The sequence below is a fragment of the Saccharibacillus sacchari genome (assembly GCF_037722395.1).
GTDB classification, from domain to species: domain Bacteria; phylum Bacillota; class Bacilli; order Paenibacillales; family Paenibacillaceae; genus Saccharibacillus; species Saccharibacillus sacchari_A.
Genome location: NZ_JBBKAR010000016.1, coordinates 288358 through 346028, shown reverse-complemented (window position 1 = coordinate 346028; position 57671 = coordinate 288358). Strand labels below are relative to the sequence as shown.

The 57671-nt window shown below is 53.1% G+C and carries 47 protein-coding genes (2 of these 47 only partly in view); 34 read left to right on the top strand and 13 right to left on the bottom strand.

The window, feature by feature from the left end; all coding sequences use genetic code 11:
* The 12 genes from WKI47_RS05730 to WKI47_RS05675 form a co-directional block, all read left to right on the top strand.
* Positions 1 to 1307: the 3' portion of an ABC transporter substrate-binding protein gene (locus tag WKI47_RS05730; RefSeq protein WP_340226194.1), read on the top strand. It extends 40 nt beyond the left edge of the window; the window shows 1307 of its 1347 coding nt (coding positions 41–1347); its start codon lies beyond the left edge, outside the window; it ends in the stop codon at positions 1305 to 1307.
* Positions 1308 to 1417: 110 nt separating this feature from the next.
* Positions 1418 to 3310 (top strand): HAD-IA family hydrolase, encoded by a 1893-nt coding sequence (locus WKI47_RS05725; RefSeq protein WP_340226193.1) that lies wholly within the window; start codon positions 1418 to 1420, stop codon positions 3308 to 3310.
* Positions 3311 to 3462: 152 nt separating this feature from the next.
* Complete coding sequence (locus WKI47_RS05720) at positions 3463 to 4203, top strand: metallophosphoesterase family protein (RefSeq protein ID WP_340226222.1); 741 nt, start codon at positions 3463 to 3465, stop codon at positions 4201 to 4203.
* A 72-nt stretch (positions 4204 to 4275) separates the two neighbouring features.
* Positions 4276 to 4416: a hypothetical protein gene (locus WKI47_RS05715; protein ID WP_340226192.1), complete on the top strand. Its 141-nt coding sequence runs from the start codon at positions 4276 to 4278 to the stop codon at positions 4414 to 4416.
* Positions 4417 to 4462: 46 nt separating this feature from the next.
* A complete protein-coding gene (locus WKI47_RS05710) occupies positions 4463 to 5122 on the top strand; it encodes an NUDIX domain-containing protein (protein WP_340226191.1) in 660 nt (219 codons plus the stop codon).
* A gap of 36 nt (positions 5123 to 5158) precedes the next feature.
* The gene (locus tag WKI47_RS05705; protein WP_340226190.1) at positions 5159 to 5500 is read left to right on the top strand and encodes an HPP family protein; all 342 of its coding nucleotides are present in this window, start codon (positions 5159 to 5161) and stop codon (positions 5498 to 5500) included.
* Entirely contained in the window at positions 5497 to 6312 is an 816-nt protein-coding gene (locus tag WKI47_RS05700; protein ID WP_340226189.1) for a DUF429 domain-containing protein, read from the top strand. Before WKI47_RS05705 ends, WKI47_RS05700 begins: the two co-directional genes overlap by 4 nt.
* A 236-nt stretch (positions 6313 to 6548) precedes the next feature.
* Positions 6549 to 7781, top strand: a complete 1233-nt coding sequence (locus WKI47_RS05695) for an ATP-binding protein (RefSeq protein WP_340226188.1) — start codon at positions 6549 to 6551, stop codon at positions 7779 to 7781.
* Between the two features lie 17 nt (positions 7782 to 7798).
* On the top strand, positions 7799 to 8815 hold the full coding sequence (locus WKI47_RS05690) for an MBL fold metallo-hydrolase (RefSeq protein WP_340226187.1): 1017 nt from the start codon (positions 7799 to 7801) through the stop codon (positions 8813 to 8815).
* Between the two features lie 453 nt (positions 8816 to 9268).
* Positions 9269 to 10999 (top strand): copper amine oxidase N-terminal domain-containing protein, encoded by a 1731-nt coding sequence (locus WKI47_RS05685; RefSeq protein ID WP_340226186.1) that lies wholly within the window; start codon positions 9269 to 9271, stop codon positions 10997 to 10999.
* Between the two features lie 207 nt (positions 11000 to 11206).
* Positions 11207 to 11359, top strand: a complete 153-nt coding sequence (locus WKI47_RS05680) for a hypothetical protein (protein WP_340226185.1) — start codon at positions 11207 to 11209, stop codon at positions 11357 to 11359.
* A gap of 234 nt (positions 11360 to 11593) precedes the next feature.
* Positions 11594 to 12364, top strand: coding sequence for an enhanced serine sensitivity protein SseB C-terminal domain-containing protein (locus WKI47_RS05675; RefSeq protein WP_340226184.1), 771 nt, complete (start codon positions 11594 to 11596; stop codon positions 12362 to 12364).
* A gap of 63 nt (positions 12365 to 12427) precedes the next feature.
* Here WKI47_RS05675 and WKI47_RS05670 read toward each other — a convergent pair whose 3' ends face one another.
* The gene (locus tag WKI47_RS05670) at positions 12428 to 12985 is read right to left on the bottom strand and encodes a phosphatidylglycerophosphatase A (RefSeq protein ID WP_340226221.1); all 558 of its coding nucleotides are present in this window, start codon (positions 12983 to 12985) and stop codon (positions 12428 to 12430) included.
* 310 nt (positions 12986 to 13295) lie between these two features.
* Here WKI47_RS05670 and rph point away from each other — a divergent pair, with 310 nt between their 5' ends.
* Both rph and WKI47_RS05660 read left to right on the top strand, forming a co-directional pair.
* A complete protein-coding gene (gene rph / locus WKI47_RS05665; protein WP_340226183.1) occupies positions 13296 to 14054 on the top strand; it encodes a ribonuclease PH in 759 nt (252 codons plus the stop codon).
* Positions 14051 to 14686 (top strand): XTP/dITP diphosphatase, encoded by a 636-nt coding sequence (locus tag WKI47_RS05660; protein WP_340226182.1) that lies wholly within the window; start codon positions 14051 to 14053, stop codon positions 14684 to 14686. Before rph ends, WKI47_RS05660 begins: the two co-directional genes overlap by 4 nt.
* Before the next feature lie 557 nt (positions 14687 to 15243).
* On the opposite strand, the gene WKI47_RS05655 is transcribed toward WKI47_RS05660, so the two are convergent.
* Positions 15244 to 17067: a FapA family protein gene (locus WKI47_RS05655; protein ID WP_340226181.1), complete on the bottom strand. Its 1824-nt coding sequence runs from the start codon at positions 17065 to 17067 to the stop codon at positions 15244 to 15246.
* A 287-nt stretch (positions 17068 to 17354) separates the two neighbouring features.
* Here WKI47_RS05655 and WKI47_RS05650 point away from each other — a divergent pair, with 287 nt between their 5' ends.
* Both WKI47_RS05650 and WKI47_RS05645 read left to right on the top strand, forming a co-directional pair.
* Positions 17355 to 18521, top strand: coding sequence for a hypothetical protein (locus WKI47_RS05650; protein WP_340226180.1), 1167 nt, complete (start codon positions 17355 to 17357; stop codon positions 18519 to 18521).
* Complete coding sequence (locus WKI47_RS05645) at positions 18518 to 19597, top strand: M23 family metallopeptidase (protein WP_340226179.1); 1080 nt, start codon at positions 18518 to 18520, stop codon at positions 19595 to 19597. The genes WKI47_RS05650 and WKI47_RS05645 overlap by 4 nt, the downstream gene beginning before the upstream one ends.
* A 62-nt stretch (positions 19598 to 19659) precedes the next feature.
* On the opposite strand, the gene WKI47_RS05640 is transcribed toward WKI47_RS05645, so the two are convergent.
* The 6 genes from WKI47_RS05640 to WKI47_RS05615 form a co-directional block, all read right to left on the bottom strand.
* The gene (locus tag WKI47_RS05640) at positions 19660 to 21225 is read right to left on the bottom strand and encodes a methyl-accepting chemotaxis protein (protein WP_340226178.1); all 1566 of its coding nucleotides are present in this window, start codon (positions 21223 to 21225) and stop codon (positions 19660 to 19662) included.
* Between the two features lie 236 nt (positions 21226 to 21461).
* A complete protein-coding gene (locus WKI47_RS05635) occupies positions 21462 to 22091 on the bottom strand; it encodes a general stress protein (RefSeq protein WP_340226177.1) in 630 nt (209 codons plus the stop codon).
* Positions 22092 to 22104: 13 nt separating this feature from the next.
* Positions 22105 to 22785, bottom strand: a complete 681-nt coding sequence (locus WKI47_RS05630; RefSeq protein WP_340226176.1) for a general stress protein — start codon at positions 22783 to 22785, stop codon at positions 22105 to 22107.
* Positions 22786 to 22947: 162 nt separating this feature from the next.
* Entirely contained in the window at positions 22948 to 24558 is a 1611-nt protein-coding gene (locus WKI47_RS05625; protein WP_340226175.1) for a gamma-glutamyltransferase family protein, read from the bottom strand.
* A 64-nt stretch (positions 24559 to 24622) separates the two neighbouring features.
* Positions 24623 to 25081: a VOC family protein gene (locus WKI47_RS05620; protein ID WP_340226220.1), complete on the bottom strand. Its 459-nt coding sequence runs from the start codon at positions 25079 to 25081 to the stop codon at positions 24623 to 24625.
* 34 nt (positions 25082 to 25115) lie between these two features.
* Positions 25116 to 26210 carry an AI-2E family transporter gene (locus WKI47_RS05615; protein WP_340226174.1) on the bottom strand — a complete coding sequence of 365 codons (1095 nt, stop codon included), beginning with the start codon at positions 26208 to 26210 and terminating at the stop codon, positions 25116 to 25118.
* Between the two features lie 386 nt (positions 26211 to 26596).
* Between WKI47_RS05615 and WKI47_RS05610 the strand changes: the two genes are divergently transcribed.
* The 12 genes from WKI47_RS05610 (at position 26597) to WKI47_RS05555 (ending at position 43552) form a co-directional block, all read left to right on the top strand.
* A complete protein-coding gene (locus WKI47_RS05610; RefSeq protein WP_340226173.1) occupies positions 26597 to 27439 on the top strand; it encodes an amino acid ABC transporter substrate-binding protein in 843 nt (280 codons plus the stop codon).
* Between the two features lie 190 nt (positions 27440 to 27629).
* The gene (locus WKI47_RS05605; RefSeq protein WP_340226172.1) at positions 27630 to 28298 is read left to right on the top strand and encodes an amino acid ABC transporter permease; all 669 of its coding nucleotides are present in this window, start codon (positions 27630 to 27632) and stop codon (positions 28296 to 28298) included.
* A 25-nt stretch (positions 28299 to 28323) separates the two neighbouring features.
* Entirely contained in the window at positions 28324 to 29073 is a 750-nt protein-coding gene (locus WKI47_RS05600) for an amino acid ABC transporter ATP-binding protein (RefSeq protein ID WP_340226171.1), read from the top strand.
* A 155-nt stretch (positions 29074 to 29228) separates the two neighbouring features.
* Positions 29229 to 30962 carry a HAMP domain-containing methyl-accepting chemotaxis protein gene (locus WKI47_RS05595; protein WP_340226170.1) on the top strand — a complete coding sequence of 578 codons (1734 nt, stop codon included), beginning with the start codon at positions 29229 to 29231 and terminating at the stop codon, positions 30960 to 30962.
* 165 nt (positions 30963 to 31127) lie between these two features.
* A complete protein-coding gene (locus WKI47_RS05590; protein ID WP_340226169.1) occupies positions 31128 to 32894 on the top strand; it encodes a sensor histidine kinase in 1767 nt (588 codons plus the stop codon).
* Between the two features lie 27 nt (positions 32895 to 32921).
* Positions 32922 to 34577: a response regulator gene (locus tag WKI47_RS05585; protein ID WP_340226168.1), complete on the top strand. Its 1656-nt coding sequence runs from the start codon at positions 32922 to 32924 to the stop codon at positions 34575 to 34577.
* Between the two features lie 588 nt (positions 34578 to 35165).
* Positions 35166 to 36854 (top strand): sugar ABC transporter, encoded by a 1689-nt coding sequence (locus tag WKI47_RS05580; protein WP_340226167.1) that lies wholly within the window; start codon positions 35166 to 35168, stop codon positions 36852 to 36854.
* 188 nt (positions 36855 to 37042) lie between these two features.
* A complete protein-coding gene (locus WKI47_RS05575) occupies positions 37043 to 37933 on the top strand; it encodes an ABC transporter permease (protein ID WP_340226166.1) in 891 nt (296 codons plus the stop codon).
* A gap of 51 nt (positions 37934 to 37984) precedes the next feature.
* Positions 37985 to 38863, top strand: a complete 879-nt coding sequence (locus WKI47_RS05570) for a carbohydrate ABC transporter permease (RefSeq protein ID WP_340226165.1) — start codon at positions 37985 to 37987, stop codon at positions 38861 to 38863.
* An 813-nt stretch (positions 38864 to 39676) separates the two neighbouring features.
* Positions 39677 to 41743, top strand: a complete 2067-nt coding sequence (locus WKI47_RS05565; protein ID WP_425355432.1) for a beta-galactosidase — start codon at positions 39677 to 39679, stop codon at positions 41741 to 41743.
* A 284-nt stretch (positions 41744 to 42027) separates the two neighbouring features.
* Complete coding sequence (locus WKI47_RS05560; RefSeq protein ID WP_340226164.1) at positions 42028 to 42954, top strand: NADP-dependent oxidoreductase; 927 nt, start codon at positions 42028 to 42030, stop codon at positions 42952 to 42954.
* Between the two features lie 136 nt (positions 42955 to 43090).
* On the top strand, positions 43091 to 43552 hold the full coding sequence (locus tag WKI47_RS05555; RefSeq protein ID WP_340226163.1) for a hypothetical protein: 462 nt from the start codon (positions 43091 to 43093) through the stop codon (positions 43550 to 43552).
* 338 nt (positions 43553 to 43890) lie between these two features.
* On the opposite strand, the gene WKI47_RS05550 is transcribed toward WKI47_RS05555, so the two are convergent.
* Positions 43891 to 44970: a VanZ family protein gene (locus WKI47_RS05550; RefSeq protein ID WP_340226162.1), complete on the bottom strand. Its 1080-nt coding sequence runs from the start codon at positions 44968 to 44970 to the stop codon at positions 43891 to 43893.
* 144 nt (positions 44971 to 45114) lie between these two features.
* Between WKI47_RS05550 and WKI47_RS05545 the strand changes: the two genes are divergently transcribed.
* Positions 45115 to 45987 (top strand): CHAD domain-containing protein, encoded by an 873-nt coding sequence (locus WKI47_RS05545; RefSeq protein ID WP_340226161.1) that lies wholly within the window; start codon positions 45115 to 45117, stop codon positions 45985 to 45987.
* Between the two features lie 550 nt (positions 45988 to 46537).
* Here WKI47_RS05545 and WKI47_RS05540 read toward each other — a convergent pair.
* Both WKI47_RS05540 and WKI47_RS05535 read right to left on the bottom strand, forming a co-directional pair.
* Complete coding sequence (locus WKI47_RS05540) at positions 46538 to 47194, bottom strand: S-layer homology domain-containing protein (RefSeq protein ID WP_340226160.1); 657 nt, start codon at positions 47192 to 47194, stop codon at positions 46538 to 46540.
* Positions 47195 to 47462: 268 nt separating this feature from the next.
* Complete coding sequence (locus tag WKI47_RS05535) at positions 47463 to 48881, bottom strand: aldehyde dehydrogenase (RefSeq protein ID WP_340226159.1); 1419 nt, start codon at positions 48879 to 48881, stop codon at positions 47463 to 47465.
* 368 nt (positions 48882 to 49249) lie between these two features.
* Between WKI47_RS05535 and WKI47_RS05530 the strand changes: the two genes are divergently transcribed.
* Positions 49250 to 50908 (top strand): S-layer homology domain-containing protein, encoded by a 1659-nt coding sequence (locus tag WKI47_RS05530; RefSeq protein ID WP_340226158.1) that lies wholly within the window; start codon positions 49250 to 49252, stop codon positions 50906 to 50908.
* An 87-nt stretch (positions 50909 to 50995) separates the two neighbouring features.
* Here WKI47_RS05530 and WKI47_RS05525 read toward each other — a convergent pair whose 3' ends face one another.
* Together WKI47_RS05525 and WKI47_RS05520 are read right to left on the bottom strand one after the other, a co-directional pair.
* Entirely contained in the window at positions 50996 to 52060 is a 1065-nt protein-coding gene (locus WKI47_RS05525; protein WP_340226157.1) for a hemolysin family protein, read from the bottom strand.
* Positions 52061 to 52161: 101 nt separating this feature from the next.
* The gene (locus tag WKI47_RS05520) at positions 52162 to 53463 is read right to left on the bottom strand and encodes a hemolysin family protein (protein ID WP_340226156.1); all 1302 of its coding nucleotides are present in this window, start codon (positions 53461 to 53463) and stop codon (positions 52162 to 52164) included.
* 429 nt (positions 53464 to 53892) lie between these two features.
* Between WKI47_RS05520 and WKI47_RS05515 the strand changes: the two genes are divergently transcribed.
* The 4 genes from WKI47_RS05515 to WKI47_RS05500 all read left to right on the top strand — a co-directional run.
* Entirely contained in the window at positions 53893 to 55137 is a 1245-nt protein-coding gene (locus WKI47_RS05515; RefSeq protein ID WP_340226155.1) for a radical SAM/SPASM domain-containing protein, read from the top strand.
* A gap of 296 nt (positions 55138 to 55433) precedes the next feature.
* Positions 55434 to 56369 carry an ABC transporter ATP-binding protein gene (locus WKI47_RS05510; RefSeq protein ID WP_340226154.1) on the top strand — a complete coding sequence of 312 codons (936 nt, stop codon included), beginning with the start codon at positions 55434 to 55436 and terminating at the stop codon, positions 56367 to 56369.
* The gene (locus WKI47_RS05505) at positions 56314 to 57099 is read left to right on the top strand and encodes a hypothetical protein (RefSeq protein WP_340226153.1); all 786 of its coding nucleotides are present in this window, start codon (positions 56314 to 56316) and stop codon (positions 57097 to 57099) included. Before WKI47_RS05510 ends, WKI47_RS05505 begins: the two co-directional genes overlap by 56 nt.
* A 2-nt stretch (positions 57100 to 57101) precedes the next feature.
* Positions 57102 to 57671 carry the 5' portion of a CPBP family intramembrane glutamic endopeptidase gene (locus WKI47_RS05500; protein ID WP_340226152.1) on the top strand. It continues 63 nt past the right edge of the window, so the window shows 570 of its 633 coding nt (coding positions 1–570); its start codon is at positions 57102 to 57104; its stop codon lies beyond the right edge, outside the window.

The following is a 57671-nucleotide window of genomic DNA, read 5'->3' as shown; positions in this document are numbered from 1 at the left end:
CCATGCTGCTCGCGGCAAGCTTTACGCTACTCGCCGCTTGCGGTTCGTCGACAGGGGAGACGCCGAGCGCCGCCGCAAGCGGAACCCCGGCCGCAGCCGAATCGTCCAAGCCGGTCGAGATCGAATTCTGGTACGGGTTGGGCGGCAATCTGGGCGATAACATGAAGGCGAAGATCGACGCGTTCAACGTTTCGCAAGACGAAGTGATCGTGAAAGGCATCGCTCAAGCGGATTACACGGAAACGGAGCAAAAGCTGCAAGCCGCCATCGCGTCGAACAACGTCCCTGCAGCCGTACTCAGCTCGAATATCGACTGGGCGCGCAAAGGCTATTACGCTTCGCTCGACGACCTGATCGCGGCTGACGCGAATTTCAAAGCCGAAGACTTTGTCCAAACGTTCCTCGATCAAGGCAAAGTGGACGGCAAACAATATTTCCTGCCGATGTACGGCACGACGCAGGTTATGTATTACCGCAAAGACGCGTTGGAAGCAGCGGGCATCGACCCGGCAAGCTTGACGACATGGGAAGCTCTGGCTGACGCGGCGGCGAAAATGACGAAGAAGGAAGGCGGCAAAACGACTTTCTACGGTTGGGAACCGATGTGGGGCGAAGGCAATATGATCGACGCGGCGTTGAGCCGGGGCGGCAGCGTGCTGAGCGAAGACGGCAAAACGGTGACGATCGACTCCCCCGAATGGATCGAGACTTGGGAGCATTTCCGCAAATGGATTCACGAAGATCAGATCATGCGTATCCACTCCGGCGGCCAAGGCTGGGAATACTGGTACAAAACAATTGACGACGTGATGAAAAACAAAGCGGCGGGCTATACGGGTTCCAGCGGCGACCAGGGCGATCTGGATTTCGGCATCGTGGCCGCGATGGAGCAACCGGGTTGGGAAGGCGTCGGCGAAGGCAAACCGGTCGCGAGCGCGATTCAAGCGGGTATCGTAGCCAAAGCCAGCCCTGAACAGCAGCAAGCGGCGTTCAAATGGTTCACGTACTTCATGCAGACGGAAAACACGGCGGACTGGTCGATGAAAACAGGCTATATCGCGGTTCGGCAGTCGGCGCTTGACGATCCGGCATTCAAAGCATTCAGCGAAAAAAATCCGCAAATCAGCGTTCCGCTTCAGCAGGCTTCGCATGCGTCGGTTCCGTTCCAGGACCCAACCGGAGGCAAGATCACGGATGCGTTGAAAGTAGCGGCCGACCAGGTTCAGATCAACAATGTTCCTGCCGAGCAAGCGCTGAAAGAAGCACAAGCGAAAGCGCAAAGCGAACTGGACCGTATTTCGAAATAACGGAACGCTATCCGAACTTGCATCGAAACAAACCGACCGCAGAAGGGGCGCAGGCTGCGCCGTCCTGCGGTTTTTTTTACACTCACTACAGAAGTACGGGAGGGCACGACATGGAAAAGGGGAAGCTTGAGGGGGAGTATGACGTGCTGCGCGCAGACGCGATTTTGTTCGACAAAGACGGCACGCTGCTCGATTTCACGCAGATGTGGGGCTTTTGGGCGGATACGGCCATCGAGATGTTCCGTGGATTGCTGGCCGAACGTGGCTTCGTCATTTTACAGGAAGATATTCCGGGTATCTGGGGAACACAGCATGACTCGACAGGTAGGACTTCCGGTTACGACAAGCGTGGGCCGCTGGCGATGGGCACGATGGATGAGATGTATGCGATTCTTGTTTGGCATGGCTATCGCGCCGGGCTGTCCTGGGCCGAATCCAAAATGATCGTGCGGGATTGCTTGCGTCATGCGGATGATGAGCTGGAGCGGGTTCGTCCTGCACGTCTGCTGCCGGGGGTTCAAGCCTTTTTGGATCGCTGCCGTCTACAGGGAATTCCGATGGCCGTCGTAACGGCGGACGATACGGACAGCGCGCGACTTCATTTGCGTTGGCTCGGCATCGAGGATTATTTTAATGACGTGATTGGCACGGATCTGGCGGAGAGGGGCAAGCCTTATCCGGATTTGTGCTTGCTTGCGTGCGAGCGTTTGGGCGTTTCGCCACAGCGGACGATCGTTATTGGAGATACGGACGGAGATATGGAAATGGCGCGGGCGGCAGGCGCTGCACGGAAGATCGGGATCGGCGAGCCTGGTGTTCTGAAGCTGGCGGATTTGACGGTACCTTCGTTTGAATGGCTGCTCGAAGGTGACTTCATTTATAGGGAGGGAATCGATATGAACTCAAAAGAACAACAAGGCGCAGAAAGCGCTCAACGGCTGTTGGCTACCTTTCAGGTGATCACAGATACGCATGTTCGAGATAAAGCAGGCCATATTCACAATCGGCATTTTGAACAAGCGTTGCAGGATATTTCTTCGTACTGCGAAGGAAGCCTCGGGATTATGCACGCGGGAGACGTGACGGATCGCGGATTGGCGGGCGAATATGCCGAGTTCCGTCGGATTTGGAATGGACGTCCGGCCAACCTGCCTGGATTATATGTGACGCTTGGCAATCATGATATCGGGACCGTATTGTGGGAAGAAGGCGGAAACCCTGTTGATCTGAGCGCTTTGCCGGACTTTGAGGTGGAGGATGCGCTGGACGGTCATTTCCCGGGCAGTAAGCAACAGACTGAACAACCGTTGAATGCGGCGCAATCGCTAGCTGAAGCTGCCGCCGAGATGGGATTGGATCTGGCGGGTATGGCGGAACGTCTTGGTAGTTCCGATGCGACTTCGGGCCGAGCGAGAGCGCTGTGGGAGCGTCGCATGCGTCGTTTTGCCGACGGAACAGGCGAAGCGGCTCCTTACCACGCTCATTGGATTGGCGGGTATCACTTTATATTCTTGGGCAGCGAGAGTCCTCATCCGAAAGATTGCGATCTGTCCGAAGCCCAATTGACCTGGTTGCAGGATCGATTGGCTGAAAAGGCTGCGCCCAATCAACCGATCTTTATTTTTCTGCATCAACCGGTTCGCGATACGGTAGCTGGTTCAATGAGCGAGCAAGGCTGGTACGGCGTGAATCAGGACGAAGCATTGAAAAAAGTGTTGTCCGGTTATCCGCAAGCGATCTTGTTCACGGGTCATACGCATTGGCAACTAAGTGCGAAGCGCATGATGTACGACGGGCAGGGCGCGATGCCGTCTATGTTCAACGCCTCATCGGTCGCTTACCTGTGGACGGACCGAGACGAGCACCTGACCGGAAGCGAAGGGTTGCAGGTCGAGATTTACGCCGATCGGGTTGTCGTTCGCGGCCGGGATTTTGTCACGCGTTCCTGGATTGCCGGTGCGGAGTATACGGTGAAGTTTCCGGTTTCCGTGCCGCAGGCTTAATCTGAATAAAGCAGCGATAAGCATCTGCCGAGGTTATTCGGTAGGTGCTTTTTTCCCCTGCTTTGAGACAGGTTGATAAGTATAATAGAAAGAACTGGTAGCTGTCTTTTGGAAGAATATACGTGCAGGAAGGAGACGGGTTGGTGAGGAAAATGAAGTCTTTTACATCGGCTGGCTTGGAAAAAATCGCACTCATTACGGACATTCACGGCAATGCTCCGGCCCTGCAAGCTGTTCTGGCCGAGTTGGACCGAAGAGGGATCGATCGCATATATAGCTTGGGCGATGTTATCGGGATCGGGCCGGATTCGAATGAAGCGATAGAGCTGTTAATGAACCGTCCCAATCTCCATTATGTCAGCGGAAATCATGAAGATGCCGTGTTGGCCGCTTATGAAGGAAGGCCTGCGCCTGCGGGGCACGAAGGCGAGCGTGAGCATCATGCTTGGCTGGCCGCGCGTCTGAATCCTGCGTATGCGAAGGTAATGGCGTCTTGGCCGAGGCAATTGGAGATGGAAATCGAGGGGCGAAAATTGCTATTCACTCATTATCATACGGATCGGCAGGGTTCTTTTTTACCGATCAATGCTGCCCCGTCTATTGAGGCGCTGGACGCGATGTATCTGGACACCCCGTATGATTTGATTGCATTCGGCCATCATCATATTGTGCATGAATTTTGCTCGGATCAGCGTATGTACTTCAATCCTGGAGCACTGGGCTGCGGCGGTGCAGTTGCTCGTTTCGGAGTGATTGAGATCGACCCTACAGGGATAAGTGCGGAAACGGTAGGTGTCCCTTATGATAACTCTGCCTTTCTTCGTGCTTATCATGAACTCGGCGTGCCGGATGCGGATTTTATTTTACGGATTTTTCACGGGGTAGGAAATTAAACATCAGACATAACGATTCATCTTCGACCTTCGTTCTTATATAGAAGGAAAAGAATCGGAGGAGGTATAATCTTGTTTTTGATCTTTCTACTATTGATATTCGTTGCCGTCGAGGTTGCGATTATCGAATCCAGGTTGAGAAAAAAAGCCGAAGCGGATGAACAGATCGCGCATACGTTGGGTCAGATTTTGAAAGAGCTTAGACGCTTATAGGAGAGTATTTAATCACGATCTCAAACCGAGGAGCGATTCCATATCTATGCCAAAAGAAGCTGAACAGAGCGTAACCATATCTCCCGCTCAAGCTTTTCGACTGGAGGAATTACGTCGAATTGCAGTGGGAGCACCTGTACCGGAATCGGAGTTTTATCTATTAAATTATATGAAGCCCGAGCTTCTCGTTGAGATCCGGGATGCCGAACTGTTTGCTGAGAAGAGTACCGATAGTTCTATAGACGAAGATCATTACGCTCTGCGCCAAGCAGCTCGGGCCGTACTGTTGGATGGTAACGGACGGATGGTGCTGATGCACGTCGAACAAGATGGCTATCATAAGCTGCCGGGCGGCGGAATCGAGCAGGGCGAAGACGTTTTTTCGGCGCTTCGCCGCGAAATGCTCGAAGAAACCGGTGCGCAGATCGAAGTCACGGGCACGATCGGCATGACGGCGGAGTATATTGCAGCCTATAAGCTCAAGCAGTTCTCGTACGCGTATTCGGCCGTGCTTGTCGGTTCACCGGGTGAATCGCAATTTACCGAGGAAGAGCAAGCAGGAGGATTCGAGGCGATATGGGTACAACCGGAAGAAGCGCTGCGCCTGATGGAAAATGACCAACCCAAAAGCTACTCGGGACATTTTATCCGCTGTCGCGATCTGGCGATTCTGCGCGCTTATCTGGCGGGATTTGAAGCAGTGTGAATCGCGGTTATATGTCGGAAAAGGGAGGGGCTGTTGATGGACAGAATGATAAAGACCGCGATCGGTGGCTTGTTTCTGCTTAGCGGAAGCTTATTGTACCTGGGCGTACATATTGCGGCGGTTCTGCGTTTGCCGGAAGTGAACAGTTGGTATACTCCGCCGGGGCGTTACGGGACCGCATTGATGGATAGTGGAGGGTACTGGATGTTTTGGCTGGCGATTGTGCTGATCGGAATAGGGTTGATCCTGCTCGTTGCCGCTTTGTTCAATCGGGCCGGAGACAAGTGGCGAAGCGATCTGAACGATATCCGCCGTCGCAGCCGGGAATTCGACGTGAAGCGCGCGGAATCGGAATATGAGTCGGAGGACGAAAAGTGAACATAAAGCAGCAGACTTCGGATGTCATCTATCGCGGAATCGGCGTGGACGGCTGTCCGGGCGGCTGGATTGCCGTCGTGATCGAAGGAATGCCGGGCACTGAGCAACTTCGATCCCCGTATGTCGCCGTATACCCGAACTTATCCGAATTATGGCGGTACCTGTCGCCGAATGCGCAGCTCGACCGCGTTCTGATCGATATTCCGATCGGGCTTCCCGAAGGCAACGCGGGAGTGTTGAACGAAGTGGAAGATCGGAACTGCGACCGCGACTGTCGAAAACTGCTGCCCAAGCGCCGCAAGTCCAGCGTGTTTCCGGTTCCCGCGCGTCAAGCGCTTGACGCGGAAGACCCGTCGGCCGCCAACGCGGCAGCGACAGGGCGCAAACTAAGCCGACAAACCCTCAATATTTTGCCGAAGATTCGGGAAACGGACGATTTTTTAGCGGCAAGGTTGCGGCAAGATCTTCCCGTTGCAGGTTTTATCGAAGAATCGCACCCGGAACTTGCTTTTTTGAGACTGAACGCCAAGTTGGACGAAGCGCCTTTGCACGGAAAAAAAGAAGCGGAAGGACAGCTCGAACGTTTGGATATTTTGCATGAAGCCGGAGTGTCGCGTGCGGAGATCGAAAAAGGGTTTGATCTTTTTTCCAGAAAGCAGATGGCGAAAGACGATTTGCTTGATGCCGCTGCGTTGGCGGTTATGGCGCATCGCATTGTTTCCGGCCGCACGTCCGCCAAATACGTGACCCGAAACGAGCGGCGGCAGTTTGATTACGACGGCAGACTGGAAATGAATATTGTGTATGCGTAAAACAACCTGTGAACATTTGAAAAAGAGACGGGATTTCCGGTTTGCGGAAGTCGCCGTTTTCTTTTTCAAGGATATGGAACAGGATGCGCAGACCGCGGAACTCACGACGAAAAGCGTCACGAAAAAGACTCGCCGCGCATGGTTTTTGTCAAAAAAACGTTAGGAGCAGGCAAGCATCGGGTATATAGACCTATTACGACTGGTGAGTATTCATCATGCCCGAAGAGGTGCTATTTATGGTAAACGAACAGAATTGCAAACAGGAAATAGATCGGCTTCAACAACAATACGAGCATTGCGTAACCGAGCAGGATCGCCTTCGTCTGCTGCTTGAGCAAGAAAGCCAAGCGAGAGAAGAAGCAGAGCGGGCGCTGAAAAATAAAGCGAATTTCGTCGCGTTTCTTAGCCATGAGATTCGCAATCCTGCCAACGGCATCATAGCCATGACCGATTTGCTAAGCGACACGCGTTTGACGAAAGAGCAGAAAAGTTACCTGGAAATCATTCAAACCAGCAATGAATCGTTGATGGAGCTAATTAACGGCATTCTGGATATGAGTCGTTTAGAGGCGGGCAAAATGACAATCGCAAACAATCCGTTCGATGTGGTCAACACAGTCGAGGATTTGATGTATATGCTTGCTCCTCAAGCATTCAAAAAAGAGGTGGAAGTGATTTTGGATGTCGAGTCCGAAATTCCTTTGTTCGTGATCGGCGACGTTTTGAAGGTGCGTCAAATTTTCCTTAACCTGATGCAAAATTCGATTAAATTTACGCATACGGGGCAAATCGTGTTCGAATTAAAACGTATGCCTTCGCTCTACGAAGATCGGATCAATGTCGGTTTCGCTGTACGGGATACCGGAATCGGTATGTCCGAAGATCAGGTTGCCCGTATTTTCGACGTGTACGCCCAAGTTCACGAGAATGCGGAACACCACTACGGAGGCAGCGGGCTGGGACTGAGCATCACGAAAAACCTGGTCGAATTGCTGGGCGGAGAAATCGAAGTATCCAGTCGTCAAAATGAAGGAACATCTATAGAGATCGTGCTTTCGTTCGAGCGTTATACGGATATCCCCTCGATACCTTTCGAAAACGATGTATTGAGCGGCATGAGATTTTTGCTGTTGGAACGTCAGGACACATCGCGCGACGTTATCTCGAACATGCTCGAAGGGTGGGGGGCGTCCGTGCAAGCGGAAAAAGAAGTGGATGCCGGATTAATAGAGCGCGCACGCAACGGAGAATTCGATATTCTATTAGCCGATCGCTCAACCATACACGAGAACCAAACGTTCGCCCGTTTATCCGAAATCAAAGGCCTGAATATCTTTTTGCTTGCGCGTCTTGGCGAAAAAGTGGAGGATGAAGAAAGAAGCCGCTTCCGTTCGATCATTACGAAGCCGATTCGAAAACTGCATCTGCTGAACGCGATTCTGGCCATGGACAAAAACGTTCAGGATTGAGTTCGGAGTCGAAAGGAATGACGCAAAGCCATATGGGCAAATCAACAATAACCCGGTACGACGAATTTACACGCGTACGGACGGAAATGGCCTTCCCGCTGCGCTGGGAAAACAGTTACGTCCTGCAAGGCGAAGACGGTTGGACCATCGTCGATCCGGGGCCGCGCTCGCCGGAGAATGAAGCGATCTGGCATGAAGCTTTTGAAGAATTGGGGATTCGCTTGCCCGATATCGCTTCGATCGTGCTGACCCATCATCATCCTGACCATTACGGACTCTCCGGCTGGCTGCAACAGCAAAGCGGAGCACAAGTCTGGATGTCGAAAGCGGCGAGCGAAGCGGCTTGGCGCAATTGGGGCGGAGCACAGCAAGAACCGGGCACGACCGATTTTGCCGAAGCTTCGATTGCGTTATGTCGTCTGCATGGTATGACACCTGAACGCTTGAAGGAACTTCCTGCGCATTTGGCCGGATTTTTGCCGCAAGTAGATCCGCAGCCCGAGATTTCTGTCATTGAACCCGGCTTGCCGATCCGCTTCGGCGGAAGGCTGTGGCATCCGATCGAGACAGGCGGCCATGCGGAGGGGCATCTGTCCTTTTTTGAAGAAGCGACAGGGATCATTTTGTGTGGGGATGCGGTATTGCCCCGTATTTCGCCGAATATCTCATACAGTCCCGGAGGTGACGAGCATCCGCTCCGTTCCTATCTGGCGGGGTTGCGTACGCTGGGAGCTTTGGATGTAACGAAGGCCTTCCCGGGGCATCGAGATCCGTTTGAACACTTTTCGGATCGTACGCGTCAACTGTTGGAGCATCACGAGCAGCGGCTAAACCGGATGGAGGAACTGCTGCAAGGGCAACCGAAAAGCGCTTATGACATCTGTATTTCCTTGTTCGGCGATTCGCTCGGCATTCATCAGCTGCGCTTTGCGTTGTCGGAGACGATCGCGCATCTGGTGGAGCTGGAAGATCGGGGTAGGGCCAAAAGATACCAGGAGCAAGAAGTGCGTTTCGGCTTGAATAAAACGGAATAGTCAGCGTAAAAAAGCTTTCAAGACCTCATACGGGGTTTTGAAAGCTTTTTTATATGCAGCAACTTTTAATGAGCAGAACAAGGGCTTTTTTCGCGAGTCAAAAGTCTTTGAAAAATAAAAATTGAAATATTGGGTTTTGCTTGGTTAGCCCTTACGAACCATGTTTATATTAAGAGAGTCGACAACTAGATTTGTATCAAACAGATTTCAGTAAATCTAAATCAGCTAATCAAATGGATAAAAATTCAATTGGAGATTGAGTTCGGGCTCGCCGATCACGGCCGAAGGATCAGGCCCGAAAAACAATTTTCAAAAAAATTTAAAAACATGTGATCCAAACTTTCGAACTCTGCGTTTCACCCAATGTAAGCGAGAGGCACAAGAACAAACAACAACACAGACGAATACCCAGACACACCAACAAGATACACACACACAATTGGAGGGATTAAGATGTTTAAAATGTTCAACGTGAAGAATCTCGAGTCGAAGAAGTTTAATGCCAAGAAGATCATGGTACCTGTACTCGGTCTGGCATTGGTTGTTCCGACAGTGGCGGGGGCCGCTCCGGTACACGCAGCAAGCGCAACAGCAACGACGAACGTCGCAGCAACAGCAGCTACAATGACGACTATGAAAGCATCGACGACAACGCCAGCGGTTGAACTGAGATCGGCACTGGATCACCTGCTTTCCGAGCACTTCCAACTGGCCGTTGATTCGATGATCAAAACTTACGAAGGTTCGCCTGACGCGGCAGCCTCGTTCGCAGCACTGAATCAGAACGCAAGCGACATGCTGCCGGCGATCGAATCGCTGTACGGCAAAGAAGGCGCAGCCGAGTTCGGCCGTATCTTCAGCGCCCACAACAAAGCGACAGACGATCTGGTAAAAGCGCAAAAAGCCGGTAACACGGCAGGCGTTCAAGCGGCAAAAGCCGAAGTCGAGAAATTCGTCAAAGAATTCTCCGCTTTCCTGGGAACGGCGACAGGCGGCAAACTTCCGCAAGCAGCAGCAGAAAAAGCGATTCGTCTGCACGAAGATCAGGTTCAACAAGCTTTCGATAAATATGTAGCGGGCGACTACACAGGCGCTTACACCGCTTACCGCACAGGTCTGAACACGATGTTCACGATCAGTGAAGCCCTTTCGACGGCAATCGTAACGCAAATGCCGGAGAAATTCGAAAACACCAAAGCCGATACGCCGGCTGGCGATCTGAGATCGGCGCTGAACTATCTGTTCGCGGAGCACTTCGCGCTGGCTACGCTGCAAATGCAAGAGCAATTTGACGGCATGAGCGCAAGCAGCAGCGCGCTGGTAACGGCTGAAGCCGGCAATACCAAAGACTTCAAAGCGGCAATCGCTTCGGTCTACGGCAATGCGGGAGCGGATCAGTTCGAGAAACTGTGGACGACCGACCATATCAACGTACAAGCGCAATACGTAGCAGCCGTGAAGAGCGGAGACCAAGCGGCGATTACAGCGGCCAAAGCCCAAATCACGAAATTCACCAAAGAAATGGCAGCATTCCTGAGCGCGGCAACCGAGAAACGTATTCCGGAAGCCGGAGCGCTGGAAGGACTGACGGCACACGAAAACCAGGTGCAACAAGTACTGGACCAATACGCGGCTAAAAACTACACAGGTTCGTACAAAACGGAGCGCGAAGGTTATGCCCTGATGTTCGACGTGGGTAAACTGCTCAGCGGCGCGATCGTGGACCAATTCAACGCGAAATTCCAAGAGCCTGCGACAACGCCGACGACTCCAACAACGCCTACGACACCGACAACGGGTACGAAAACAACCGTTACGATGCAAATCGGTAGCCCGAACCTGACGCTGAACGGCAAAACGACCAAAATGGATACGATGCCGCGCGTTTGGAACAACACCACTTATGTACCGCTGCGCTTCCTGAGCGAAGGCATCGGCGCCCAAGTCAAATGGAATAAGAAAGCGAACGAAGTGACGGTTATGGCCGGCAACGACACGCTGAAATTCTGGTTGGGCAAAGACTTCATGGAAGTCAACGGCGAAAGACAATCCGTAGGCGCCAAAGTATTCGCGGACGAAAACGGCCGTACGGTCGTACCGCTTCGCTTTATCACGGGTCTGCTGGGCTGGGACTTCAACGTTAACAGCAACAACTGGATGATTACGCTGACGAAGTCGATGTAATCCGCCTTAAACGAACAACGATTAAACCCAGAATAACGCTGTAAAAAGCCATAATTCGCCGAGGTGCCTGCTTCTTTTGCAGGCACCTCGGCTTTATGTCGTTTTCTTGTTCGTTAACGCCGTTGATTCCTTTTGACGATATACGCTTCGGCTGGTACGCTAACGGTAGCAACCTCTCATATCCATCAGAACAAGGAGGAGATTTCGATGCTGCAAAAGAAATCCGATCTTTATGAAGACTGGTATGATTACGACGATTATTATGACGATGTGTTGCGCGGTTACGTAGGTCCGAAAGACGAAGGATTCGAGGAAGTCAGTATTCGGGAAGACGAAGAAGCCGAGAAAAGTTCGGTCTGAAGCTGACACGGATCAGGACTGAAGGCGCGATCGAAGCAGGACGTAAGGAGGAATTCCCGGAATCGGGGATTCCTTCTTTTTTATTTAGTCAGCAAATGGGTATAAAATATCCAATGAAAAGTTTTCTATCCTTTTTTTGGCGAAGTTGTGACAAGTGATGCAGTTCAAAATCAATAGTCGGGTACGGCGTACCGGATTGGGATCAAGCAATCGGGCATCAAAAGGAGGAAGATTATGAGCTTTGAACCTCAAAACGAACTGGAGCGAGTTCTTTCTGCCGCAGTGGAAGACCCCTCGCGAAGAAGGGAGTTTTACGAGGAGCTTCAGCGCTCGGAGCTGTACACGCTGCATATGGGCGGTGACGTACCGGCGGAACAAGGGGTTCTGCGGGAAAAAACGACCGTCCGATTACCTAGCGTAGAGATTGAAGGAAAAGCCTATTTACCCGTATTTAGCTCCCTGCCGATGTTGCAGCGCTTCATTGATCGGGAGATGCGGTATTTGTCCATGAATGCGATCGACTTATTCGGTTTGGTCCGGGGATCGGATGTTTGGTTGAATCCTGGAGGCGAATTCGCGAAGGAATTTCCGGCTTCCGAGATCGAATCGATTCTCGATGGCCGTATTTTGGGTGATCCGCAAAGCTATACGGTCGATCAGGAAACTCAGGTCATGTTGGGACGTCCCGCGAAAGAACCGCACGAGTTGCTAAGCGAATTGGCGGAAGTGTTCCATGCGCTGCCCAACGTGAAGCTGGCCTATAACGCCCACTACTACAATCCGGAAACCGGCGATCCGCCGCATACGCTGATTGCCGTGGAGGCAGATGGGGACTGGAACGAGGTCGTTCGTGCTGCTGGAGGCCGGGCTTCTTCGGCACGGGTGCCCGACCCGCCCGTCGACTTTCTTCGGCTCGACGGAACGAGTGGGCTGGAAACGTACTTTGAATCGGACTGCACGCCTTTTTACCAAAAGCATAAACGAAAAAAAATGTTTGCGCGATAGCGCTTGGCATCCGAATGGGGATTGGAGTTGGGGTCGCAAGATCCAAAACTCCGATCCTATTTTTTAATCGTCGCCCGGTTCTTTCGGCAACTCGATCTCGACTTCGCGCTCGCTTTGCTTATTGTGCGCAATGCGGCTGCTGGCAGCCGAAGCGATCGCGCCTACGATATCGTCCAGGAACGTATGCACCGGACCGAGACTTTTATCGTTCAATCGCTCCAGGACGCCCGGCTTCAACTTATCGACATAACCGAAATTGGTCAATCCGATACTGCCGTAGACATTCACGATCGAGAGGGCCAAAATTTCGTCGACTCCGTAAAGCCCTTCGTCGTTGTTGATCATTTCTTGCAGCGGGGATAGCAATTTGCCTTCTTCCGCGAGTACGTCGAGCTGAATACCGGTCAGTACGGCATTTTGGACTTCGCGCTTTTCCAGCACCTTTTCCACGTTATGCACGCATTCTTCCATCGTCAGGCCGGGATAATATTTTTTCTGCAAAAAGAGAACCAGCTCGGCGATTTCTTCGATCTTGATGCCGCGTTGTACCAGCCAGCTTCTTGTCGCTTCCGCGACCTTGCGGCTGTTGAGCGAGTAGGCTTGACGTTCGGGGATGCCCATTTGTTCTTCTTTGGCTGTCGGTTTTTCCGGAGTTTGCATAAGATTCACCTCGGGTTCGTAAAAGGTAGTCAAACATCTGCGGGGAAAACGGATTTTCGGGGTCGTCCGTCGTTCCGCATACCTAACATCTGTACATATTGGATGCTCCTGAACCAAAATCCTGCCAAAAAAGCGAATGACCGTGCGTTTGGCGTCCCAGTTTGCTAAAATGAAGGGAACGAAGCGCCAAATATGACGTTGCTTCGCAGATTCAAAACGGTTACTGTACGGTTTGCTCAACGTCATATTGCGGATACGGGAGGACAACGAAGTGAGTAGGAATGACAGAAAGCCGGATGAGATTCGTCCGGTCAAGCTTGAGATCAATACGAATAAATATGCCGAAGGTTCGGTCGTGATCGAAGTCGGCGATACGAAAGTCATTTGCAACGCGACCGTCGAGGAGAAGGTTCCTCCTTTTATGAAGGGACAAGGACGCGGCTGGGTAACGGCTGAATATTCGATGCTGCCTCGCGCCACGCATACGCGCAACATCCGTGAATCGGCTAAAGGCAAGCTTGGCGGACGCACGATGGAAATCCAGCGCCTTATCGCCCGCGCGTTGCGTTCGGTTGTCGATCTGCAAGCGCTGGGAGAGCGGACGATCACGGTTGACTGTGACGTTATCCAGGCAGACGGTGGCACGCGTACAACCTCGATTACGGGGGCTTTTGTCGCGATGTGCCTGGCTGTGAACAAGCTGGAAGAACAAGGCAAGCTCAAACGCTACCCGATCACCAATTTCCTGGCTTCGGTCAGCGTAGGCGTCGTGGAAAACGAGGCGTTGCTGGATCTGCGTTACGATGAAGACAGCAACGCGGCTGTCGATATGAACGTAGTGATGACAGGCTCCGGCGAGTTCGTCGAGCTGCAAGGAACGGGCGAAGACCGTCCTTTCAGCCGCGCGGAATTGAATCAGATGCTGGAGCTGGGCGAGATCGGCGTGCAGCAAATGATTTCCGTTCAAAAGCAGGCATTGGGTGCGAACGCATTGAAGATCGGCAACCATGAGATCGGGGGCTTGGCATGATCGAAGGAATGAGCGGCGACAACAAGCAGATCGTCGTAGTGGCAACCCGCAATATGGGGAAGGTTCGGGAATTCCGTCATGCTCTGGCTCCTTTCGGAAAAGAAGTACACAGCCTGCACGAATACCCGGACGCTCCCGAAGTCGTGGAAGACGGTAATACCTTTGCGGCAAATGCGTTCAAAAAGGCCAAAGAAATCGGAGATTTCCTGAACCTGCCCGTATTGGGCGACGATTCGGGGCTTTGCGTCGATCTGTTGGATGGCGCACCCGGCATCTTTTCCGCGCGCTACGCCGGAGAACATGGCGATGATTCCGCGAACAACGCCAAGCTGCTTGACGAATTGATGCGTTTGCGTCAAGGCGACGACACCGAGCAGCCGCTACTTAGCGCGGCACGCTTCGTCTGCGCCCTGGCCTTGTACGATCCGGCCACGGGCCGCAGCCTCGAATCCGAAGGCGAAGTCGAAGGCTGGATCACGTCCGAGACCGCCGGAGTCGGCGGCTTCGGCTACGATCCGCTGTTTTACGTCCCGCAATTCGAGCGCACCATGGCCGAACTCAGCGTGGAAGAAAAACAAAGCATCAGCCACCGCGGCGTAGCTCTCGAACGGCTGATCGCGAAATTGGGCTGAGCCCAGTACCTTGTCTTGGATTAATGAATGGTTTAGCCCATCTGAAACGCACTAGAACCCTGCGCGTTTCAGCCGAACTTAAACCTGCAATTTATTCAAGATAAGCTACCCGATTCGCGGACGGTGTTGAACTTCGGCGCGGGAGCGATAGGCGATGCGATCCTCTGCGAGGAACTCGGAAGGCAGCGTTAGCTGCGAAGTTGCCGCTTTTTTCGAAATTTGCTTGTATGGACTGACGATAAATGCTGAAATGCAACTATTTTGCTTGGATCGTTCCCGAATTTTAAAATAAATGCGTATATCCAGTTATTTCGAGCAAAAACGCGCTAACTGCCGCGAGATCGAGAAATTAGATGGATATACGCATTTATTTCGCTGAAACCGCAATACTTGAAGCAAATAAGTGCATATACGCAATTATTTGCAAAAAGCCCAGCGCTCTTTTTTGGCGCTGGGCTTTTTTTAAACTCTCCACTACGAGGTCAACGCGCCAAGCGGAGAGGGACATTCAGCGAGACAGCGTTCCGAATGAATTTCCCTTTAGCGACTCCGGTTTTTCACGTCTTCCCCGCTTCTTCCAAACATCCGAACGTAAAATCCTGCACCGGAGTCAGCACGTCGCGATGAAGTCCGCCCGCGGACACTTTGCCTTCGAACATGCGGTACACGTAGACCGTCCGCCGCGCGCGGAGAATGCACGGAGCGCCGCCCGCGCTGCCTACCGTTCTCGCGTCGATCCGGTCTTCCGCTTCCAGGCAGGAGCCTCGGCAGACCGAGGACGGATGGCCGAACGTAATCGAGCCGGTAGAATAGAGGTCGCTTTGCAATACGCCTTCTTTATGGATCAATATATCGCCGTTGGATTTGACCGTGCTGGTTTGGCAGCGGGACAATTCGATTTTCGATTCGCCCTGCTGCATATCCGTCACGAACGAATGCTCTCGCTCCAGATGGGTTTGCAGATGCGCAAGCACCGTTTCGTCGAGCGATTCGATCATCTGCGCGGGAGACAACAGCAGGTTCAGCGCGTCGGCGAATTCGTTCGAGGAAGCGCCCGTGCTTCGCTGCACCGTCACCAGCACTTGAAGCAGCTCGCGGATTTTGGGCTGGATGTCTTTGAATTTGCTTTTGAGCAGCAGCAAAGCCACCTGTCCGAAACGGGCGGACTGCCCGCGCTTGCCGACTTCTTCGTACAACGTGCGCGAAGCTTGCAGCAGCATGCCGATCTCGGACGTCAACTGCTGCGACAGATGATACAGCCGATTGAACGACAAGCCGAAGCTGCCGGAATACAGTCGGCTTCCGATCACGCTGCCTTGCACGATAATGCTGCCGGCAGCCGTGATCGTGGAATGATAAACTCCGCCGGACACGTAGACGTTGCCGAGCGATTCGACGATCATATTGTCGGTCACGCTGCCGTGAATCGCGACGTCGCCGGAAAAGACGATATGGCCCGTTTTCAGATCGACGTCGCCCGCGACCACGTAAGCGTCCGAAATATCCAGATAACGGACGGGTCCGTCGGCGATGCAGGGGCGGCCCGCTTTGGTCGCGACGAACATGCCGTCGCCGCACGCTTCCACATGCTGCCGCGCGCGCAGATCGATCTCGCGCACGGGCGGCGGCTCGATGGTTTCCCCGTAGACGTCGTATCCGGGCGTGCCGGGACGAGACGGAATCAGGCGCGCCAATACATCGCCGGGCTGCACGGAAGGAATACGCAAATGGTTGCGGTAATCAAGCGCTCCGGCGATTTCTTCGAACGCGTTTTCGATTTTTTCGCCGAAAAAAAGCTCAAGTTCCGCATCGGTCCCGGCTTCCGGCGCCAGACCGACCGCAAAACGCACAGGCATGCCGTCCGCGTCTTGAAGCGCTTGCACGACAGCGGGCACGTCCAGATTTTTGCGGATGCCGAGCTTGCCGACCTCCGCCATGATTTCGGCGATTTCCAGCTTGCGCACAGGCGGTTTATCCCGGTCGGGAATCGCTTGGGGGGACAGTTTTGCCGCGGGCGGATGGTTTTGCAGCGTCCATGCGTAACCGACTTCGGCAAACACGCGGATATCCGCCGACATCCGATCCGGCGAGACGGCGATCTCGTACAAAGGTTCGTCCGCTTGTTCCCATTCGATCCGGTCGCTTGCGCGAACGGGCGAAGCGGCCGACAATTCCACGCCGTTCAGCCATAGCCGAAGCGGCGGGAGCGGAACGAGTAGCGCATACGCGCCGTCTTCGCCCGGATCGACGACGCGGACGGCGCCGCCGTTTACTTCGATGCTGCCGTCGGCCGGGGCAGGGCGAGACTCCGAAGACCCGGAGGCTCCGCCGGCGGCGGTCGACTCGGTAGCGTTTTCTTTTTCCGGTGCGGAATAAGGCATGCGAAAAGACCTCCTTCTGGATGATGACAGTGTAACGAGGGCACGATCGGATACTATTGTCGAATTTAAGCTGGGTCTATAGGCATGATTTAATTTGAATTCCTTCAAAGTTAGGACTATGTAAACCAAGATATAGGTCTTTGTCAAAGAATAGAATAATACCTTCAGACCTATTTTTCAATAACCTTTTCCAAATAGACCGATTTATTGCATCCTGAAGTTTTTTCGGGTACATTGATCGCAACGAAATATTCTACCGAAAACAGGAGAAAGGAACGATAAACCAGATGCGAAAAAGGATTACGATCACGGTTTCCGGCACGTTGATCCTGGCGCTCTCGCTTGCTGCGGGCATCGCGTTGGCGGATTCCGGAATATGGGCGCGAGCCGACAAAGCGACGGGGCGGCAAGCCGCCGATCAAGGATTTTTGGTCCATATGCCCGGACGCGCGGACAAGCAGCAGGCAGCGTCTTCGATCGACCCGGCGACAGGCAAAGCGGCCAAGCGTGCAGGAACCGCCGCGGCGGAAGGTTCGACCGGAACGTTTACGGCGAAGCTTGCGGCAGACGGGTTGAACCAAACGTTGACGTTCCGCTACGCGCAATCGGGGAGCGGAATACGCGTTTTGCCTTCGCCGGACCTGGGGTACGAGCTGCTTACGCTGCCGGACGGTCGGGTGCTGGTGGAAGTCGCGGCGTCCATTTATAGGCTTGACCCGGAGAAGCGCACATTGTCTGTCTTCTTAAAAGGGGAAACCGGTACGACTCGCAAAACGGCGCGCGGCCCGGTATCCGGCGGCTCGGCGAAAATGGTGGTCTGGGGCCAGCGCGCTTCGCTCAGTCCCGACGGAACCAAGCTGCTTTACTGGACGACTCGCAATATTACCGTTACGGGCAATGAAGACGGCGAGAACTGGATCAAAGACCTGCGTACGGGCACGGAGAAAAAGATCTATGGAGCCGGATACACGCTGCTCGGATGGGATGCCAAAAACCGCTTCTATCTGGATCTGGGCGATAACGGAATCGTGCAGGTGGACAGCGGAAGCGGGGCTTCGGCCAAGTTGGTCTCGGGCTTTTCCGTCTCGGCCGTGTCCGGCAGTCACCTTCTGTCCCAGACGACGGACGGTTCATTGAACGTACGCGATTTGTCGACAGGGAAGCAGCATACGTTTCGAGGTAGCGGGCTGAATCATCTTCGTTCTATAGCCTCTTCTGATGCGGGACCCTGGTTTGCTTTGGTGAATGCGCCGGATCGTTCGAGCCGGGGTTCGACGTTGATCCTGCTTAACGCCAAAACGCTGAAAGCTCACACATTCGAGGAGCCGGCGGGCGCTTCGATCATCGGCGTTTCCTGGCAGGATGAAAAGACGTTGCTGGTCCAGGCGCGCAATCGCACAACGGCAGGGGAATCCACCTATGTCCTGGACATCGGCAAGGAGGTAGTCGAATGAACGTCGATCACGGGAAAAAGAAACCGGGAACGCGCGGCGGCATCAAGCGCAAAGTGGGGCTGACCGCTGGCGTTTTGCTTATGCTTGGAGCCGCAACATCAGCGTCGGCAGCCGATTACGGCGCGAGATTTCTGCAACAATACGGCGTCAAAGCGTCGATCGCCCCTGCCATGACGCCGGCCAGAAGCGACGCCGACGGTCTATACGAGCGTTATTCGCCCGTCGAAAGCAAAACGAACCAGCCGCGTAACGTCGTCAGCGGAACCAACCCGCATAACGGGGCGGATCTGGCGATGGCGTCGGGAGATCGGGTATATGCCGTTTTGCCGGGAAAAGTGACGGAAGTGAAGCCGGATACCTCCGCTCAACTCGGCAGTGTGATTATCGACCATGATACGGATGGGGATGGAACCCCGGACGGCGTATATATGCAGTACGTGCATATCGATCCTGCTGGCTCAAGCTCGTCCGGCATTCGCGTCGGTGATTACGTAACAGAGACGACCGTGATCGGCACGGTCGATCGCGCCAAACGCTATAACCCGCATTTGCATATCCAACAGGTGAGCCGGGGACGGAGCGGAGCGGCGGATATCCAGACGATGCCGATGTATTTGTTCTATCGGCATACCTCTTTAGAGACCTGGAATGCCGGTTCGGATCTCGACTATGTATCGGCAGACTGGCAGGACGGCAATATGCTGTATCTGACCGCATATGCCGGAACGGATAATCCGCAGACCAATCAATATGATCGCAACCGTCCGGCGGAAATCCAACTGCATTACAAGATCGGCTCAAGCGGCAAATGGAAAATGTCGACGACCAAATTTAGTTTGTACAATGCGAACACGCTGCGTTATCGAATCGATCTGAAAAAAGCGACCGGAGCTGCAAAAGGACAGAAGGTCTATGTCTATGCCGCCGCGATTCGTGCGAATGATCCGACGTTTCCGAATTCCGCTGCGTATCGTCACGGCTTATGGCCGCAGTTCTACAAGCAGCCGGACCGGGTACTGTATGCGGCGTCTTCGGCAAGAGCCGATGCGGCTTCGCGCATGTTTACGATTCAGTAATAGAAAAAAGCCATTCCCGTACCGCGAAAATGCGGCAAGGAATGGCTTTTTTTATGCAGAAATCAACCTGCGATAGACTCTCCATCCGTGGATAGGCTTTCTTCGACAGCCTGACGTTTTTTCTTGCGGATTTTGACTTCCGGGGCCGGATCGGCTTCCAGGTTTTCGATCTTCAAAGCGGTCAGCTCCTGAAGATCGCCGATCAGCTTCTCCAATTGGTTGAAGCTGCTGCTCATCTGGCCCGTGATATATTTTTGCTCGCCCATGCCGGCCAGGATTTCTTCCATTGCGGCATTGGTTTGCTGCGTGACCGCAGAGATCGCGACGGCTTGCACCGAGACTTCCGAAGAAGAGATCTTCATTTTCTCGGAACGGTGTTCGACTTCTCCGGCCTGATCCAGCAGCTTATGCGTGTTTTCGTTGATCTCGGTCAAAGCCTGTTCGGATCGCTGCGCGGCTCCGAGGCTGTTCTCGGCGGCTTCGCGTCCGCGCAGGACCTGACTCATCAGGCGCTCCGTGCCGTGTTGCAGCTCGCCGAGAATGCCGCCGATCTGTTCGGCCGATTCGCGGGAATGCTCGGCCAGCTTGCGCACTTCGTCGGATACGACCGCAAAACCGCGTCCTGCGTCGCCTGCGCGAGCCGCTTCGATCGCCGCGTTCAATGCCAACAGATTGGTCTGGCTGGAGATCTCGGAAATAGTCGACAAGATCTGGGCGATCTGTTGGTTTTGCTCACGGAACAGCTCCATATCGTGCGCCGTATCGTTCATGACCGCGTACACTTCATCGATATGCGAGCGCAGATCCGTCATCCGGCCGGAGCCTTCCTGGGTCACGTTCGCCGTATGCTCGGACAGATTGCGCATCATGGAAGAGTTTTGCACGACGCCTTCGATCTCCAGATCGCTCGCGGACATTTTGTCCGAAATATCGGATACGCTGTCGGCCTGGGTTTCGGCGCCTTGCGCGACTTGGGAAAAAGCATTGGTGATTTCTCCCGTGATCAATTCGTTCAACGTTACGTTTTCTTTCGATTTGCGCGCGAATTTGCTCAGTTCGTCTACCGAAGCTTTGACCTGGGACAATACCAGATCGATTTGCGCGGCGTCGGCTTTGCTTTTTTCTCTTTGAGCCGCCAAATTGGCGAACAGCTTTTCGTTCACGAAGCCGATCGCAACGGCGATCGCCGCGATAACGACGAACAACACGACCGTAAAGATCAAAGTGACGGCTCGGCCTTCGGGAACGAATACTTCCGCGCCGCGAAACCAGGAAACCAGCAAAGCGACGGCCGTAAGCGCCGAATAAAGCAGCGCGTAGCGGTAACGCGGGTACAGCAACAAAAGAATGGCCGGCACCAGCGCTGCCAGCACATTGATCGTATCGGTAAGAACGGCGGCGTAAGCCACGAAGAAAAAGAGCGCCGCCGCGTAAGGCAGAAGGTTTAGCGCTTTTTTGCGAAGCGTGCATACGGTGAAAACAGCCGCGAACGCGCCGAAAGCGCCGGCCGCAATCTGCGTAGGCAACGACAAATTCAGACTGACCGCTCCAAGAAGCAGGAAAAGAGCCCATAAAATAGACATCACGATTTTGTTTCGTTGATACATGACCCGTTCATAATTGCTCAAGTGCTCACTTCCCCATCGGTAAGATACATACGTTGCCTCATATGAAAGACCTATCTCCATTATCGTCAAAAAGCCCCTAAGCGTGTAGGGGCTTTTTGCGAAAAGTGATATCGAATTTTCAAAAATGTAAGCGAAAACAGTCAAATAAACCCTTATTTTAGAATCCACCTAACAGAAAACGTTTGCGATAAAAAATTTTACAGAGAGCGGCTTTGAGCTTCGTTGCAAGCCTGAACCTATTGTTGACTGCGAGGAGGCAGGCCCGGTTCACCTAACGGTGAAGAAGGCGTCCCATGCTCTGTATCGACAGGACCAGAAACTCCAGGCGGCGCAGTGGCTTGCAGATTGTCGGTTCGATCATCGGACCCGCCAAGCCGGGTATGATTCAGTGCGTAATGATTGCGGAAAATGGCTTCGATCTCAGGGCGCGACTCACTGTCTGCTTCCACGATAAGCAATACGCGTCCGCCGCCAACATGCTCGTCATAGGCTTTCGCTTCCTCTTCGGGAATCCCAAGCCCAATCAATCCGCCAACCAGTCCGCCTCCGGTGGCTCCGACCGCAATACCGGCCAGAGCGGCTGCGATCGGGCCGGCTGCCAATAGCGGACCGATGCCCGGAATCGCCAACGCGCCCAGTCCGACCAATAGTCCGCCAACGCCGCCCAACAGCCCTCCCGCTGCCGCACCGCCTGCTGCGCCTTCGGGAGCTTTATTGTGATGTTGATCCAGGATCTCCTCAGCATGATCGCGGTCACGCGTCACAATAGAGATATTGTCTGTTGTATACCCGTAGCGCTTCAACTCTTCGACCGCTTCCGCGGCCTCCCGTTCGGTCAGAAATACGCCTACCATCTTTTGCATCATGCGGTCGTCCTCCTTATTTACGTGTGCGGTCGAGCGGATTATTCGGGTCTGTCTCCAAGTCGGCCGGGCTTGCCAATCCCCGATTGCCGACAGGCGTTCCGTCCATGCGATTCGCATCGATATTGGTTGCGCCCATTGCGGGCGTATCCCGGTACAACGGATCATCTGTCGTTGTTGCATGAAGGTCGGCGAATTCTTCGTCATAGCGTCTGTTCAGGGAATTATTTTGATGGAAAATCCGATAAATTTCGCTGCTATTGGTTTCTTCGGTATCCACGATGACCAGAATCCGTCCTTCGCCCACGATAGCTTCGTATTCTTTGGCTTCATGTTCGGGGATGCCCAATCCAATCAACCCCCCGATTAACCCTCCGCTAGCGGCTCCAACAGCGGCGCCTGCCAGTGTCGCGGCAATCGGGCCGGCAGCAAGCAGGGGGCCGATGCCGGGAATCGCCAATGCGCCCAGTCCCGCCAGAAGTCCGCCGACCCCCCCAATGACGCCGCCTGTCGCTGCGCCGCCCGTAGCGCCTTCCTGGGCGAGCGTAACCGTTTCGTCTTCGAATTTGCGTGCTTCTTCGGCACTGCGGGTCACTGCCGAAATATCGTCCGAGTTGTAGCCGGTTTGTTTTAACTCTTCAATCGCCCGCGAAGCTTCCTGCTCCGTGGCAAATATCCCGATAATTTTTCTATGCATATCGATGTCCTCCTCATGTTGAATAGGATGATGAACCGAATTTCTGTACGTCACATATTTAAACCTATACTTGAAATAGAAACGTGAAAGGGAATGAAAAAGCCCTCATGAACCGCGAGAAAGACTCTCAGTTCATAAGGGCTTGCTTGAGTTTGAGTCGGGCTACCAGGCTGCGATTGAACCGTCGCTCCGCGTTTCCGTTCCGCCGCAAAGAACGCCGCTGGACGGATCGCGCCAGATGATCTGCCCACGCCCGAACATGCCTTTGTCCGGCGCAACTTTGATTTCATGTCCTTTGCGTATAAGCGCCTGTGCAAGATGAATGGGAAAGTCGGGTTCGACTTGAACGCTTTTCCCGTTCTCCCACATCCAGCGCGGGGAATCGAGAGCGGCTTGGGGATTCAGGTTGAAGTCGATCGTATTCATCACAAGCTGAACATGGCCTTGAGGCTGCATAAAGCCGCCCATGACGCCGAACGGACCTACGGCTTCGCCTCCGCGAGTCAGGAAGCCGGGGATAATCGTGTGGTAGCTGCGTTTGCCGGGAGCCAGCGCGTTGTCGTGCTGAGGGTTCATCGAGAAGCTAAATCCCCGGTTTTGCAGCGCGATACCGGTTCCGGGTACGACGATCCCCGAGCCAAAGCCCATATAATTGCTTTGGATGAATGATACCATATTCCCTTCGCCGTCGGCCGTAGCCAGATAGACAGTACCGCCCGAAGGCGGGGTACCCGGACCGGGGAGAGCCGCTTCGTCGGAAATCAGTGCCCGTCGCCGGTCCGCATATTCGCGGGAAAGCAAGCCTTCCACGGACGTTCGCATATGCTTGGAATCTGCGATATAGGCTTCTCCATCGGCAAAAGCCAACTTCATCGCCTCCAACTGGCGATGCAGCGTCGGAACGCTATCTTTTTCGCCCGGAGCAAAGCCGTCTAAAACATTCAGGGCCATCAAGGCGATCAGACCCTGACCGTTCGGCGGAATCTCCCAAACTTCGCAATCGCGATAGCGAGCGGATACAGGCTTGACCCATTCCGGTTGATAACGAGCCAGATCGTCAGCAGTCAAAAATCCATTGTGTTCACTGAGATGATTAGCGATCTTCGCCGCCAACTCGCCGCGATAGAACGATTCGGCATGAGTCCGACCGATCTCGCGCAACGAAGCGGCATGGCCGGGGGAGCTCCACATTTCGCCGGCTTGCGGAGCGCGACCCTTGGGGGCAAAAGTGCGGAACCATTCGGCGTGGGCTTCACCGCTGAGTTGGCTGCTGAAGATGCGGTAAGCCCGATTCCAAAAATAAGCCAAACTCGCAGGAATCGGGTAGCCTTCTTCGGCATAACGCACCGCAGGTTCAAGGGTTTGTTCAAGAGATAGGCGTCCAAATCGACGAGAAAGTTCGGCCCAGGCAGCGGGAGCACCGGGTACCGTAATCGGAACGACACCGTATTTCGGCATTTCCTCGATTCCCTGTTTTTTCAGTGCGTCAATAGACAAAGAGGCAGGAGCCGGACCGCTGGCATTCAAGCCATGCAGCTCGCCGTTGGTCCACACGAGAGCGAAAGCGTCACCGCCGATTCCGTTAAAAGCAGGCTCCAGCACCGTGAGCGCCGCGGCTGTAGCAATCGCCGCGTCGATCGCGTTGCCGCCTGCTTTGAGAATATCCAATCCCGCTTGAGCAGCCAGAGGTTGAGAGGTGGCAACCATGCCGTTGCGAGCATAAGTGGGGAGACGGCGGGAAGGGTACGGTTGATAGAGCGGGTCGAAGTGCATGGAATCCATCATCTCCTGTCTGTGAAATCAATACGAGCGAAGTCGGGTTTTGCCCCAAGATCTTTTAAGCCTCCGTACCGGATTCGTTATGTAAGCTTGAATAGTGAGTCAGCCGCTGAGCAAGCGTACCTGTATGGAACTCCAACAGATGGCCATCAGGATCGCGAAAATAAAAAGAGTGTCCTTCGCCGTCTGCCAGACGAGCGCGGCTGGGCAAGATTTCGGCTTGCGCTTCCTGAAGCCTTTGCTTCAACTCCGTGAGGTCCTCTTCCGCGACCGCGAAAGCAAAATGCGTGTACGAATGACGAACATCGCCGCGAGGAATATCGGCTTCTTCATTCAAGGCGAGCCAAAGTCCGGCAATATCGAAATAAGCCGTTTTGCCGCGCAGATAAACAGGAGCTTCGCCAAGCACCTTTTCGTAGAAGCGTACGGACTGTCCCAGATTGGGATTAGTATAGCATACGCGTTCAGGCCATCGGAAAAAGCCGCTCTCTTCCGGGGGAAGAGAGCGGCCAGTGATCCGGTTTATCGGAGCAGGCGATTCGCAGACACGATCAACTGATCGTGCCTTTGATTTTGCTTTTCAGGTACATTTGGTAAATATGGCGGATGCCGATCTTGACGACCATGTAGATCGGGATACAGATCAGCATGCCCAGAATGCCCATGACGTCGCCGCCGACGAGCAGGAGAACGATAACGGTCAAAGGGTGCATGTCCAGTTGTTTGCCGAATACGAGCGGTTCCAGCAGGTTGTTCTGGATCAATTGCGCCACGATGACGATGACGATCGACCAGATCGCCATGCTCGGCGATTCGATCAGGCCGACGATGCCGACCGGGACTCCGGCGAGGAAGGCCCCGATAAACGGAATGAAGTTCAGGAAGAACGAGATGATGACCAGAAGCAGCGAATACGGCAGGCCGATAATCAGGAAGCCGATATACAGCAGCACGCAAAGCATCAGGTTTACGATGACCCGTCCGGCAATAAAGCCGTTCAGCGCGTCGTCCATTTCGCCCAGCATGATTTTTCCGTCTTCTTTTTGCTGGTTCGGGAATATCTTCATCAGGTAGCCCGGCAGTTTATGATCGTCGCGAAGCAGGAAGTAGAGCAGGATCGGGAACGTCGCGATAACCAGCACGAAGCTCGACAAGAAGGAGAACATGCTCGTGAGATTGTCCGACAGCCACGTGATCGAAGTGTCCAGAACGCCCGACAAGCGATCGAGCAGATCCTGGTTTTGCGTGACGTCGCTCGGGATGAACCGGCTGATCGTCGGGTTGTTTTGCAGTTGTTGCAGTTGGTAGACGGCGTCCTGCGCAAGCTGCGGCGCGTTGGTGATAAAGCTCTCGATCTGATCGCGCAAGGTCGGCCAGATCCACAGCGCAGCGCCTACGATCAGCAGAATGAAGACGGCGAAGATCAGCATGACCGACCAGGAGCGTTTCCATTTTTTGCGTTCGAGAAAGCGTACCAGAGGACGTAGAGGGTAATAGAAGAATGCGGCGATCAATAACGGGACCACCAGGGAACTGACCAGCGAAACGACGGGCGTGAACAGGAATTTGACCAGCGTGCCCAGGAATACGATCAGCAGAATAAGCGCGACCCCCGCGCCGATGACGAAAAAGCGATTTTTGAACATGTATGTCCTCCTACTTCTATGAATATGCCCGAATCCCCGAACGGCAGCATTGCCGCAGTATCGGTTAGCCGGACGTTTTGCGAGCGCTGCTGGGCGATAAAGCCGGTATCGTCTGCGGCCCAAGCAAGCGAATGTACTATATATTAAACGAAAAACGACAAGTTCACGCCGCGCGCGCCGAGACTTGAACGGGCGGGCATAAACAGCGTATTGCGGTTGTCTTTTTTTAAAGCCGATAAAATAAATAGGAATTAACCGAAAAGCTATTGACTTTCTGTTGAACAGGTCGTAAAATTCAATCTTGCACGACCTAAATGTTTGCCAGCGGGTTGCGTCCTGCTGGAAATGTTGTCCAATCATCTTAGACCCAATCGGAGGAAACGATTATGAAAAAAGCGACTATGCTCGGCCTTGTTGCGATCCTGATGACCCTGATGCTTGCCGCTTGCGGCAACAACAACGGAAGCAGCAACACCGCCGCTACGAATAATGCAGGCACGTCGGAAGAAAACACGGCTGCCGCAAGCAACTCTTTGGAAAAGATTAAATCCGCCGGCAAGATCGTGATCGGTACGGAAGGTACGTACCCGCCGTTCACTTACCATGACGCAAGCGGCGAACTGACCGGTTTTGACGTCGAAATCGCCCGCGAAGTCGCAAAACGCCTCGGCGTTGAAGCCCAGTTCGAAGAAGCACCGTGGGACAGCCTGCTCGCGGGAATCGATGCGGGACGCTTCGATTCCGTATTTAACGAAGTCTCGATCCGCGACGACCGCAAAGAAAAGTATGACTTCTCCGATCCGTATATCTCTTCGGGCGCGGTGCTGATCGTTCGCGAAGACAACACGGACATCAAGTCGCTGGCTGATCTGAAAGGCAAAAAGGCCGCTCAATCGCTGACCAGTAACCTGGCTGATATCGCAAGAGAAAACGGTGCCGAAATCGTAGCGATCGAAGGTTTCCAACAAGCGATCGACCTGCTGAATTCCAACCGTGCCGATGCGACGATCAACGACAACCTGTCGTTTCTCGATCTGAAAAAGCAAAAACCGGATCTCGCGCTGAAAGTCGTAGCTGAAGCCGAAGACGCTTCGCAAAGCGGCGGCGTGTTCGCGAAAAACCAGCCGGAACTCGTGGAAGCTGTCAACAAAGCGCTGGCCGATATGCACAGTGACGGCACGTACGCGACGATCTCCGAGAAATACTTCGGCAAAGACGTATCGAAGTAACGGCCGCGAACTTCTTTTACTGATACGGAAGAAGCCGTTCGCGGTTTCAACGGAAGCGGGGCTACCCCGGATTCGCGAAGCGGGTCCCGAGGCAGCCTCGTTTTATTTGTTCAGGTTAGCCGTTTTCGTGTAAAAGGGAAGTACGAACGTTTGACAGAATGCCGATCGCGGCGGAAGGAGCATAAGAAGCATGGATGATCGTAAAATTCAGATTGTGATCGATTCCTTATGGCCGATGATCAAAGCCGCGCTGCAATACACGATTACGCTCGCGCTCATCTCGTTCGTTTTGGGCTTGATTCTGGCGGTTTTGGTGGCCCTGGTGCGGGTGTGGAAAATCCCCGTATTGAACCAAATCGCTATTTTTTATGTATGGGTAATCCGGGGTACGCCGCTGCTGGTGCAGCTGTTTATCATTTTCTTCGGACTGCCAAGTATCGGGATCGAGTTCGATCCGTTTCCGGCCGCAGTGATCGCTTTTACGCTCAATATGGGCGCTTATAATTCCGAAATCGTCCGCGCCGCAATCCAGTCGATCTCGAACGGCCAATGGGAAGCTGCGTATTCGCTCGGCATGACACGCGGTCAGGCCCTCTGGCGCATTATTCTTCCGCAGGCCGCGCGCGTATCGGTACCGCCGCTGTCGAACTCTTTTATCAGCCTGGTCAAAGACACGTCGCTCGCTTACACCGTAACGGTGGTCGAGTTGTTCCAGGTCGCCAAACAGATTACGGCCACCACTTACGAACCGTTGCTGATGTATACGGAAGCGGCCGTTATCTACCTCGCCATCTGTACGATATTGAACGCTTTGCAAAGTGTGATGGAGAAGCGTCTATCCCGTTTCTCCGCCCAATAAACCGACCGGAAAGGAGTCAGATCCCATGATCGAAATTCGTAATTTGCATAAATCGTTCGGGTCGCTGGAAGTGCTCAAAGGCATTGATTTATCGTTGGAAAAAGGGAAAGTGCTCGTGATCATCGGCCCTTCCGGCTCGGGAAAAACGACGCTGCTGCGCTGTTTGAACCTGTTGGAGATGCCGGACGCCGGATCGCTCCAATTGGGCGAGACGAGTATCGAATTCGACGGCCGCCGCAAGGCTGACAAGCAACGGGTACTGAAGCTGCGTCAAAACACCGGCATGGTGTTTCAATCGTATAATCTTTTTCCGCATAAAACGGCACTGGAAAATGTCATGGAAGCTCAGGTCGTGGTGCAAAAGCGCGATAAAGATGCAGCGCGCAAGCGTTCCATGGAGCTGCTGGCAAAAGTAGGCTTGAGCGGGAAGGAAGATGCTTATCCGCACCAACTCTCCGGCGGCCAACAGCAACGCGTCGGAATCGCCCGGGCGCTGGCGACCGATCCCGAAGTGATGCTGTTCGACGAACCGACTTCCGCGCTTGATCCCGAGCTGGTCGGCGAAGTGCTGAAAGTCATGAAAGAGTTGGCTGCCGAAGGCATGACGATGGTCGTGGTCACGCACGAAATGAAGTTCGCCGCGGAAGCGGCGGATACCGTCGTGCTGATGGATAACGGCGTCGTTTTGGAGCAAGGATCGCCGCGGCAAGTGCTGCAAAACCCGTCCAGCGATCGCGCTTCCCAATTTTTGAATCTGCTGACCGCCAAAGATTGAAGCCGAACGAACATGACGAAAGTTGCCGGAACGCAATTCCGGCAGCTTTTTATTTTGCCGATTTGCTTAACGGCTATTCAAAGATCGATTTTTTTGTCGAAAAATAGATATAGATCTTCGCACCATTTATTAAGGAAAGAAACGAGGGGAACATCATGAGAACCAAATTCAGACTGACGTTTTTTGCGAAAAATATGATGATGATTGCGTTCGGCATTTTGCTGGTCGGCGGTTTGTTGACAGGGATCACGGTAAAGCTCCAACAAAAGATGGCGCTCGACAGTCTTCGCAGCCAGTACCTGGGCGTCACGGATTACGTGAAAGCGCAGATCGGCACGGATTTGATCGCCGCTGCGGTCGCCGATCCGTCGCCGGACAACGAAACGGGCAAAACGCTGACTGCAATGCTCGACCAGGTATCCGATTTGAACCCGAACGTCGCGCAGGCTTACGTGTTCGGCGCCGATATGACCAATGGGTCGGAAACGATTATCGCTTCGCCCACGCATCTGATCGCGGACGGCATGGTGCCGGGCGAACGCTACGAAAATCCGGCCGAGATGCAAAAAGCGATGCAAAACGTGATCGATAACAAGCAGGCGGCGAGCACAAACGCTTTCAGCGACGTGTACGGAACGTGGGTGACCATGCTTCAACCGGTTTTGGACGATTCCGGCAACGTGGTCGCGGTGATGGGGCTGGATATCAACGCGCTGGATATCGCCCGCAACACGCAAGACATTTTGATGACTTCGCTGCTGGCGATGGGGATTTGCTTTATCGCCGTGCTGACGCTGCAATTTTTCGTGATGCGCCGCATGATGAAGCCGATCCGCGACTTGTTCGGAGCGATCGGTCAAATGAACGACGGCGACCTGAACGTACAGCTGCATACGGATCGAAAAGACGACTTCGGCGATTTGAACCGCAAGTTTTCCGAGATGGCGCTTGAGATCAAAAGTATTATTTCCGGCGTGCAGAGTCGCGCCGAGCAAGCGGCCGACTCCTCGTCCGCGCTCCAGGAAGAAGTGGAGAAAAACGTACGTATTCAAAACGGCGTGACGGAAAGCGCCGAGCGCATGAGCGTAGGCGCCCGTACGCAGGAAAGTTCGGCCGAGGAAACGTCGAGAGTGATGGAAGAGATGTCGCGTGCCATTCAGGAGATCGCGCAAACGGCTTATCAGGTATCGGAAGCGGCTTCCGAGATGAAAACGGAAGCTACGGCGGGCGGCGAGTCGATCGACCGCGTCGGCGAACAGATGTCGGCCATCAGCAGTTCGGTAGGACGTTCCGCAGAGCGGATTCGTGAGCTTCAGGAGCGTTCGCGCGAGATCGAAGGCATTGCGGGATTGATTTCCGGGATTGCTTCGCAAACGAATCTGCTGGCGCTTAACGCGGCGATCGAAGCGGCAAGAGCAGGCGATCATGGCAAAGGCTTTGCGGTTGTCGCCGAGGAAGTCCGCAAGCTTGCCGATCAGTCGGCGACTTCGGCCAATCAGATCTCGGGCATTCTTGGCTTGATGATCCACGAAACGGACGAAGCCGTCGTGTTGATGCAGGAAGGCATGCACGAGGTCGAAATGGGTCTTACGCTGTCGCAACGTTCCGGCGAAGCGTTCCGACGGATCGAAGCGGCGATCGGCAATGTATCCACGCAGACGGAAGATATGTCGGCTGTTACCGAGCAGATGTCGGCCAGCTCCGAAGAAGTGGCCGCCTCGGTGAGCGAACTGGCGGGCATTGCGAAGGAATCCTCAGGCAGCGCTATCGAAGTGACGCAGGCTTCGCAGCTTCAACGGGAATCGCTGGATATCGTGTCCGCTTCTTCGGAAAAAGTGAACGGAATCGCGCTGGAGCTTAGCAGATTGATCGCGAAATTCAAAATTTAACGATCTTTTATGAACGGAAGGCTGCCCCGAAAGCCATCGCTATGGCCCGAGGCAGCTTTTTTTCGCTATCAAAACAACCGAAATGTTGCGAGAATGCTCTTGCCGGCCTCATTGTTACCGCTTACAATTAGTGAGCTTGCAAACACCGAAAGGGAGGAAACTCCGATGCCACGCGCCAATCTTTTTACGAAAATGATTCTGATTCTGACCCTGATGTGGATTCCGGTGGCTTTGCTGTACGGATATTCGAACAAGACCACGACGGACGTGCTGCGCGCGGAACTCGGCGAGTCGAACCGGAACCAGTTGGCCTTTTTCCAAAGTCAGGTCAATACCAATATCGAAATGCTCGCTTCTTGGCCGAATCTATTGATTCACGATCCGGACATCGAAAGCTTCCGCAAACTATATACGAACGGCGGTTATTTCAATCTCGACGAGATCAATCTGGTCAAGCGTATTCAGAACAAGCTGAGCATTCAGGAAAGTTCGTCGAATTGGAAAAGCCGCCTGCATCTGTACTCCCCTTCGCTGCGACGCGTGGTATCGGAAAACGATGCCCGCGAGTACGATCCGGCCTTGCTGCAAGCGACGATTAAGCCGGGCTGGCAGGTGACTCGGGCGAAAGACGGCAACGAGGATATTTTTCTGTTCTCCTGGTTCACGGTCGCCCCTTACGGTATCGCCGATCCCGCGTTGAAAGCCGAAACGATCGTGGAGCTTGAATTCGACAGCCGCAATATCCAGAATATGCTCGACAAGTTCAAGACCGACGGGCGCCATGATCCTTTTTATTACCGGGAAGATATGGGCGTCATTTATAACCGGACGTCGGACCGCGACTTGACCGGGAAAATGATGGAAAAGCTGAACGTCTCGCCGCTGCCGGAAAGCGACAATCTGACGATCAGCATCGACGGCGAGCCTTATATGGTCAGCATTGTGTTATCCAAAGAAACCGGCTGGTATCTGATTGACTATATGCCGCTGGCCGATATGCTCGCGCCGATCCAAAAGTCCAATCTGTTATTCTACTTTTCGATTCTGATGCTGCTCGTGATGGGATCGGTGGCCGCTTATCTGCTTTATGTACAGGTACAGATTCCGATCCGTCAGTTGATTCGAGGCTTCCAGCGTTTGCAACAGGAAGATTATTCGGTGCGCATCAAGCCGAAAGGCCGTAACGAATTCAGTTTCCTGTCCGAGCGCTTTAACCAGATGGTCGATCAGATTCAGAATCTGTTCGAGCACGTTTATCTGGAGCAATTGCATGTCAAAGAAGCTCGGCTCAAGCAGCTGCAATCGCAGATCAATCCGCATTTCTTCTATAACTGTCTATCGTTCGTGACCAGTATGGCGAAGCTCGGACGGGTGGACGCGGTTGTGGCGATGTCGCACAGCCTGTCGAGATATTACCGGTATACGACGAGGCAGGAGCGGGAATTGGTGCCTTTAAAAGAAGAAGTGGAATTCGTGCGCCATTACCTGGAGATTCAGAAGATGCGCATGAACCGTCTGGATTACGTGATCGACCTGCCGGAAAAGCTGCTGGATCTTTATGTATCGCCGCTTATGCTGCAACCGCTCGTGGAAAATGCCGTGATTCACGGGATCGAGCCTCATGCGGAATCCGGAATGATTCGGATCTCCGGGGAGCTGGGCGAAGACGGCGCCGTGATCGTTCGCGTCCAGGACAACGGCGGAGGATTGGACGAAGCCGGACGGGCAAGGCTGGAACAGCGGTTGTCCGAACCGCTGAGCGAAGAAACGGGCTGCGGATTATGGAACGTCAACCAGCGCCTGCAATTGCGAAGCGGCCGGGAAGCCGGCGTTCGCACCGAAGATTCGCCGCTCGGCGGCTTGACGGTCATGCTGGTCTGGAACGAGCATTCGTACGATAACGAGGAAAAAGCGCCGCGGCGCTCGATATAACGTTTTAAAAAGAAAGGAGTTCCGATTATGATCGAAGTGCTGCTTGTCGATGACGAGACCTATGTAACGGAAAGTTTGGAGTTGACCATTCCCTGGGAGGAGATTGGGGTCAGTACGGTGCGCCGCGCCGCTTCGGGAGCGGAAGCGCTGGCGATTATGGAGGAAGAAGCGATTGATCTGGTGGTGACCGATATTCGGATGCCGGGCATGGACGGGCTTCAGCTTATCGAAGAGATCGGACGGCGCTGGCCGGGCGTACGCTGCATTTTGCTGACCGGACACAGCGATTTTACCTATGCGAAAAAAGCGCTTCAACTCCGGGCCAGCGATTACGTGCTCAAGCCGGTGGACGATGACGAATTCGTTGCCGCGGTATCGGAAGCTTTGGATTCGTTGCGCGAAGAATGGGACGAGTTCGATAAAGTTCACCGATTGCTGTACAGCCGGAAGTCCGATTACAAAGTGCTGCGGGAAAATCTGCTGCATGAGCTACTGCTGGGACGGGAAGTGAATCCGCAAGCGCTGAGCGAGCAGCTGCGCGCGTACGAACTGTCGCTGCGAGCCGGACAAACGACGTTGATGCTGCTCGCCCGTCTGGAAGGACGTTTTGCCACGATGGACGAGTCTTCGCTGGAATTGATAGACTTCGCGGCGGGCAATATCGCGGAAGAAGTGCTGCGCGGGCAGCCGCTGTGGTACGGAAGCGGGCCGCATGGCTGCTTGGTGCTGCTGCTTCAGCCGGGCGACACGGGCGGCGAGCCTGCTTTGGAGCAGACGGCGCGCGGGCTTGACCGCCGTCTGGAGACACTGCAAGAGCATGTGCGGTTGTATTTGAAAGGGGAAATCTCGCTTTCGGTATCCACCGTATTCGAGCTTGGCGGCAGCGATCCCGGAGCGGCTTACCGGCGCACGCTCGGCTCGCTGTATGCCGCCGGAACCGGCGGTCGCACCGTATACGTCGATCCGCAAGCCGCAGCATCCGGAGCGTCGGTATCCGACGCGGTCTCGCCCGCGGGCGACGACCGGGGCAGCGTTACCGAACTGATGTACACGCCGCCGACGCTGCTGCATCTGTTGGAATCGCATCAGTGGGACGAAGCGCGCGCGAAAATTTCCGGCGTATTCGACGCGGCGGAACGAGCCGGATTGGCCGGCCCGCCGATGTACGAAATATATTTGTGGATGACCAACGCGTTCTTGTTCATCTCGCACCGCGAAGGTCAACCGGTAGGCGAGTTGGGCGGCGAAGAAGGCTTCGATCCCGTATTGGCGCGCGGTCTGATTCAGCAGCCGCAGCGCTTGCGAGCCTGGGGACTTCGGTTACTCGATGGCCTGGCCGAACAAACCTCGGCCGGAGCCGGCGACAGCCGCAGCAAAGTCGTCAGCCGTGTCCGCCAACTGGTCGGCACCGGACTGGACGGCGACCTGTCCGTCAAAACGCTGGCCGACCAAGTCTATCTGCACCCTGTGTACCTGTCGAAAATCTACAAAGCCGAAACCGGCGAAGCGCTGGGCGATTATATCATCCGTATGCGTATGGAACGCGCCGCCCATCTATTGAAAAACTCGGGGAAAAAGATTTACGAGATCACCAGCGAGTTGGGCTATCAGAACCCGCAGTATTTCAGCAAGATGTTTAAAAAACAATACGGCATGACGCCGAACGAATTTAGGGAAAGCTGAAACGGACGCCTTATTCAGGATAGAAGATCCTGAATAAGGCGTCTAACTGTTTCAGCGCCAAGGTCCTAAAGGTTTTAAATGGTTTTCCATAAGTTGAAACGGCGTTGCGAAAAAGGAGGGCACATCCTTTTTCGCAACGCCAATTGTTTCAACGACGGTCTTGACCTTGACCTTGATCCTGCCCTTGGTCTCGATCCTGATCTCAACCTCGACCTCACCCTCAATTTTTCCTCTTTAACCCCTTTCTAACGGATCGAGACGACGCTTAAAGGAATGAAAAGCAGATTTCCGACCTGATTTCATCGCATTTCGATGTCTAAGCGTCTCTACGATCCGTTACATTCGCAAAAGGGAGCAAAAGAGGCGTTTAACGGATATACGATCCGTTACAACAACCTCGCGAGAATTCGCACGCAAATCACGTTCTTTCGAAAGGCGGTTGCGCTCGCTCCGAACTTCATAAGCCGGAACCGCTATTCTGTACCTTGCTTGCCAAAGGTGCAGGAATGTTGCAATCGCGACATAGGCCTTCTCGTAATCCGCCCCTATAATAAAGAAGCAAGGTAGACGAAACAAGGGGGAAACAACATGAAAGCGATATCCCGCAAAAGATGGCTGCCGCTTCTGGCTGCCGGCGCAATGCTGGCTACAACACTCGCAGGATGTTCCGGCGGAGGCAAAACAGACGAAAGCGCGGCAAGTGCGACGCCAAGCGCTGAAAACGTATACAAAGAAAAATACGATCCGCCCGTCACGATCTCGACCGCTTGGGGCGTCGATCCAACATTAACTTTCAAAAACGGCGAAACGATCGAAAATAGCGTCGCAACCAAATGGGCCAAAGAACAATTCGGTATCGATATCAAGTCGCTCTGGTCCGTCACCGACACCAACGGCGCGTTCGGCACGAAGCTGCGTCTGGCGATGTCGTCCGGACAAGAAATGCCCGACATTCTGACCATCGGCACCGCCGACAACCAGATCGCGCAAGACCTGATCGACTCCGGCATGTACGAAGAAGTCGGGCCGCTGTTCGACAAGTACGCGTCCGACACTTGGAAAGAAGCGATCAACCAAGACCCGAACGTCTGGAACGCTTATATGCGCGACGGCAAAAAGATGGGTATTCCGGTACTCGATTACGCCTACAACCACGATTACCTGCTCTGGATTCGCCAAGACTGGCTGGATAAGCTGAACCTGAAAGCCCCAACCACGATCGACGAGCTGGAAACGGTCATGGACGCATTCAAAAACAAAAATCCGGACGGCTTGTCGCCGGATAAAGTCGTTCCGCTGAGCATCGGCTTCAAAACGTCGATGAACACTTGGATGGGTGATCCGTCCTGGATCTTCGGCGCTTACGGCACGCTGCCGCAGCAATGGAACCTCGACGCGGACGGCAAACTCGCGTACGGTTCGATCCAGCCGGGCATGAAGCAAGGTCTGGAAAAACTCAGCGAATGGCTGAAAAAAGGCTACATTCCGCAAGAAGCGGCGCTGTGGGACGAAAACAAAACGTCGGAACCGGCGGTCGCGGGCACGGCGGGCATCATTCCGGGACCTTACTGGATGAGCGGCTGGCCGCTGAAAGACACGGTGCAAAACGCGCCTGACGCAGTATGGACGCCGATTGAAATTCCAGCCGGACCGGATGGCAAAGCGATGAGACACGGTACGCAGTTCACCAACGGCGTAACGCTGATCAAAAAAGGCATGGAACATCCCGAAGCGTTCTTCACGTACCAAAACTATCTGTTCGACAACTACGCCAACCCGGAACCGGGCAGCCAGTACGACAATGGCCTGTTCGCAGGGTACGATTATCAGCTCGACGCCAACGGCAAACAGCTTCCGATCGAAGAGATCGACGGCGGTTACGTGAACGTGGTACGTTATCTGCTCGTACGCGACGGCGCCCGTATCCCGGATGCGCAGATGAAAGCTTTGCAAAGTCTGGCCGAAGGCAACGAACCGACAACCAAGCTGGAAAAAGACGTAGCGGTCAACTATGGCAAAGAAACGCCGGCCGCGGCTCAGGTTCTGCTCAAGCAGGACGACATTTCCTACAAAGACATGTTCACCGGCCCGACGACCGAAACGATGAAGAGCAAAATGGATTACCTCAACAAAATGGAAAACCAAACGTTCAACGAAATCATCTACGGCAAAAAAACGGCTGACGCTTTCGACGAGTTCGTAAGCACTTGGAAAGCTGGCGGCGGCGACCAGATCACGAAAGAAGTCAACGAATGGTACGACCAAGTTAAAAAATAAGCTTCGCTCCGCGATCGTTCGGCCCGGATGGTTTACCGAAAGCCCGGGCCGGACGCAACGCGGAACCGTTAACTCGTAAAGCGAAGCGTTCTGCGGCAGCCGCGGAAATTGAAGGCGGCAGGGGGAAACCTTCCCTGCGGCCTTTGCTTTCCCATGCCCTTTTTCAGCAGTCGAAGGAGGAGAAGCGTTTGAAAACATTGAAAAAAACCTGGCCGTTCCACGTGATGCTGCTGCCGGCAATGATCTTCCTGATCATTTTCAGCTATATCCCGATGGGCGGGATCGTCATGGCGTTTCAGGATTACAAGCCGTGGCTCGGCATCAGCGGTTCCGAATGGGTAGGACTGGACAACTTCCGGTATCTGTTCGAGCGTGAAGACAGCGTTCAGGTCATCTGGAATACGCTGTTTATCGCCGTTCTGAAATTGATCTTCAACCTGGTCGTGCCGTTCGTATTCGCCATTTTGCTGAACGAGATTCGCAAAACGGCGCTGCAACGCGGCATCCAGACGCTCGTTTACCTGCCTCACTTTCTGTCGTGGGTCATCCTCGGCGGGATCTTGATCGACCTGCTTGCTACCGGCGGCCTGGTCAACCGGGTGCTCGGAGTGTTCGGACTCGGGCCGTACTTTTTCCTCGGCGACAACGACTGGTTCCGCTTCACCGTTATCGTGTCCGATATTTGGAAAGAATTCGGCTATAGCACGATCATCTTCCTGGCCGCGCTCGCGGGCATCGACCCGTCGCAGTACGAAGCGGCCGAGATCGACGGCGCGACCCGCTTGAAGCAGACGCTGCATATTACCGTTCCTTCGCTGATCCCGATCCTGATGGTTGTCGGTACGCTCGCGCTCGGCAACGTGCTGAACGCAGGCTTCGACCAGATCTTCAACCTTTACAATCCGCTCGTGTACGAAAAAGGCGACATCATCGACACCTTCGTGTACCGCACCGCTATCCTCAACGGGGAAATGGGCTTCGGTACCGCCATCGGATTGTTCAAATCGGTGATCAGCATGATCCTGATCCTGATCTCGTACCGTCTCGCCTACAAATGGGCCGGGTATCGCATTTTCTAAGCCGGATACCGCGCGATCGCGCGGTCGCTTTCCGGGGAAAGAGGGAACTCCATGTATCATAAAACGACAGGTTACCGCGTATTCAACGTTTTCAATACGATTTTTCTGATCTTCCTGGCCGTACTTTGCATCATTCCGCTCGTGCACGTGCTGGCCGTCTCGTTCAGCAGCAAAGCGGCGGCCGACGCCAATCTGGTCAGTCTATGGCCGGTCGGCTTCTCGCTCGAAGCGTACAAAAAAACCGCCGCCAATCCGTTGTTCCTGCATTCGCTGTGGGTATCGGTCATGCGTACCGTCGTCGGCACGGCGATCACGCTGCTGATTACGTTCCTTGCGGCATACGCGCTGTCCAAAGAAAACAGCGTGTTCAAAGGCCGCAACGTCTACTCCTGGATTTTCGTGTTCAGCATGATCTTCAACGGCGGCCTGGTTCCTTTTTATATCGTGATCCAAAAAATCGGCCTGATCAACTCGTTCTGGGTGCTGGTCCTGCCGGGCGCCGTCAACACGTTCCTCGTCATCTTGATGCTCAACTTCTTCCGCGGCATTCCGAAAGAGCTGGAGGAAGCGGCGCTGATCGACGGAGCCGGCCATTTCCGCACCCTGTTCCGCATCTTCCTGCCGATCTCGCTGCCTTCGATCGCGACCGTCGCGCTGTTCAGCATGGTGTTCCATTGGAATTCCTGGTTTGACGGACTGTTGTACCTGAACAACGCCAAAGACTTCCCGCTGGCGACGTTCCTGCAAACCGTTATCATTCAGCAGGATATGAGTTCGATGAGCGTGAATCCGAAAGAAATGGAACTGATCTCGCAAACGACCGTCAAAGCCGCCCAAATCTTTATCGGCAGCGCTCCGATCCTGATCGTGTATCCGTTCCTGCAAAAGTATTTCGTAAAAGGGATGACGGTAGGCTCGGTGAAAGGCTGATCCGACCGTCTCTCTCGGTTCTGCGCTTGGCCTCCGCAAAAGGAGAGCGCTACGGTGGGCGTACTGAGGCGCTGCGGGGTGAAGGGTCTGCGGTCGCTGTCTCACTATCGTTCAAAGGCGATCCTCGATCCCTTCACCCCTCCGCTTAGTACGCACGTGCGCGCTGCTTTTGCAAAGGGCGCGCTGGAAATCGGAAGACCCGGCTTAGCTTGCACCTCGCCTCTAAGGGAGGGGGAAGGAGGTTCGCACGGAGGACGCTGCGGGGTGAAGGGTCTGCGGTCGCTGTCTCACTGTCGTTCAAAGGCGATCCTCGATCCCTTCACCCCTCCGCTACGTACGCACGCGCGCGCTGCTTTTACAAAGGGCGCGCGAACTCCGAGGACCGTTCAGCCCTGCCCCTCGATTTTAGGGAGGGGCAGGGCTGTTGTTCGCTAGAGACAGGCGACAACAGCAGGTTTTAAGAGGCATGTTACATGTGAAAAATAAACGACCTTAAAGGATATTGCCAGAATCAAGCGAAGATTTTAGATTGAATAATCTCGCAATCTCATAATTAGTACTTTTTGCTTTTGCTCTTGTTTTTGCTCTTTGGCTTTGCCCTTCTACACCCCAACCCCGGCGGTTGCCAAGCGGAGGACAAAGGGAGGCGGAGAAGCGTCAGCGCTCGCCTTTGAAAACCGATTCCCACCCTCCAGCCATGTTTTATACAATCAGAGGGAATCGGTTTTCAACAGCGATCGAAGCCCCCTTTGTCCGCAGCGCCACCCAACCGCCAATCCCGCCATCCCAACCATTTTAAGGAGAGTGAAAACATTGACGTACGTTTACCCGCCCGTGAGCGCAAAAGTGCCTCACATGCTGCACGGAGCCGACTATAACCCGGAGCAATGGCTCCGTTACCCGGAAATACTGGAAGAAGATATTCGTTTGATGAAACTGGCGAAATGTAATGTGATGTCCGTGGGAATTTTCTCGTGGGCGATGCTCGAACCGGAAGAAGGCGTGTTCACGTTCGACTGGATGGACCAAGTCTTGGATCGGTTTGCGGCAAATGGCATTTACGCGCTGCTCGCCACGCCGAGCGCGGCGCGTCCGGCGTGGTTGGCGCAGAAGTACCCGGAAGTGCTGCGCACCGAAGAAAACCGAGTGCGCAATCTTTTCGGATTCCGGCATAACCATTGTCCGACTTCGCCTGCGTACCGCGAGAAGACGGGGATCATCAATCGTAAACTGGCGGAGCGGTATTCGGATCATCCGGCCGTTATCGGCTGGCATATCTCCAACGAATTCGGCGGCGATTGCCATTGCGACTTGTGCCAGGCGGAGTTCCGCAAATTCGTGCAAAACAAATACGGTACGCTCGACGAGTTGAACCATGCGTGGTGGACGACGTTCTGGAGCCATACGGTCACGGATTGGTCGCAGGTGGAATCGCCGGCGCCGCACGGGGAAAAGCAGGTGCACGCGATGAATCTGGACTGGCGCCGGTTCGTCACGCAGCGCACGGTCGATTTTATCAACCATGAAACGGCGCCGCTGCGCGAGATCAATCCCGAGCTGCCGGTGACGACCAACTTTATGGAGTTTTACGAAGGATTGGATTACTGGAAATTTGCGGACGCGCTCGATTTCGTATCGTGGGACAGCTATCCGACGTGGCACGACGCCGACGAAGACTCGAATCAAGCGGCAAAAATCGCTATGATGCACGATATCGTACGTTCGATCAAAGGCGGACGTCCGTTCCTGCTGATGGAAAGCACGCCGAGCTTGACCAACTGGCAGGACGTGAGCAAGCTCAAGCGTCCGGGCATGCACCTGCTGTCGTCGCTGCAAGCGGTCGCGCACGGTTCGGACAGCGTGCAGTATTTTCAATGGCGCAAAAGCCGCGGTTCCAGCGAAAAACTGCACGGCGCCGTCGTCGACCATGTCGGGCATGAGCATACCCGCGTGTTCTCGGACGTGACGGACGTGGGGCGCGCGCTCGAAGGCATGGACCGGATCGTCGGCACGTCCGTACCGGCCGAAGCCGCCGTTATTTTCGATTGGGAAAACCGCTGGGCGGTCAACGATTCGCAAGGCCCGCGCAACAAAGGCGTGAAGTACGAAGAAACGGCGCAAAAGCATCACGAAGCGTTATGGAAGCTTGGCGTTCCGACCGACGTAATCAGTATGGATGTCGATTTTTCCAAGTATAAATTGATCGTCGCGCCGATGCTGTATATGGTGCGCGAAGGCGTCGGCGAGCGATTGGAAAAGTTCGTTGAAAACGGCGGCACATTGGTCGTTACGTATTGGTCGGGCATCGTCAACGAGACGGACCTATGCTTCCTGGGCGGATTCCCGGGGCCTCTGCGTAACGTGCTGGGCATCTGGTCCGAAGAATTGGAAGGTTTGCATGACCGTGACCGGAACGCTTTGCGTCTGAACGGTTCGGGCACGCTGGGACTGTCGGGCGAATACGAAGTTTCCGAAATCTGCGACCTGATCCATCTGGAAGGCGCGGAAAGCTTGGGCGAGTATGCTTCCGACTTTTATGCGGGCCGTCCGGCGCTGACCGTGAACACGTTCGGCGAAGGCGAAGCGTATTATATGGCATCGCGTACAGGCGGATCTTTCCATGACGAATTTTATGCGGCGCTGGTTCGGAAAGCGGGCGTCGCCAAAGCGCTTGACGTCGATCTGCCGCAAGGCACTTCGGCCAGCGTGCGCACGAACGGCGAAAATGACTTCGTGTTCGTGCAAAACTATCGTCCCGAGGCTGTTCCGTTCCCGCTGGATCAACAAAGTTACCGCGATCCGGCGACAGGCGAACAGCTCGGCAGCGAACTTTTGCTTGCGCCTTACGACGTGGTGGTGCTGGAACGCCGTCGCGGCTAGAAGAACCGGAACATGATGTCAAAACGAAGAACGGATACGCACAGAGTGTGCGCGTGTCCGTTCTTTTTTGTGCGGATTGGCTTCAAATGTTCACTTACCGACTCGGCTTCGGGCACGGTTCGTAAGACTCCTTTTTCAGACTTGACAGCGCTGAAACAAGCCTATTCGAACCCTTTTTCCGTGTCGAAAGCCTTGTTTCCTATTCGCAGCAGGGTCTATTTCGAACAGCCGGGGTAATAGCATTGGAAGCAAGGCCAACCTGCTACAGAAAGGTGAGGATGTATTTGAAAGCAATCGTAATTGAGGAGTTTGGCGGACCTGATAAGCTGCATGAACAGAGCGTACCCGAACCTAAGATCGATGCGAACCAGATCCTGATCAAGCTGTACGCGACATCGGTGAATCCGGTCGACACGAAGATTCGGGAAGGCGCGATGGGAGCAGCGGCCGGCGAGTTTCCTTTGATTCTTGGCGGAGACGTTGCGGGCATCGTAAAAGAAGTCGGCGATAACGTAAGTCGTTTCAAGCTGCGCGATCCGGTATTTGCCCGTCCGAGGGTATTCGGCACGTATGCGCAGTATGTGGCGGTAGACGCGGATGTTGTCGTGAAAAAGCCGGACAACTTGAGTTACGAAGAAGCGGCGGCGATTCCTTTGGCGGGTCTGACGGCGTGGCAGGCGCTGGTGGACCACGGAAAAGTCAAAGCAGGCGATAAAGTGCTGATCCACGCGGGAGCGGGAGGCGTCGGCACCATGGCAATCCAGATTGCGAAGCATCTAGGTGCGACGGTTGCGTCCACGGCAAGCGCGGAAAACGAAGAGTTGTTGAAATCGCTCGGCGTCGACCATTTTATCAACTATAAACAAGAAGATTTCTCCGAGGTGCTCTCGGATTACGATATGGTACTCGACACGATGGGCGGCGATATTCAGCATAAAAGCTTCAAAGTGCTGAAGCCCGGCGGCCATCTGGTCTCGATCTTGGAAAAACCGGACGAAAGCCTGGCTAAAGACTTCGGCATCCATACGGCGCATTTCATGATGGAACCCAAAGGCGAGCAATTGGAAAAACTGGCCGACCTGATCAAAAAAGGCGAGTTGAAGCCGATTATCGATTCGACTTACTGGCTCAACGAGCAAGGCGTGCGCGACGCCCATGCCAAAAGCGAAAGCCATCACGCGAAAGGTAAAATCGTAATTCGCGAAAAATAACGGCGCAGCGCCGTCGTTTCGATGGATATGATTCATCCGCACGGTTTCCTTCCGCGAAGGCGGTTAAGGAAATCGTGCTTTTATCTTACTTTTAGTATTGAGAGCGTATAAGCCAATCGAAAGGAAGGCGAGCGATATGAGTTTTGTTCACTGGATCGCCTCGGATCGTCCGATTCCCGAAGTCGAACCGACCGGCTATCGGCTCGCGACCGTACGCGAAATGATGGATCTCGGCGTACCGCCCGGCGATGCGCGTTGGGAAGAAATGGACCCCGACTCCACCGTTCTTTATGCTCCCGATCCCAAAGCGGTTAACGTTTTTTCCGTAAAAAAATGTCCGTCGGTTCCCAAAAGTTTGCAGCTCCATACCCGACATAGGCATGTCTACGCTCTTCAGGTGGAACTCGATTTCGAAGCCGCGTTATGGGTTTACATAGCCGATCTGGAACGGGAAACGCATATCGAAATCTGGAATCTGCGCGACGGCCAAGATTCCGACAACGTCTCCGTACATACCCGCTACCGGTCCCGCTCCGCTTTGAATCTTGCCGATCTTGAGTTTCCTTTTTACGATAATCGTTGTTTGCGTATCGGATGATATTTTGACTCTTATGAAAAAGCCCTCATCGAGAGGGCTTTCATTTTGTCGGAAACGTTGCTTCGACGTGGGAAGCGAGAAGACTGCGAGAGAAATTGCCAGCATAGGCTTCCGAAGTGCATTTCTTCGAAATGCTTCACAAGCCGCTGTCTCACTCGGAAAGATGGATTGGATTTGAATAAGGAATCTTTCCGAGTTCAAAGGCGTCTTGCCCTGAATTTCTCTCTCCGTCTTCTCGCTTCCAGCTACGTCGGACGTTTTCGACAGGTTTAAAGTCCTCTTTTCAGAGGGCTTTTTTCAATTGTAAAAAGGGTTTGGAAAGTTTGGGTTAGAGGAGCTTAAGCGATTCGTTGCTTCGTTTTGCTCATTGTTTCGTAGAACAATCGCTTTTTTCGGCCGAATACGCGAATCAGCAGGTGTACGGCAAAGGTCGCGTTGACGATCAGCATGACCATCAGGACGGCGATGCCGATCCAGTCGCTTCCGAACAGACCCGGCAGAATTTGCAAGCCGCCCAGCGCCCAATACAGCAGTGCGCCGCGGACGAACGTTTCGCGGAGGTTGGGCGGTTCGCCGTCGGGGCCGGCGATGCGCATGCGTACCAGCCATTTGCCTGGCGTGAATCCTCCGGTCCAGTAGGGAATCAGGAGGAAGTACAAGCCGGTGATGACCAGGTACGAGATCGGCGTCGGCACGTCGGTCCAGGCCGTCAGCATATTGATCGGAATGTTCCAGATGAAGTAATCGATCGCGAAAGCCACGAAGCGCCGCAGATAGGTCACCTTTTTTTCCGACAAATCGAGATCTTCGTCCAACTTGTCCATTTGCGGAAGCTTGCGGGTAAAGACTCCGGCTGCCGCTGCTCCGAGCATGCCCCCGGTCGTGTTGGCGATCAGGTCGTCCACGTCGAACACACGGTACGGGTAGTCGAACCAGCCGAACACCGCGGTAAGCTGGGTGGTCTCGAACAAAGCCGACAGCGCGAAAGAAGCGAGCAGGCACGCGACGAGGCCGGCCCGGAAGTAATAACGGACGAACAACCCGAACGGCAGCGTAAGCAGAACGTTGAACACGACCTGCAAAAAGGCGAAGTTCGTCAGTACGTTCACGTAAGTGGACGGATTGCCCGGCACCACTTCGGCTTCCCGCACGATATCCTGCACGAATTGAAACGGAAGCAGCTGGATGCCCGATCCGGTCGGCGCCGCGTTATGCCGCGAATCGGGAAAAGGCAGCAGCACGAGGAAATACGCGCAGATCAGGTACAACAGAAACAGGTAAAGCAGGAAGCCGCGCCATTTGTTAACGTAGCCATGCCGCCGATATTGCACGATCAGGAAAGGGAACGTGAACAGGGCGGCGGCGAACGGGAAAAACAGCACGGCCGAATTAATGGAATCCAGGTACGGTTGAAGCATCGACATCCCTCGCTTTCTTTCTTTGATTAACCGAAGTTTGCGGAGGAATATCGTCGCGCCGCAACTTTTTTCGGGTAATGATACAGAGAGGCAACAGATGCAGAGCGCAGAGGGAGTTTATCGAAAAGGAGTCGGATGCAGGCTATGGGACAAGAACGGGAAAAAGGCGAAGGCATTGAGGCGACGGGCAGGGTGGAGCAGTGGCAAAACGCATTGGACGAATTGTACGCCGAGTTTCGCAAACGGAGCAAAGCCGCGCTGAAAAACTACGACGAAGAAGACGTGCACCAGGCCCGGGTAAGCGCGCGCAAGCTACTGACGCTGCTTCAGGTGCTTGACCCGGACGAAGAAACAGGATTATACCGGGTGATCAAAAAAGCGCAAAAACGTTTCGGGCGGGTGCGCGACGCGGACGTGCTGATCGGAGAGTTCAAACAACTGCGCAAAGCGGCCGAAGCCCAAAAGCGCCAAGACGAAGCCAAGCTGTTCAAACGAATGGCGAAGTTGGAAAAAGAAGAACGCAAAGACCAGCGCAAAAAGCTGAGCCGCAAATTGCCGAAGATCGTGAATAACAAGCTGGACAAACGCTGGAAAAGTTTTTTGAAAAACGATCTGCCCGAGCTGTCGACTCAAGCCGACGTTCGTCGCAGCGTGCGCGAGTTGAAAGACGATTACCGCAAACGGCGTCATGTCTACCAAGTTACGTCCGACCGGGAAGGTCCGTACAGCGAGCCGGCGCTCGAAGCTTTGCATCAGGTACGGATCGCCGCCAAGCGCAGCCGTTACACCGCCGAAGCCGCCGCTTTTGCTTTGGACGACAAACACGCCCAAGAAGCGGAACGTTTCAAAGCGGTCCAAAAGCAGCTTGGCGAAGTCAACGACCGCCACGTCCGTATCCAGATCGCCGAAGACTACGGTCCTGAAGCGCTGGGTGCCGACGAAGAGAGCTGGACGCTGTTCCGCGAACGCCTGGACGAACAGTTGCACGAGTCGCTGTCGCGGATGGGCGAGTTGTGAATCGGATGATGCGTTCGTAAAAGACGGTCCGGAAGCGAAATCGAATCGCATGTTGATAAGCGCGACGTAAGCACGACGATAAATAGATGCGAATATGCAACTATTTCATTCTTTTCTCGCCGGAATTTAAAAATAAGTGCCAGAAGGCAATTATTCAGAGCGAAATGATTCGAATACGCACGAAATTAAGAAAATAAGTGCATTTGAGCACTTATTTGTTCCAAATCGGATCAAACGAGAAAAATAATTGCATATACGCACTTATTGCTCAACATTCGCTAGTTTCGAATCGGTGCCGGCATCGTTGTCGGTATCGGTAAGGGGAATTAGTGTTGGGATATACGGCGGCGACGGTGACCTAGCTATCGAGTTTCGCCGCCTGTTCCTCGATTCTCCGATCCGACCCTGACCTCAACCTCAAAAAAGACTGCCTCCATGCCGAATATTTATCGGGCTTGGTTAGCAGTCTTTTTTCGAATTCTGAATACGGATTCTTTCGTTCCGAATTCCGAACCTAACTTCAGCCCTAGCCCTAGCTCTCAAGCGGGCATTACATCTCCTTTTTCAAAAACGCAACCGCGTCGTACAGCATCACGGCCGCTTCGGCGCGGGTGATCTCGCTTTTCGGATGGAACTCTCCGTCGGCGTCGAGCTGCACGATGCCGCGCGTCAGCGCGCGCTGGATCGAGCCTTGATACTCGGCCGTCAGATCGGCTTCGTCGGCGATATCGCGCGGCTTGATATTGATCAGAGGCAGATTGCCGGCTTTTTCGACCGCCTGCATCAAGTAATGGACATAAGCTTCTTTGGTCATCGTCGCCGACGGGTCGATCGTTGCCGGAAGCTCGACGCCGTTGTAATACGCATTCACGAAAGCTTCGGCGTACCAGGCGTCGTTTTTCGCGGCCGGGAACAGATCGTGCGCCGTCGGTACTTTGCCGGCTTCGAACGTGATCGCGGCCAGGCTAAGCTGAAGACCGCCCGCAATCAATTGCACGCCCTGCGCATTCGTCAGCACTTGTTGAGGATGAAAAGCCGTGGCACTCACTCCTTTGACCAGCCCGTCGTTTTGGAGCGCCTGAATTTTCTCTTGTCCGGTTACGCCGCTCAGATCGCCGAATCCGGCACCCGCCGCGAACAGTTGACCGCCGAGCGACAAGGACAAAACGGATACGGCCAGTACGGAAGAAAACATTTTTTTGTTCATATCGATGACCTCCTTGAGAGTGGCAGAACCGCGCGAAGGCAAGATCGCGGCGATTCCGCTTGTTTTGAATATGATACTGCTCCAGACGTCGGCGTTTCAGGAAAAGTTGCAGCGGAGAGCAAAAGGAATTCGGCGCAAAGCAAAAACCGCTTTTCCGGGAAGATTCCCGGAAAAGCGGTGTAAGCGTGTATCGGATTTATTCGGACTTCGGTACGTTTAGCAGGGGGGATACATGTTGCGGCATCCCGTGTCTATACGTATGTTTTGTTTATTTCAGCATTTTTTTGACCAGTTCCATTTGCTCTTCGCCGTACGGAGGGAACAGCATCGTCGTGCCGCTTTCCGCAGACGCGCGTTTCAGGATGCTTTTCTGGTGCGAGAAAGTGCGCAGGCTATGGACGCCGTGGTACGAACCGGTACCGGACGCTCCCGTGCCGCCGAACGGCAGGTTCGGGTTCGAGACATGCAGCAGCGTGTCGTTGATGCAGCCGCCGCCGAAAGGAACCTTTTCCAGAACGCGGTCCTGCACTTGCTCGTCGGTCGTGAACAGGTACAGCGAAAGCGGACGCGGATGCTTGTTGATCGAACGGATCGCGTCTTCGATGTCTTCGTACGTCAGCACCGGAAGAATCGGACCGAACAGCTCTTGCTGCATGCTTGCGGCATCCCAGGAATCGAGATCCAGCAGCGTCGGTTCGATAAACTTCGTGTCGCGATCGCCGCTTCCGCCGAACACGATGCTGTCTTTGTCTTTTTCCAGAATCTCGGTCAGGCGGTCGAAATGGCGCTCGTTGACGATCCGGCCGAAGTCCGGGCTGCTCCACATGTCTTCGCCGAGGAATTCGCGTATCGCGTTTTTGAGAGCGATCAGCAGTTGGATTTTTTTGCTTTCGTGCACGAGCACGTAGTCCGGCGCGATGCAGGTCTGTCCGGCGTTGACCAATTTGCCCCAAATGATGCGTTTGGCCGCCATACGGATATCGGCTTGCTTGTCGACGATCACCGGGCTTTTGCCGCCGAGTTCCAGCGTGTACGGAATCAGCTGCTTGGCCGCCGCTTCGCCTACGATCCGGCCCGTATCCGTGCTGCCGGTGAAGAAAATGTAGTCGAACGGCGAATTGATCAGCGACGTGACCGTGTCTTTGCCGCCATCCAATACGCGCACGTAATGTTCTTCGAACACGTCGCCGATCAACTGCTTCACGACGCGCGACACGTTAGGCGTACTGTCGGACATTTTGATCACCGCGCAGTTACCGGTCGCGATCGCGCCGACCAACGGTTCGAGCACCAGTTGGAACGGATAGTTGAACGGGCCGATGATCAGCACCGTGCCGTGAGGTTCGTTGATGATAAAGCTGCTTCCGCCCGCGAGCGACAGTGGCGTCGCGACGCGCTGAGGCTTGGACCAGCGGTACAGTTCTTTGGAAATCTCGGAGATGCTGTTCAGCACGAAGCCGATTTCGGTCGAATAAGCTTCGAACGCAGGCTTGCCCAAGTCGGCTTGCAGCGCTTCGGTCAAGGCCGTTTCGTAACGCTGGATCGCCGCTTTGAGCTTGTCCAGACGGCGAATCCGGAATTTATAGCTGCGCGTGCGGTCGGTATCGTAAAAAGCGTGATGCTCCTCCAACATTTGCTTGACTTCCTCGGGGCTCCATTCTTTTTCGAGCGTGTCCTTTGCGATCATAGGTATTGACCTCCTTGGAAAATGGAATGCGATGATTCGGTAAGTAATAAAAAATATAGGGCTTGCGCGGACCTAAAGTCAAACTTGCCTGTTATCGGAAAAGAACCTCAGTAACTCTATTACCCAAAATTCGCGCACTCGTGAACAGAAATCTACGAAACGCTATGTTTTGTCCGGTTCAGCGATCTTATATTTTTGACTACGCTTTCATTCTTTGTTAAGGTAAAAGAACGATGATGGATTGTGACCATAAGATGGGCAAAACCTGATCGGGTCGGCAGAACGAGACACCTCTCTTCTGCGGATGCCGTTTGGGTTTTTTTGCGTGTCCGATCGTCGAAGATTCATACATAAACGGAGGGACGAACATGAAAAAGAGAACAGGTTTAACCTTGATCGCCGCTTTGGCATTGGGCGGAGTGCCTTGGGGAGTGAATGGACCAATCGCGAACGCCGCAGAAGCAAATGCCGCAACGACGCCGCTTGAAGTCACCGCACATACATACATCGGCGATGCAGGACGTATGGCGGAATCGTTCGAACTGGTTTTACCGGCCAACGCTTCTTATGCAGGTCTTCAAGCCTCCGACTTTGATATTACGGGCAACTACGACGGTTATCCGCTGAACGCGGCAGGGGAGATCGTGCAGGAAGATTATAAAGACGACGGCATCCTATTGAAACGGGACGGCAACGTGCTGTCGATGACGGTGAAGCCTTTTAAATATCCGGGCGGCTATGTGTCGGAATTTGCTGTCGTGAATAAGCGTTATCCGGAGTTGTCGTTCAACGCGGAGCAGGTATCGAAGGTGCAGACTCGCACGGTAGACGACTTCGAAGCGGGCAAGATTACGGGAGCGAACGGCGAAAGCCTGACCTACCAACTGAAGCTGTCCGAAAGTACGGAGGCGCGGCCGCTTGTGGTCTGGTTGCATGGCGGCGGCGAAGTCGGAACCGACAATTTCAAGCAGCTGACGGAAAATCGGGGAGCGACGGTGTGGACGGAATCCGGCTATGATACTTCGGTTCTGGCTGTGCAATTTCCGGAGAATTACGGCTGGAAAATCTATGAGAATGCCGAAGAATTGACGCGGATGCAAGACTTTTTCGAAGTGCAGATGGAATTGATTGATCGCCTCGTATCCGAAGGGAAAGTCGATCCGCAGCGGATTTATGTCGTAGGCCCTTCGAGCGGCGGGGGAGGGACGTTCCGCTTTCTGATGCAATATCCGAACAAGTTTGCCGGAGCGATCGCGATCGCGGCGAAAGATACGATAGCCGATTACGAAGGTTCGGTAGACGCGTTCAAGCAGGAGCTGAAGGATATTACGGATACGCCGGTATGGATCGTCCATGCGGAAAATGATCCAACGACAGACAGCCGCACAAGCACGCTCGCTTATCAGGCTCTAGCGGAAATGGGTGCGCCGCAAACGAAAATGACCATTTACGACGATGCGTTTATGGACGAAGGTCGTTTTTACGGCGGAATGAAGCATTGGTCGTGGGTTCCGGTGTTTAACGACAAGAAGATGCTGGACTGGTTGTTTGCTCAGAAGAACGAATCCTCCCCATCGGCTGCGACTCTGGCAAAAGAATCGTCCGTGGCACGCGAAGATCTGGCCAGAGTGCTTGCGCAGCGCCTGAATCTGGAAGAAGTGCGGGGAACGTCGATCTATGCGGATACGGCTGACTCTTCTTATGATTTGGCGATCCGGCAAGCGTCTACGGCAGGTGTGATGCAAGGCGTGGGTAGCGACCGCTTTGCGCCTGATCTGGCTGTGACCCGGGCTCAGTTGGCGGTTTTGGCGGATCGGGTGCTAGGTAGCGACAATGAAGCAGGTACGGCTGTAGCTTCGGCATATGGCGATGTTCCGACTTCATACTGGGCGGCTCAAGCGATTGCGCGCGTGACGTCCGAGAAAATCATGCAAGGGACAAGCGCGAGTGCTTTCGGGCCGAATCGTCTGGTGACGGGGGCGGAAGTCGAAGCGGTGTTGGCGAAGTTGGTGGCTGCGAAGCAGTAGAACGAATCGTTCGGGAAAAAGAAAAAGCCCCGGTTTCCGTTTTGGCGGAAGCCGGGGCTTTGCGTTGCATGAACTTTGAAACGGAGCTTACAGAGGGGCGAGCGGCAAGCGTACACCGTCTGCCTCGTCGCGAATATCGCCTACGATTTCCTCCAAAATGTCTTCCATGGTCACGAGTCCGATCGTGCGACCCGATAGATCGGCGACGGATGCCATATGCACGCGGCTTTGCTGCATGCTGAGCATGACTTCGCGCAGCGTGGCGGTTTCTTTGAATTGCGGCAGTTTGTGGATAAAGCCTTCGATCCGTCCGTCGCGTCCCGCCGCGATCGCGGTTAGGACTTCTTTGCTATGCACGAATCCGACGAATCCGTCCGGATTGCCGTTGGTTACCGGATAGCGCGTATATTCGTGTTCGCTAAGTTTCTCGATCAGTTCGTTTTGCGGGACTTCTTTGGCGATCTTGACGATTTTATCTGCCGGAATCATGATCTCGCGCAGTTGACGATCGTCGAAAGCGAAGATGTTTTGCAGGTAAGCCTGCTCGGTCTGGTTGATCTCGCCGCTTTCATAGCTTTGCTCGACCAACCATTTCAGTTCTTCCTCGGAGTGCACCGATTCGTGTCCGGCAGGCTTGACGCCGAACGTACGAAGCAGCAGCGTGGCGGAACCGTTAAGCAGGCGAATAAACGGAGCCGTGATACGTCCGAAGCGGTACAGCGACGGCGCGAGCATCAGGGTCATTTTTTCGGAAAATTGGATCGCCAACGTCTTCGGTGCAAGCTCGCCGATCACGACGTGCAAGAAGGTAACGAGCGCCAAGGCGATACCGTAGGACAACACGGTCGATACCGCTTCGGATACTTCAAAGTGTTCGAATACCGGCCGTAGCATGCGTTCAACCGTAGGCTCGCCAAGCGCACCCAGTACGAGCGCGGTGATGGTGATGCCCAATTGACAGGCAGAGAGATAGTAGTCGAGGTCCTGAGCTACTTTTTTCGCCATGACGGCTTTTTTGTTTCCGTCGGCGACCAGTTGGTCGAGTCTCGACATGCGGACTTTCAGTATCGCGAATTCAGCGCCGACGAAGAAGGCCGTAAGACCGATAAACACGGCGACCAGAAATAGGTTTAAGGCAATTGTTCCGTCCAATAAATTCCCTCGTAAGAGGGATTCACCTCCAGAATTTTCGGATTATTTGGTTAATTGATGACTTGCTGTTCGATGGTGATGGGTGAGGAACGGAAAATTTATTATTCCGTGTAATTGAGCCTCACTTGTTTGATCTGTAGGTCGTCTTTTTCCACGATGGTCCAGACGTGTCCGTTTTCGACCAGCTTCTCGCCTTCGCCAGCCGCGGTGCCTTTTCGATGTTGAATCCAGCCCCCGATCGTATCGGTGTCGCTGCGTTCTTCGAACTTCACGCCGAAGCGCTTCTCCAGCTCATCCAGCAGAACCCGGCCGTTGACGACATATTCGCGTTCGCCCGTCTGACGGATCTCGGCGATCTCGTCGGCGTCGAACTCGTCGCGAATTTCGCCGACCAGCTCTTCAAGCACGTCCTCCATCGACACGATTCCGGCCGTACCGCCGTATTCGTCGACCACGAGCGCGATGTGCATGCGTTCCTGCTGCATTTTGATCATCGTTTCCTGAATCGGCGTCGCTTCCGACACGATCGGAATCCGGCGGATAAACTCTTCCAGCCTGCGTGCGCGTCCGGCGATGATATGGGGAAGCATCTTTTTCGCGTTGATGACCCCGATAATCCGGTCTTTGCTGCCTTCTTCGGTAACCGGGTAGCGGGTGTAATTGTTCTCATCGAGCACCGCAATCAATTCCGCGTAATCCATGTCTTTGTCGATAGTCACGAGCTGCGTACGCGGCACCATGATGTCGCGCGCCACGCGCTCGTCGAACGAAAAGACGTTTTCCATATACGACAGCTTCGTTTCATTGATCTCGCCGCCTTCAAAACTCTGCGCCATAATAATTTTCAGCTCGTCCTCGGAGTACACGTCTTCGTGTCCCGCCGGCTTGACGCCGAACATCCGAAGCAGAACGCGTGCCGCGCCGTTAAGCGCCCAGATGAACGGGTACATAATGCGCCCGAACCAGAACAACGAAGGAGCGAGCAGCAGCGTCATTTTTTCCGCGAACTGGATCGCCAGCGTTTTCGGAGCCATCTCGCCGACGACTACGTGCAGGAACGTCACCAGGAAGAAGGCAATTGCGTAAGAGACGACGGAAGCCGTGGCGTCCGAGACGTTCAACCATTCGAATACCGGATAAAGCAACAGCTTGACGGCAGGTTTGCCGATCGCGCCCAGGCCGAGCGCGGTTACGGTGATGCCGAGCTGACAGGCGGACAGGTAGTAGTCTAGGTCTTGAGCGACCTGCTTGGCCCGCACAGCCTTTTTGTTGCCTTCCGAAATCAACTGGTCGAGCCGGGATACCCGTACTTTAACGACCGCAAACTCCGATGCGACGAAGAATGCGGTGAGCGCGAGCAGTACGGCAAGAATCAATAAATTGACGATCGTCATTAGGTCCAATAAGTTCCCTCGTTCGAGGGATTCACCTCCAGTGAGTTTTTAACGTTTAAAGCGAATGGGAGCTTGTCTCAATAAATACGGGACAAGCTGCCGGGCCTCTTCGATGCGGTTTCCGTATGAAAGAGACAGGTCAAAGAAACGGTGGTCAACGATGATGTGTGGTTAAACGCCTTCCCAAGTCTGCTGCCTCCTCCCTGAATGTATTACTAGATACTATACCATAACCTTTAGTAACCGTGCAGCATCACGTTAGGGTTATTAAAATACCAATATGATTTTATTGTGAATTTAATAACAAACTAGTTTACATTTTTTTGTTAAACAGTTATCATATATTTGAAAACAAGAACAAAAATACATAAAAAAAGATAATTTTTATTATTATGGTTTATATTTAAAATAAAAGACCAATATGGAGGAGTCATTGGTATGGGGATTTCTACTGAACAAGGCTATCATTTTCACAGCAAAGTCAAACCGTTTATGATAGAAGGAATTTCTATGATAGGGAATTTATTGAATGGTTCGATAATAGGTTTGGACGAAGAGGGTAACCGTTTTGTCCAACGTATCCTTGAGGCTGAACCGATCGAAAAAGAATACTTGTCTCCGTCCGAGCAGGAATTGTTGGACTGTATGAGTATAAATGGATTTTTCAACCCGGATGAAGCTTCGCCAAAAGCAGCTTATGTTCATCTTACGGATCGCTGCAATCTGCATTGTGTAGGTTGTTACTCTTTTATAGATGAGCGCAATCAGCAAAATGTTCTTTCTTTAGAGGAAGTTTGTGAAATATTGAGCAAACTTAAAGAAGCAGGCGTTGAGCATGTCGTCTTTTCAGGCGGAGAACCCTTTATCAGAAAAGACATTGTTGAGATCTGTAGATATGCCAAAGAAGAAGCTCAAATAGCGAATGTTTCTCTAATAACCAATGGAACGATGAATTACAAAAATTCGGCGGAAGCTTTATCTTACATAGACATGTTGAGTATTTCGATTGATGGTTATAACGAACGAACGCAATTTCTAAGAGACGAAGGCATCATGCCGAAAATCATTAAAAATATCCATGAGTTACGCGACCAAGTACCGATTACGTTAATTGTAACCGTACATGAGCAAAACGTGGCCTACATAGACGAATATCTGGCATTTGCAAAAAAAATGGATGTGCAACTCTCCTTCAGTATCTTTACCGTTGATCCAACAAACCCGTTATTTAAAGACTTCGTTTTCTCGTCCTCAAAATTACTTCAATTCTCGAATAAAATTCTGAATCTTGATCAAAATATTCCTATCTACGATATGCCTACAAGCGAGGTCGGATTGACGTGTAGAGGCAAATGCGAAGTCGGTCACGATCTGGTAAGCATCGGCGCCGATGGTAGCATTTATCCTTGCCACATGCTGCACGATCCAGAATTGAAGCTAGGAAATCTGCTTGAATTGTCTTTGGATGAGGCGATATCGAACGATAAAAATGTGTTTCTGGATATAGATGTGGAAAAAATTTCGGGTTGTCAAAATTGTGAATACCGATACTTATGCGGAGGCGGTTGTCGCGGACGCAGCTGGCTTTATTCGCATGACTTGTTTAATCGGGATGCTTATTGTGTTTTCATCAAAAACTTTTACCGGGACTCGATAAAAAAACTCAAACAAAGTATCGGTTGATCGACGCCTTGGCTGGAGAGGGGGTGAGACCATGCTGTTTTCGACAAGTAAAACTGCTGCAAAACCTAACTGCGTAAGCGTAGGCGTTGTTGTTTGCGTAAGTTTCGGAAAAAGTTGGTAAGCGATATTTGAAGCGATATCATTCTGTTGAATATAAGTTTCGTACTTAGAAGAATGAACTCAAGAAGCCGGTCTGTCATCGGGAGCTGTAGCAGGCGGGGAGACAGTTGCGTTGCATTCTTGAGTTCTTTACTGTATCGGTTCAAAAATCATGGCTACAGTAGGTGAATTTATTTATGATGCTGGAGATTAAAGAGGTCACCAAATATTACGGTAATCACCTTGCGCTCGAAAAGTTCTCAACGACCATACGCTCGGGTGAAATCGTAGGATTGATCGGCAAAAACGGTTCGGGAAAAACGACGCTGATGAATTGTCTTGTCAATCATATTCATTTTACGAGCGGCCAGATTTTGATAGACGGCAAAAATCTCATGGAAAATAAATCGTTGATTTCCAGATTCGGTGTTTTGATCGAAAGCAGCTTCCTCGATTATATGAGCGCTTACGACAACTTAAAGCTGCTGCTGGAACTGGAACAAAAACAAGATAAGCGAAAAGCGGATCAACAACTGTCCGAAATCTTAAAATTGGTCGGATTGTATGAACGCCGAAAAGAAAGAGTCAAGAATTATTCATTCGGGATGAAGCAAAGGCTGGGTCTGGCCCAAGCTCTTTTGAACCATAAACCTCTTTTGATTTTGGACGAACCGCTAGTCGGGCTTGATGTGATGGGACGGGAACTTGTGAAAGAAATCATCAGGAACAAAGCGCGCAATGAAGAGTGTGCCGTTATTTTCTCGGACCATAATTTAAACGAGGTCAAGGATATATGTGATCGAATCATCTACCTGGATAACGGCACGAAAATGTATGACGGCGTGTTTGAAGATCATAAAAAGTACGCGGTTACGCCTGAAAGGCTGGACAAAGAGCTTCTGGCTCATGCGGCAACGATAGGCGAACATGTTTTAGCGGAACCAGATATTTTGATGCTGGATAGCATCGCAGAACTGAATTCCGTATTACAAATCTTGGTTCGGAAAAATATTTCCGTAAAAGAGTTGGAGGTTATCGAAGGATCGCTTATCCGATTATTTAAAGGAGATATGAACAATGCCGACCATGCAAACGATATGCAAAATCGAATTCCGAAAACTTTTACATCGTAAAGATTTATGGCTGATTCTCAGTATGCTCGCCATCCCGGCTCTTTATAGTATCGGCATTTATACCCACTCTTCGGTAATCACTTTTAACGGCACGGATAAAGAATACGCAATGAGCTTTTTTGTGAATATGTTTCATTTCGTCTATGCCTTATACATTTATTTTTTTGTTTTGTCTTTGATCTCTGTCAGATCATTGGGAGGGGAAATCGAAAACCGAAACATTCTGCTGTACACGCAACGAATCAATGAACGTAAAAAACTTTATCAAGCTAAAGTGACGGCGCTAACCGCAATGGTGTTAGGAGTCAGTGCCGTTTTTTTCGTTTTCTCGATGTTGATGTTTTATCTTTTTGCTGTTCACCGCACAGATCTGATTTCCAGCCGGTTTATGGTGTCGAATGAATTTTTGTCTTTGATTTTATGGTTTCTTTCTATCGTGCTCGCCTATATACTTACGATTCATTTTAGTTTGATGCTGAGCACGTTTTTAAAATTCAATACGGCCGTTATTATTTTTATTCTAGTACTTATTGCTTCTGCTTTTATGTCGAAGTTCCCCATTGTTTCTTTTCTTTCTATTCATTATTATATCGAACAATTCGGAGCTCTCGACTTATCGGATAGTGGAGGTGCACTGCGTTTGTTCGGCATCAATTTGGCGGTAGTCTTCCTTTACTCGCTGGTATGCAAACAAGTTGGAGTACGAAGATTCGAAAGAAGGGATCTGTAAAAATGAAATCGGTCAGCCAGCGGCAAAGTCGTTCGGAGATCACGGATCTGGTTGTAAATACGCTAGTGATGATACTGGCCCCGCTGCTGGTGGTCGGAATCGTCGGCGTGTTGCTTTCCGTAGCTTTTAAAAGCGTAGATCATGGCGGAACCGTATTGATTGTCGTTGCCTTAAGCATGTTCTCGGGATTTGTGCTGATTCCTTATGGGCTTATTCGCAAACTTTACCGTCCTTCTCTCAAAGAACTGGGTGTTCTGCCGTTGGTCCGATGGGAGATGGTTCTACATGTATGCTTGTTTGCCGGCATTTTTTTGGTAGTGCGGCTGACTAAAGACTGGACTCATTCGTTCTTATGGATCACTTGCTTGCAAATGTTTTTGGTTGCGGTATCAGAAGAGTTCTGGGCCAGAGGCGTACTTTGTTATTTGTTTAAAAGAATATGGAATCAGCATGTATTCATTATCTTGGCCAGCAGTTTAAGCTTTGCTTTTTTGACGCATATGAATGAACCTTTTATGGAAAACTTGCTGTATAGGCTTCCTGGCGCTCTGATCATGGGATTTATTTACGTT

Excerpts from the sequence above, each read along its gene's own strand:
- WKI47_RS05725 (WP_340226193.1), top strand. The coding sequence starts at position 1,418 with ATGGAAAAGGGGAAGCTTGAGGGGGAGTATGACGTGCTGCGCGCAGAC.
- WKI47_RS05720 (WP_340226222.1), top strand. The coding sequence starts at position 3,463 with ATGAAGTCTTTTACATCGGCTGGCTTGGAAAAAATCGCACTCATTACG.
- WKI47_RS05710 (WP_340226191.1), top strand. The coding sequence starts at position 4,463 with ATGCCAAAAGAAGCTGAACAGAGCGTAACCATATCTCCCGCTCAAGCT.
- WKI47_RS05705 (WP_340226190.1), top strand. The coding sequence starts at position 5,159 with ATGGACAGAATGATAAAGACCGCGATCGGTGGCTTGTTTCTGCTTAGC.
- WKI47_RS05695 (WP_340226188.1), top strand. The coding sequence starts at position 6,549 with ATGGTAAACGAACAGAATTGCAAACAGGAAATAGATCGGCTTCAACAA.
- WKI47_RS05690 (WP_340226187.1), top strand. The coding sequence starts at position 7,799 with ATGACGCAAAGCCATATGGGCAAATCAACAATAACCCGGTACGACGAA.
- WKI47_RS05685 (WP_340226186.1), top strand. The coding sequence starts at position 9,269 with ATGTTTAAAATGTTCAACGTGAAGAATCTCGAGTCGAAGAAGTTTAAT.
- WKI47_RS05680 (WP_340226185.1), top strand. The coding sequence starts at position 11,207 with ATGCTGCAAAAGAAATCCGATCTTTATGAAGACTGGTATGATTACGAC.
- WKI47_RS05675 (WP_340226184.1), top strand. The coding sequence starts at position 11,594 with ATGAGCTTTGAACCTCAAAACGAACTGGAGCGAGTTCTTTCTGCCGCA.
- WKI47_RS05670 (WP_340226221.1), bottom strand. The coding sequence starts at position 12,985 with ATGGGCATCCCCGAACGTCAAGCCTACTCGCTCAACAGCCGCAAGGTC.
- WKI47_RS05660 (WP_340226182.1), top strand. The coding sequence starts at position 14,051 with ATGATCGAAGGAATGAGCGGCGACAACAAGCAGATCGTCGTAGTGGCA.
- WKI47_RS05655 (WP_340226181.1), bottom strand. The coding sequence starts at position 17,067 with ATGCCTTATTCCGCACCGGAAAAAGAAAACGCTACCGAGTCGACCGCC.
- WKI47_RS05650 (WP_340226180.1), top strand. The coding sequence starts at position 17,355 with ATGCGAAAAAGGATTACGATCACGGTTTCCGGCACGTTGATCCTGGCG.
- WKI47_RS05645 (WP_340226179.1), top strand. The coding sequence starts at position 18,518 with ATGAACGTCGATCACGGGAAAAAGAAACCGGGAACGCGCGGCGGCATC.
- WKI47_RS05635 (WP_340226177.1), bottom strand. The coding sequence starts at position 22,091 with ATGATGCAAAAGATGGTAGGCGTATTTCTGACCGAACGGGAGGCCGCG.
- WKI47_RS05630 (WP_340226176.1), bottom strand. The coding sequence starts at position 22,785 with ATGCATAGAAAAATTATCGGGATATTTGCCACGGAGCAGGAAGCTTCG.
- WKI47_RS05625 (WP_340226175.1), bottom strand. The coding sequence starts at position 24,558 with ATGCACTTCGACCCGCTCTATCAACCGTACCCTTCCCGCCGTCTCCCC.
- WKI47_RS05615 (WP_340226174.1), bottom strand. The coding sequence starts at position 26,210 with ATGTTCAAAAATCGCTTTTTCGTCATCGGCGCGGGGGTCGCGCTTATT.
- WKI47_RS05610 (WP_340226173.1), top strand. The coding sequence starts at position 26,597 with ATGAAAAAAGCGACTATGCTCGGCCTTGTTGCGATCCTGATGACCCTG.
- WKI47_RS05605 (WP_340226172.1), top strand. The coding sequence starts at position 27,630 with ATGGATGATCGTAAAATTCAGATTGTGATCGATTCCTTATGGCCGATG.
- WKI47_RS05600 (WP_340226171.1), top strand. The coding sequence starts at position 28,324 with ATGATCGAAATTCGTAATTTGCATAAATCGTTCGGGTCGCTGGAAGTG.
- WKI47_RS05595 (WP_340226170.1), top strand. The coding sequence starts at position 29,229 with ATGAGAACCAAATTCAGACTGACGTTTTTTGCGAAAAATATGATGATG.
- WKI47_RS05590 (WP_340226169.1), top strand. The coding sequence starts at position 31,128 with ATGCCACGCGCCAATCTTTTTACGAAAATGATTCTGATTCTGACCCTG.
- WKI47_RS05585 (WP_340226168.1), top strand. The coding sequence starts at position 32,922 with ATGATCGAAGTGCTGCTTGTCGATGACGAGACCTATGTAACGGAAAGT.
- WKI47_RS05580 (WP_340226167.1), top strand. The coding sequence starts at position 35,166 with ATGAAAGCGATATCCCGCAAAAGATGGCTGCCGCTTCTGGCTGCCGGC.
- WKI47_RS05570 (WP_340226165.1), top strand. The coding sequence starts at position 37,985 with ATGTATCATAAAACGACAGGTTACCGCGTATTCAACGTTTTCAATACG.
- WKI47_RS05555 (WP_340226163.1), top strand. The coding sequence starts at position 43,091 with ATGAGTTTTGTTCACTGGATCGCCTCGGATCGTCCGATTCCCGAAGTC.
- WKI47_RS05550 (WP_340226162.1), bottom strand. The coding sequence starts at position 44,970 with ATGCTTCAACCGTACCTGGATTCCATTAATTCGGCCGTGCTGTTTTTC.
- WKI47_RS05545 (WP_340226161.1), top strand. The coding sequence starts at position 45,115 with ATGGGACAAGAACGGGAAAAAGGCGAAGGCATTGAGGCGACGGGCAGG.
- WKI47_RS05540 (WP_340226160.1), bottom strand. The coding sequence starts at position 47,194 with ATGAACAAAAAAATGTTTTCTTCCGTACTGGCCGTATCCGTTTTGTCC.
- WKI47_RS05535 (WP_340226159.1), bottom strand. The coding sequence starts at position 48,881 with ATGATCGCAAAGGACACGCTCGAAAAAGAATGGAGCCCCGAGGAAGTC.
- WKI47_RS05530 (WP_340226158.1), top strand. The coding sequence starts at position 49,250 with ATGAAAAAGAGAACAGGTTTAACCTTGATCGCCGCTTTGGCATTGGGC.
- WKI47_RS05515 (WP_340226155.1), top strand. The coding sequence starts at position 53,893 with ATGGGGATTTCTACTGAACAAGGCTATCATTTTCACAGCAAAGTCAAA.
- WKI47_RS05510 (WP_340226154.1), top strand. The coding sequence starts at position 55,434 with ATGATGCTGGAGATTAAAGAGGTCACCAAATATTACGGTAATCACCTT.
- WKI47_RS05505 (WP_340226153.1), top strand. The coding sequence starts at position 56,314 with ATGCCGACCATGCAAACGATATGCAAAATCGAATTCCGAAAACTTTTA.